The 44,730-nt window shown below is 66.8% G+C and carries 41 protein-coding genes (1 of these 41 only partly in view); 35 read left to right on the forward strand and 6 right to left on the reverse strand.

The genetic code is table 11. The features are described from left to right. Nucleotides 1-1,248, forward strand: partial view of a TonB-dependent receptor gene (locus AC27VL_RS05770; protein ID WP_488765797.1) — the 3' end only. 2,454 nt of this gene lie to the left of the window's left edge; the window shows 1,248 of its 3,702 coding nt (coding positions 2,455-3,702); its start codon lies off the left edge, out of view; it ends in the stop codon at nucleotides 1,246-1,248. A gap of 87 nt (nucleotides 1,249-1,335) precedes the next feature. Here the strand turns inward: AC27VL_RS05770 and AC27VL_RS05775 are convergent, their stop codons facing one another. Next, nucleotides 1,336-1,695 (reverse strand): response regulator, encoded by a 360-nt coding sequence (locus tag AC27VL_RS05775; RefSeq protein ID WP_089240789.1) that lies wholly within the window; start codon nucleotides 1,693-1,695, stop codon nucleotides 1,336-1,338. Continuing rightward, a complete protein-coding gene (locus AC27VL_RS05780) occupies nucleotides 1,685-2,845 on the reverse strand; it encodes a two-component system sensor histidine kinase NtrB (protein ID WP_406779683.1) in 1,161 nt (386 codons plus the stop codon). The genes AC27VL_RS05775 and AC27VL_RS05780 overlap by 11 nt, the downstream gene beginning before the upstream one ends. 151 nt (nucleotides 2,846-2,996) lie before the next feature. Here AC27VL_RS05780 and AC27VL_RS05785 point away from each other — a divergent pair, with 151 nt between their 5' ends. The 5 genes from AC27VL_RS05785 to AC27VL_RS05805 all read left to right on the forward strand — a co-directional run bounded on the left by AC27VL_RS05785 (nucleotide 2,997) and on the right by AC27VL_RS05805 (nucleotide 9,138). After that, complete coding sequence (locus AC27VL_RS05785; RefSeq protein ID WP_346559309.1) at nucleotides 2,997-6,095, forward strand: response regulator; 3,099 nt, start codon at nucleotides 2,997-2,999, stop codon at nucleotides 6,093-6,095. Further along, nucleotides 6,092-6,916 (forward strand): CheR family methyltransferase, encoded by an 825-nt coding sequence (locus tag AC27VL_RS05790; RefSeq protein ID WP_100465185.1) that lies wholly within the window; start codon nucleotides 6,092-6,094, stop codon nucleotides 6,914-6,916. Before AC27VL_RS05785 ends, AC27VL_RS05790 begins: the two co-directional genes overlap by 4 nt. Before the next feature lie 8 nt (nucleotides 6,917-6,924). Beyond that, complete coding sequence (locus tag AC27VL_RS05795) at nucleotides 6,925-7,491, forward strand: chemotaxis protein CheB (RefSeq protein ID WP_409349544.1); 567 nt, start codon at nucleotides 6,925-6,927, stop codon at nucleotides 7,489-7,491. After that, nucleotides 7,488-8,627, forward strand: coding sequence for a hybrid sensor histidine kinase/response regulator (locus AC27VL_RS05800; RefSeq protein WP_100552389.1), 1,140 nt, complete (start codon nucleotides 7,488-7,490; stop codon nucleotides 8,625-8,627). Before AC27VL_RS05795 ends, AC27VL_RS05800 begins: the two co-directional genes overlap by 4 nt. An 82-nt stretch (nucleotides 8,628-8,709) precedes the next feature. After that, the gene (locus AC27VL_RS05805) at nucleotides 8,710-9,138 is read left to right on the forward strand and encodes a BLUF domain-containing protein (protein ID WP_488765798.1); all 429 of its coding nucleotides are present in this window, start codon (nucleotides 8,710-8,712) and stop codon (nucleotides 9,136-9,138) included. Nucleotides 9,139-9,141: 3 nt separating this feature from the next. Here the strand turns inward: AC27VL_RS05805 and AC27VL_RS05810 are convergent, their stop codons facing one another. Next, nucleotides 9,142-9,429: an ArsR/SmtB family transcription factor gene (locus AC27VL_RS05810; protein ID WP_100554105.1), complete on the reverse strand. Its 288-nt coding sequence runs from the start codon at nucleotides 9,427-9,429 to the stop codon at nucleotides 9,142-9,144. Between the two features lie 117 nt (nucleotides 9,430-9,546). Between AC27VL_RS05810 and AC27VL_RS05815 the strand changes: the two genes are divergently transcribed. From AC27VL_RS05815 to thrC, 9 genes are all read left to right on the forward strand, one after another. Then, the gene (locus tag AC27VL_RS05815) at nucleotides 9,547-9,984 is read left to right on the forward strand and encodes a YeeE/YedE family protein (RefSeq protein WP_100552391.1); all 438 of its coding nucleotides are present in this window, start codon (nucleotides 9,547-9,549) and stop codon (nucleotides 9,982-9,984) included. After that, nucleotides 9,981-10,394: a DUF6691 family protein gene (locus AC27VL_RS05820; protein ID WP_488765800.1), complete on the forward strand. Its 414-nt coding sequence runs from the start codon at nucleotides 9,981-9,983 to the stop codon at nucleotides 10,392-10,394. Before AC27VL_RS05815 ends, AC27VL_RS05820 begins: the two co-directional genes overlap by 4 nt. 63 nt (nucleotides 10,395-10,457) lie before the next feature. Next, a complete protein-coding gene (locus AC27VL_RS05825; protein ID WP_488765802.1) occupies nucleotides 10,458-11,510 on the forward strand; it encodes a linear amide C-N hydrolase in 1,053 nt (350 codons plus the stop codon). A gap of 66 nt (nucleotides 11,511-11,576) precedes the next feature. Further along, nucleotides 11,577-12,275 carry a helix-turn-helix domain-containing protein gene (locus AC27VL_RS05830; protein ID WP_100552394.1) on the forward strand — a complete coding sequence of 233 codons (699 nt, stop codon included), beginning with the start codon at nucleotides 11,577-11,579 and terminating at the stop codon, nucleotides 12,273-12,275. Nucleotides 12,276-12,345: 70 nt separating this feature from the next. Next, nucleotides 12,346-13,296, forward strand: a complete 951-nt coding sequence (locus AC27VL_RS05835; protein WP_100552395.1) for a DMT family transporter — start codon at nucleotides 12,346-12,348, stop codon at nucleotides 13,294-13,296. Between the two features lie 138 nt (nucleotides 13,297-13,434). Then, a complete protein-coding gene (locus AC27VL_RS05840) occupies nucleotides 13,435-13,572 on the forward strand; it encodes a hypothetical protein (protein ID WP_164745120.1) in 138 nt (45 codons plus the stop codon). 85 nt (nucleotides 13,573-13,657) lie between these two features. Then, entirely contained in the window at nucleotides 13,658-16,162 is a 2,505-nt protein-coding gene (thrA, locus tag AC27VL_RS05845; RefSeq protein WP_488765805.1) for a bifunctional aspartate kinase/homoserine dehydrogenase I, read from the forward strand. After that, on the forward strand, nucleotides 16,159-17,073 hold the full coding sequence (locus AC27VL_RS05850) for a homoserine kinase (RefSeq protein ID WP_488765806.1): 915 nt from the start codon (nucleotides 16,159-16,161) through the stop codon (nucleotides 17,071-17,073). The genes thrA and AC27VL_RS05850 overlap by 4 nt, the downstream gene beginning before the upstream one ends. Nucleotides 17,074-17,102: 29 nt before the next feature. Then, the gene (gene thrC, locus AC27VL_RS05855; protein WP_488765808.1) at nucleotides 17,103-18,392 is read left to right on the forward strand and encodes a threonine synthase; all 1,290 of its coding nucleotides are present in this window, start codon (nucleotides 17,103-17,105) and stop codon (nucleotides 18,390-18,392) included. Between the two features lie 102 nt (nucleotides 18,393-18,494). Here the strand turns inward: thrC and AC27VL_RS05860 are convergent, their stop codons facing one another. After that, nucleotides 18,495-19,247 carry a Crp/Fnr family transcriptional regulator gene (locus AC27VL_RS05860; protein WP_478032725.1) on the reverse strand — a complete coding sequence of 251 codons (753 nt, stop codon included), beginning with the start codon at nucleotides 19,245-19,247 and terminating at the stop codon, nucleotides 18,495-18,497. Between the two features lie 139 nt (nucleotides 19,248-19,386). Between AC27VL_RS05860 and hisS the strand changes: the two genes are divergently transcribed. The 20 genes from hisS (at nucleotide 19,387) to cueR (ending at nucleotide 40,769) form a co-directional block, all read left to right on the forward strand. Further along, the gene (gene hisS / locus AC27VL_RS05865) at nucleotides 19,387-20,784 is read left to right on the forward strand and encodes a histidine--tRNA ligase (protein WP_100552400.1); all 1,398 of its coding nucleotides are present in this window, start codon (nucleotides 19,387-19,389) and stop codon (nucleotides 20,782-20,784) included. A 23-nt stretch (nucleotides 20,785-20,807) separates the two neighbouring features. Next, on the forward strand, nucleotides 20,808-21,077 hold the full coding sequence (locus AC27VL_RS05870) for a hypothetical protein (RefSeq protein ID WP_488765809.1): 270 nt from the start codon (nucleotides 20,808-20,810) through the stop codon (nucleotides 21,075-21,077). A gap of 194 nt (nucleotides 21,078-21,271) precedes the next feature. After that, entirely contained in the window at nucleotides 21,272-21,580 is a 309-nt protein-coding gene (locus AC27VL_RS05875; RefSeq protein WP_025874839.1) for a YerC/YecD family TrpR-related protein, read from the forward strand. A gap of 34 nt (nucleotides 21,581-21,614) precedes the next feature. After that, the gene (gene hisG / locus AC27VL_RS05880) at nucleotides 21,615-22,526 is read left to right on the forward strand and encodes an ATP phosphoribosyltransferase (protein WP_100554107.1); all 912 of its coding nucleotides are present in this window, start codon (nucleotides 21,615-21,617) and stop codon (nucleotides 22,524-22,526) included. Beyond that, nucleotides 22,523-23,818: a histidinol dehydrogenase gene (gene hisD, locus AC27VL_RS05885; RefSeq protein WP_191077783.1), complete on the forward strand. Its 1,296-nt coding sequence runs from the start codon at nucleotides 22,523-22,525 to the stop codon at nucleotides 23,816-23,818. The genes hisG and hisD overlap by 4 nt, the downstream gene beginning before the upstream one ends. Beyond that, nucleotides 23,815-24,909 carry a histidinol-phosphate transaminase gene (gene hisC, locus AC27VL_RS05890; protein WP_488765811.1) on the forward strand — a complete coding sequence of 365 codons (1,095 nt, stop codon included), beginning with the start codon at nucleotides 23,815-23,817 and terminating at the stop codon, nucleotides 24,907-24,909. The genes hisD and hisC overlap by 4 nt, the downstream gene beginning before the upstream one ends. Then, a complete protein-coding gene (gene hisB, locus AC27VL_RS05895) occupies nucleotides 24,906-25,979 on the forward strand; it encodes a bifunctional histidinol-phosphatase/imidazoleglycerol-phosphate dehydratase HisB (protein WP_488765812.1) in 1,074 nt (357 codons plus the stop codon). The genes hisC and hisB overlap by 4 nt, the downstream gene beginning before the upstream one ends. After that, nucleotides 25,976-26,578: an imidazole glycerol phosphate synthase subunit HisH gene (gene hisH / locus AC27VL_RS05900; protein WP_488765814.1), complete on the forward strand. Its 603-nt coding sequence runs from the start codon at nucleotides 25,976-25,978 to the stop codon at nucleotides 26,576-26,578. The genes hisB and hisH overlap by 4 nt, the downstream gene beginning before the upstream one ends. Beyond that, a complete protein-coding gene (gene hisA / locus AC27VL_RS05905) occupies nucleotides 26,575-27,309 on the forward strand; it encodes a 1-(5-phosphoribosyl)-5-[(5-phosphoribosylamino)methylideneamino]imidazole-4-carboxamide isomerase (RefSeq protein WP_488765815.1) in 735 nt (244 codons plus the stop codon). The genes hisH and hisA overlap by 4 nt, the downstream gene beginning before the upstream one ends. Continuing rightward, nucleotides 27,303-28,079 carry an imidazole glycerol phosphate synthase subunit HisF gene (gene hisF, locus AC27VL_RS05910; protein ID WP_488765816.1) on the forward strand — a complete coding sequence of 259 codons (777 nt, stop codon included), beginning with the start codon at nucleotides 27,303-27,305 and terminating at the stop codon, nucleotides 28,077-28,079. The genes hisA and hisF overlap by 7 nt, the downstream gene beginning before the upstream one ends. Further along, a complete protein-coding gene (gene hisIE / locus AC27VL_RS05915; RefSeq protein ID WP_100552406.1) occupies nucleotides 28,069-28,689 on the forward strand; it encodes a bifunctional phosphoribosyl-AMP cyclohydrolase/phosphoribosyl-ATP diphosphatase HisIE in 621 nt (206 codons plus the stop codon). Before hisF ends, hisIE begins: the two co-directional genes overlap by 11 nt. Nucleotides 28,690-28,754: 65 nt before the next feature. Further along, entirely contained in the window at nucleotides 28,755-30,344 is a 1,590-nt protein-coding gene (locus AC27VL_RS05920; RefSeq protein WP_488765817.1) for a calcineurin-like phosphoesterase C-terminal domain-containing protein, read from the forward strand. A gap of 48 nt (nucleotides 30,345-30,392) precedes the next feature. Beyond that, nucleotides 30,393-30,677 (forward strand): hypothetical protein, encoded by a 285-nt coding sequence (locus tag AC27VL_RS05925; protein WP_025874818.1) that lies wholly within the window; start codon nucleotides 30,393-30,395, stop codon nucleotides 30,675-30,677. Between the two features lie 85 nt (nucleotides 30,678-30,762). Continuing rightward, the gene (locus AC27VL_RS05930) at nucleotides 30,763-31,785 is read left to right on the forward strand and encodes a glucokinase (RefSeq protein WP_089240843.1); all 1,023 of its coding nucleotides are present in this window, start codon (nucleotides 30,763-30,765) and stop codon (nucleotides 31,783-31,785) included. Between the two features lie 52 nt (nucleotides 31,786-31,837). Continuing rightward, nucleotides 31,838-32,836 (forward strand): glycosylasparaginase, encoded by a 999-nt coding sequence (locus tag AC27VL_RS05935; protein WP_191077778.1) that lies wholly within the window; start codon nucleotides 31,838-31,840, stop codon nucleotides 32,834-32,836. Then, on the forward strand, nucleotides 32,833-33,564 hold the full coding sequence (locus AC27VL_RS05940; RefSeq protein ID WP_191077777.1) for a copper homeostasis protein CutC: 732 nt from the start codon (nucleotides 32,833-32,835) through the stop codon (nucleotides 33,562-33,564). The genes AC27VL_RS05935 and AC27VL_RS05940 overlap by 4 nt, the downstream gene beginning before the upstream one ends. Nucleotides 33,565-33,852: 288 nt before the next feature. Next, complete coding sequence (locus AC27VL_RS05945; protein ID WP_191077776.1) at nucleotides 33,853-34,311, forward strand: hypothetical protein; 459 nt, start codon at nucleotides 33,853-33,855, stop codon at nucleotides 34,309-34,311. Nucleotides 34,312-34,598: 287 nt separating this feature from the next. Continuing rightward, on the forward strand, nucleotides 34,599-37,556 hold the full coding sequence (locus AC27VL_RS05950; protein ID WP_191077775.1) for a TonB-dependent receptor plug domain-containing protein: 2,958 nt from the start codon (nucleotides 34,599-34,601) through the stop codon (nucleotides 37,554-37,556). Between the two features lie 246 nt (nucleotides 37,557-37,802). Beyond that, nucleotides 37,803-40,304 carry a heavy metal translocating P-type ATPase gene (locus AC27VL_RS05955; RefSeq protein ID WP_488765819.1) on the forward strand — a complete coding sequence of 834 codons (2,502 nt, stop codon included), beginning with the start codon at nucleotides 37,803-37,805 and terminating at the stop codon, nucleotides 40,302-40,304. A 12-nt stretch (nucleotides 40,305-40,316) separates the two neighbouring features. Further along, nucleotides 40,317-40,769 (forward strand): Cu(I)-responsive transcriptional regulator, encoded by a 453-nt coding sequence (cueR, locus tag AC27VL_RS05960; RefSeq protein ID WP_488765821.1) that lies wholly within the window; start codon nucleotides 40,317-40,319, stop codon nucleotides 40,767-40,769. Nucleotides 40,770-40,846: 77 nt separating this feature from the next. On the opposite strand, the gene AC27VL_RS05965 is transcribed toward cueR, so the two are convergent. Together AC27VL_RS05965 and AC27VL_RS05970 are read right to left on the reverse strand one after the other, a co-directional pair. Continuing rightward, the gene (locus AC27VL_RS05965; RefSeq protein WP_100552413.1) at nucleotides 40,847-41,041 is read right to left on the reverse strand and encodes a heavy-metal-associated domain-containing protein; all 195 of its coding nucleotides are present in this window, start codon (nucleotides 41,039-41,041) and stop codon (nucleotides 40,847-40,849) included. 163 nt (nucleotides 41,042-41,204) lie between these two features. After that, nucleotides 41,205-44,276, reverse strand: coding sequence for a TonB-dependent receptor (locus AC27VL_RS05970; RefSeq protein WP_488765822.1), 3,072 nt, complete (start codon nucleotides 44,274-44,276; stop codon nucleotides 41,205-41,207). Between the last annotated feature and the right edge of the window lie 454 nt (nucleotides 44,277-44,730).

The raw sequence follows: 44,730 nt of genomic DNA on the forward strand, positions 1-44,730 counted from the left end.
CAGGAAGACCGCGGCATCGGCAGCAATGCCGGTGTGCTGGCGGCAGCGCGCTACACCCATCGCATCGGTACCGCGCTGGACCTCTATGGTGGCGGCCAGCTGACCGTCGATGACGATCATGGCCGCTACGCGGACAATGATGCGGTGGTCGCCGGTGGCACCTACACCTTCGCCAACCTGTCCACGATCGGTGCCGAGGTCAGTGATGGTGATCGTGGCAGCGCCGCGCAGGTCAATGCCGAGTACAAGTTGACCCCACAGCACAGTTTCTATGGTGCGTTCACCCAGTCCACCGACCGCAGCGAGTACGACCCGCTGTTCAGCCCGAACGCGCAGGATGGCTGGACGCTGGGCCAGCGCTGGCGCCTGTCTGACCAGGTCAACGTGTTCAATGAGAGCCAGTTCCTGAAATCCGGCGAGGAATCGGGCCTGGCCAACACCTTCGGCATGGATTTCTATCCGGCGGTGGGCTGGAACGCGGGCTTCACCCTCAGCGATGGCAAGCTGGATGCGAGCAGTGGCCAGGTCGACCGCAAGGCCATCAGCCTGTCCGGTGGCCGTACGTCGCCGGGTACCGAGTGGCAGAGCAAGGTGGAGTGGCGTCGTGACACCGGTGCGGAGCGGCGCACGCAATGGGTCAGCACCAATCGCCTCAGCCATCGTCTCAATGACAGCTGGCGGATTGCCGCGCGGTTCAACTACGCCGACACCGACGATGCGATCAACCCGGTGGCCGGTGCACGCTTCATCGAAGGCAATCTCGGCTTCGCCTACCGCCCCTGGGACAATGATCGCTGGGCGTTGTTCGGCCGTTACAGCTATCTGTACGACCTGTCGACGATGGGCCAGGTCAACGGCGTGGACTACGACCAGCGGACCCAGGTGCTGTCGCTGGAGGGCGTGTACCGCATCGACCAGCGCTGGGAAGTAGCGGCCAAGCTGGCCCGCCGCGAAGGCGAGGTGCGCTATGGCCGCGGCACCGGCCCGTGGTTCGATTCAGCAACGAACTTCGGTGCCGCGCAGCTGCGCTATGACCTGTACTACCAATGGCATGGCCTACTGGAGTACCGCTCGCTGGACGTGCGCGATGGCGGTCGCCGGCAGGGTTGGTTGGCGGGTGTGGACCGCGATGTCGGCCGCAACTTCCGGGTCGGCGTGGGCTACAACTTCACCGACTTCAGTGACGACCTGACCAAGTTCGACTACACGCACCGGGGCTGGTACCTGAACCTGGTGGGTCGCTATTGAGGACAGGGCAATGCCAGGCCACGCCTGGCAAGCCCGCGACGGACACTACGGGTAGTGCCAGGCCATGCCTGGCAAAACAGCGGTCCCTCACTCCTGCTTGAGCAGCTCCACCAGCTGCCGCAACCGGTAAGGCTTGGGCAGGAATTCCACCTGCTCGGGCAGCGGCGGCAACTGCGAGCGCGCGTAGCCGGAGGAAAGAATCATCCGCGCCTGCGGCTGGTCCCGCGCCACATGCTCGCTCAGCTCGATGCCGGACATGCCGTTGGGCATGCTGATGTCACTGAACACCACATCGAAACGCGCGCCGCCCTGCAGCAGGGCGACTGCTTCCTGCGCATCCGCCGTGGTCGCCACGTCGATGCCGAAGTCGCGCAGGGCCAGGCCGATCATCTCGCGCAGATCGGTCTGGTCCTCCACCATCAATACGCGGATCGGATCATCGGTCATGTGCGGGGTCCTCGGTTGCAGGGAGCAGCAGGCTGACCGTGGTGCCGACACCGGGCGTGGTGGACACATCAACGAAACCGCCACTCTGGGTGGTGAATCCGAACACCTGGCTCAGGCCCAGACCGCTGCCCTTGCCGATGTCCTTGGTGGTGAAGAAAGGTTCGGTCGCGCGCTCGGCGATGTCCGGGGCCATGCCATGGCCCTCATCGCAGACGCTCAACGTCACATAGGTCCGTTGCCGGGATGTTTCGGCGTCGGGGTCCATGCGGTGTTCCAGCGCGGTGGCGATCAGTACCCGACCGCCCCCCACCGTGGCGTCCGCAGCGTTGCCGACCAGATTGGCGAGCGCTGTCTGCAGCTGCACGGTGTCACTGAGTATCGCAGGCAGGCCGGCCGCCAGCGCGGTTTCCAGGGTGACGCCGGCAGGGCAGGTGGCCTGCAGGGCGGGCAGCCAGTCGTGGATACGCGCATTGATGTCCAGCGTTTCGCGGATCAGGGTCTGCCCGGTACTGAAGGCCAGCAGCTGCCGGGTCAACAGGGCACCCCGATCGCTGGCCGCCTGTGCGGTGGTGAGCAGGGCATTGGCACGCTCATCATCACCCATGCGTGCCGACAGCAGGTCCAGCGCATTGACGATGGTGGTCAGCAGGTTGTTGAACTCATGGGCAAGGCCGCGGCTGAGCTGGCCGACCGTCTCGAACTGCTGGGTCTGGCGCAGCGCCCGCTGCGCGTCGCGCAGGAGCCGTTGCGCCTGCCACTGCTCGGTGATGTCGCGGGTGATCTTGACGAAGCCCACCAGCTCGCCGTTCTCGACCACCGACTCGATGACCACGCTGGCGCGGAACGGCGACCCGTCACGGCGCACCCGCCAACCTTCGGCGGCCTGGTGCCCGCTTTCCGCCGCCAGTCGCAGCAGCCGCTGCGGCTCGCCGGCATCGCGCTCGGCCGGCAGGTAGAAGCGCCCGAAGTGGGTACCGATGACTTCTTCCGACCGGTAGCCCTTGATGCGCTCGGCACCGGGATTCCAGCTGCAGACGATGCCGTCGGGATCGAGCAGGTACAGCGCATGATCGCGCACGCTGTCGATCAGCAATCGCAGCTGTCGGGAAGGGTCCGTCAACACGGACGGCGTCGAAGCGGCAGCGACCACGATGAAGTGCGTATTACCTGTGTGAGGCACGAGAACGTAGGCAGTGCAGTGTGAAGAAGGTGTGCACGCAACGCCCGTGCCATTGGTCGTATGCGGCTGAATGCGACACGGAGTAACATCACCCCCCTTTTCCAATGTGGAACCGACCTGCATGCGTCCTGGTGCGACTACGCGTGACCGCTGGATCTGGATGACCTCGGCGGTGCTGGTGGCGGCTACGGCCGCGCTGGAACTGGTGGTGCCGCTGGGCTACGCGGTGTGGCTGGCCTATTTCATGGCCATCGGCGTCACCGTGTTCCAGCGCAGCGCCCGGGTACCGTTCGTGGTGGCCGTCAGCGCCTGCGTGCTGCTGGCGGTGGGCTACAACGTGGCGCCGGCCAGTACCAATTCGTCCTTCTCGTTCGTCAACCGGACCATCGGTGGCGCCGCTTTCCTGATGATCGCGCTGATCGCATCGCGTGCGATCCAGGCGCGACGGGAGGCCATGCGCGCGCTGTGGCTGCAGGAAGCTGAGAATGCAGTGGCGCTTGGTCTGCGCGGCGAGCTGGCACCGGAGCAGATCGCCGAGGCGGCGGTGACGGCACTGGCAACCCACCTGCGTGCGGACGTTGGAGCGCTCTATCGACTGGATGGAGGCCGCCTGCAGCTGACCGGTGGACTGGCCTTGCCGACCGGCATCCCGGCGACGTTGGGCCTGCAGGAAGGGGTGGCAGGGCAGGTGGCCCGCGACCAGCTGGCGCGGCACCTGCAGGGTGGCGACGCGACCACGCTGGAGCTGCAGACGAGCCTGGGACGTGTGCCTGTGCGCGAGCGCATCCTCGCCCCGGTCAGCAGTGACGGCGCCGTGGTCGGTGTGATCGAGCTCGGTCGCTCGGTTGTGGGTGATCAGCGTGCACTGGATGACGAACTGTTGGAGCGCTGCGCCGAAACGATCGGCATGGCACTGCGCACCTCGATGCTGCGCGGGCAGCTGATGGTGCTGCTGGAGGAGTCGCAGCGCCAAGGCGAAGAACTGCAGGCGCAGCAGGAAGAACTGCGTGTTGCCAACGAAGAGCTGGAAGAGCAGAGCCGCAGCCTGATGCAGTCGCAGAGCCATCTGGAACAGCAGCAGGCCGAGCTTGAGCAGAGCAATGTGCAGCTGGAAGAGCGCACCCACGAGCTGGAGGCGCAGAAGCAGGCGCTGCTGGTCGCGCAGGGCCAGCTGGTGCGCAACAGCAACGAACTGGCTGCCACCTCACGCTACAAGTCCGAATTCCTGGCCAACATGTCGCACGAACTGCGCACGCCGCTGAACAGTTCGCTGATCCTGGCCAAGCTGCTGGCCGACAACAAGGACGGCGCGCTCAGCGACGAGCAGGTCAAGTACGCCCGCGCCATCCTGTCGTCCAACAACGACCTGCTGGCGCTGATCAACGACATCCTCGATCTGTCACGCATCGAAGCAGGGCACGTCGAACTGGCCGATGAAGTGGTGGTGGTCGACAGCGTGCTGCAGCGGCTGCGTGAGACCTTCGAGCCGATGGCGCGGCAGAAGGGCCTGACGCTGCAGATCGAGGCCGATGGCCTGGCCCCCAGCCAACTGGTGGCCGACAACCAGCGCCTGCAGCAGATCCTGAAGAATCTGCTCGCCAATGCGGTCAAGTTCACCGAGCACGGCAAGGTCAGCCTGCACGTTCGCAGCGGCGGCAATGGCCGGATCCGATTCGAGGTCTCCGACAGCGGCATCGGCATCGCACGCGATCAGTTGCAGCTGATCTTCGAGGCCTTCCGCCAGGCCGATGGCAGCACCCGCCGCCGTTACGGTGGCACCGGCCTGGGTCTGTCGATCTCGCGTGACCTCGCGGTACGCATGGGCGGCGATATCCAAGTGGACAGCGAGCCGGGCCGCGGCAGCTGCTTCATTCTCGAACTGCCTCTGCAGGGCGCGCCGATGGCCGAGGCCGGCGGAGACACCGCAGTCGCCGCGCCCGAACAAAAGGCACCCGTCGCGCCGACGGCCCCTACGCCTGTTGCCCAGCGCTCCAGCGCCACTCCGGTCGCCGCGGTGGCCGATGACCGTGGCCGGCGCCACCACGCAGGGCGGTTGATCCTGGCCGTGGAAGATGATGCGGTCTTCGCCGAAGCGCTGGTGACGCTGGCGCATGAGCTTGATTTCGACTGCGTGGTAGCCACCACCGCCGAAGAGGCGTTGGCGCTGGCGGCGGACCTGCGCCCGAACGGCATCCTGCTGGACATCGGCCTGCCCGACGTCTCCGGCCTGACCGTGCTCGAACGGCTCAAGCGCAATCCCGATACCCGGCACATTCCGGTGCACGTGGTCTCCGGCATGGACCGCAGCCAGGTGGCGCGCGAGCTGGGTGCGATCGGTTTCGCGATCAAGCCGACCACGCGCGAGCGGTTGGTGGCTGCCATCGAACAGCTTGAACAGACCAGCCAGCGCGACGTACGGCGCCTGCTGATCGTGGAGGATGACAACGACCTGCGCCGCAACCTGGAACTGCTGCTGGGCCGCGATCAGCTGCAGATCGCCGCTGTCGGCACGCTTGCCGCAGCGGTGGAACAGCTGAGCACGGTCACCTTCGACTGCATGGTGATGGACCTGTCGCTGCCCGACGGCAGTGGCTACGACCTGCTTGAGCACATGGCGGGCAACGATGACGTCGGCTTCCCGCCGGTCATCGTCTACACCGGCCGTGCCCTCAGCCGCGAGGAAGAGCAGCGCCTGCGCCGCTACTCCAAGAGCATCATCATCAAGGGCGCGCGTTCGCCCGAGCGCCTGCTCGACGAGGTGACGCTGTTCCTGCACAGCGTGGAGGCCAACCTGCCCAGCGACCAGCAGCGCCTGCTCCGAGAAGCGCGCCGCCGCGACACCGTGCTCGACGGACGCACCGTGCTGCTGGCCGAGGACGATGTGCGCAACATCTTCGCGCTGTCCAGCGTGCTGGAGCCGCTGGGGGTGACGCTGGAGATCGCCCGCAACGGCCAGGAGGCCGTTGATCGGCTGGCCCAGCGTGAGGTGGACCTGGTGCTGATGGACATCATGATGCCGGAGAAGGATGGCCTGCAGGCGATGCGCGAGATCCGCGCGCAGCGCCACCTGCAGGACCTGCCGATCATCGCGCTGACCGCCAAGGCCATGCCCGATGACCGTGAGCGCTGCCTGCAGGCCGGTGCCAACGACTACATCGCCAAGCCCATCGACGTGGACAAGCTGGTGTCGCTGTGCCGGGTCTGGTGCTCGCGGCAATGAACGAGCAGGCGCTGTTCGACCTGGAGCTGAAGGTGCTGCTGGAGGCGCTGTATCAGCGCTACCACTACGACTTCCGCAGCTATGCGGTGTCCTCGCTGCGCCGTCGCGTCAGCCAGGCCATGCAGCGCTACGAGTGCGAGCGCCTGTCGGATCTGCAGCATCGGCTGCTGCACGAACCGGAGCTGTTCGCCCAGGCCATGCAGTTCTTCACCGTGCAGGTCTCGGAGATGTTCCGTGACCCGGAGTATTTCCGGCAGATGCGCGAACAGGTGGTGCCGGTGCTGCGTACCTACCCCTCGGTGAAGCTGTGGGTGGCCGGCTGCAGTACCGGCGAGGAAGTGTGGTCGCTGGCGATCCTGCTGCACGAGGAAGGCCTGCTTGAGCGCAGCATCGTCTACGCCACCGACATCAACCCCGCGGCACTGGCCACGGCCGAGGCCGGCGCCTACGGCATTGACCGCCTGGCGCAGTTCAGCCGGAACTACCTTGCCGCTGGCGGCACCGGTTCACTGTCGGACTATTACACCACCGCCTACGACGGCGCAGTCTTCGACCGCCAGTTGCGCCGCAACGTGGTGTTCGCCGATCACAGCCTGGCCACCGACACGGTGTTTTCGGAAGTGCACCTGGTGTCCTGCCGCAATGTGCTGATCTATTTCAACCGCGACCTGCAGGATCGGGCGGTGGGATTGTTCCGCGAAGCACTGGTGCATCGCGGCTTCCTCGGCCTGGGCAGCAAGGAGTCGCTGCAGTTCGGTCGCCATCACGATGCGTTCGAAGCCTGTTCGCGGGAGCACCGTCTGTACCGGAAGGTGGCCTGATGGTGGCGATGTCCCGCCCTGAAATGGTGGTGATCGGCGCATCGGCGGGTGGCGTGGCCGCCCTGCAGATCGTGCTTGGCGCGTTGCCGGCCACCCTGCCGGTGCCGGTACTGGTGGTGCTGCACCTGCCGCGCGACCGTTCCAGCCGCATCGCCGATGTGCTGGCACCGTACTGCGCGCTGACCGTGCGCGAAGCGGAGGACAAGCAGCCGCTGCAGGCGGGAACGGTGACGTTCGCGCCGCCGGACTACCACCTGTTGGTGGAGGACACGCAGGCCATCGCACTGTCGATGGACGATCCGGTGCTGTTCTCGCGGCCGGCCATCGATCCGCTGTTCGAATCCGCCGCAGCCGTGTTCGGCACGCGTGTGCTGGCGATCCTGCTGACCGGTGCCAGCAGCGATGGCAGTGATGGCGTGGCCGCGGTGCGCACCGCTGGTGGCCAGGCCTGGCTGCAATGCCCCGAGGAGGCCGAGGCATCGATGATGCCGGCCTCCGCCCTGCAGCATGCCGGCGCCGACGCCGTGCTGCCCCTTGAACTGATGTGTCGCCGCCTGAAGGAGTTGTTTGCATGAACCTGCTGCCGCCGGACCCTGCCCAGTCGCAGGCCCCGGTCAACCTGCTGATCGTCGACGACGTACCGCAGAACCTGGTGGCGATGGAGGCGCTGCTGCGCCGCGAGGGCGTCAACCTGCTGCTGGCCGATTCCGGCGCGCAGGCGCTGGAACTGCTGCTGGAGCATGAGGTGGCGCTGGCGCTGCTGGACGTGCACATGCCGGAGATCGATGGTTTCATGCTGGCCGAGCTGATGCGCGGCTCGCAGCGCAGCCGCGACGTGCCGATCATCTTCCTGACCGCCTCGCCGGACGATCCGCACAGGGTCTTCAAGGGCTACGAGACCGGCGCGGTGGATTTCCTGCACAAGCCGGTGGCGCCGCAGGTGATCCTCAGCAAGGTCAATGTGTTCATCGAGCTCTACCAGCAGCGACAGCTGCTGAAGGCGCGCAACGAGGCGCTGGAGCGCGCGTTGAAGCTCAACGAGACCATGGCCGCGGTGCTGACCCACGACCTGCGCACGCCGTTGTCGGCCATCCTGCTATGTGCCGACAAGCTGTCGCTGGAGCTGCCGGCCGACAATGCCGGCGCGCAACAGACGCTGAGCTATCTGGAAGCCAGCACGCTGCGGATGGCGCGCATGGTCGAGCAGTTGCTGGACTTCTCGCGGATCCGCAGTGGTGGCCTGCGCCTGCAGAGCGGTGCCTGCGACCTGGCCGAGGTGACGCGTGCGGTGTTGGTGGAGGCCGGTGCCGGTCATCGAACCGATCGGATCGCACTGGATGTGCGCGGTGATTCGACCCTGCAGGGCGACATGGATCGTTTGGGGCAGATCATCGCCAACCTGGTCGGCAACGCACTCACCCATGGCGCTGATGCAGCGGTGCAGGTGCAGGTCGATGGCAGCGATGCGCGTGTTGTCGCGCTGCGCGTAAGCAACGCCGGCCATGTCGATGAAGCGTTGCTGCCGCGTCTGTTCGAACCGTTCAAGGCAAGCTTCCACCAAAGCAACGGCTTGGGGCTGGGCCTGTACATCGTTGACCAGTTCGTGCGTGCCCATGGCGGGCAGTTGAGCGCGCGCAACGACGCAGGACAGGTGGTGTTCGAGGCACTGCTGCCGCGCCGCGCCGATGGACGCAGCCCGGCCGTTTCCTGAATTCTTCAGCTGACGCGTGAGCGTACTGAGACGGACGCGTCCGCAACTGCTACCGTGGCACCACTCTTGCAAAGGAAGCTCCATGCCACTGCGTGCCATCGCCTACGTCAGCCAGTCCAAGCCGGATCTTTCCGCCGAACGTCTGCAGATGCTGGTCGAGGACGCCGCGCGCTTCAACAAGCTGGCAGGGGTGACCGGCGTGCTGCTGAATGACGGCGAGCGCTTCCTGCAGTACATCGAAGGGCCACCCGATGGCATCGATTCGGTGTATGAGCGCATCCTGCAGGCTGGCAGTCATGTCGACATCGTCGAGCTCGCGCGCGGCCGGGTTGGCCAGCGTCAGTTTCCGTACTGGGCGATGCGCGTGTTGCCGGTGGACGCTGCGCTGCTGCGCCAGCTTTCCGCAGGGGACTGGGCGGGGTTCGCCCGTACGGTGAACGGTGACAGTGCACTGTTCACCGCGGTGGATCTGTTGACCGAGGTCGTGCGGCCGGCGCTCAGCGCAGGCTGATCGCTAGCGCTGCGGTGCGCAGTACGCCGCGTGCAATGCCTGAAGTACCCCCAGCGCCGGACCGTCCAGCAGCCGATAGTGCAGTGTCTGTGCCTGTCGTCGCGTTGCCACCACATCCAGATGGCGCAGCACGGCCAGATGCTGTGACAGCGCCGATGCGCTCAGGCCGGTCACCGCCTGCAGTTCCGGCACGGGTGCTTCGCTTTCCACCAGACGACACAACACACGCAGTCGCGCCGGGTGGGCCAGTGATTTCAGCAGGGCGGCCGCCTGTGCGGCATGCGCGGCCATCGCGGCGCTGTCGGTGGTGATGCTGGGCACGGCTTGACCCGATAGTTCAGGAAAGTCTAATTTAGGGAAATCTAAATTAAAGGGCAAGCCGATGCGCGAGATACAGCGGGGCAGGGCGTGAACCTGCCATGGGCGGCAATTGCAGGCGGCGGCCTGATCGGTACGTCGGCAGTGGTGCTGCTGGCCACGCTCGGTCGGGTGGCCGGCATCAGCGGCATCACTGCAGGCGCCGTGGCCGCACCGCGAGGTGATCGTGGCTGGCGCTGGGCCTTCCTGCTCGGATTGATGGTGGCTGCGGCGGCGGTGCTGAGCTGGCAGGCGGGCGCTGGACAACCGGCGCGCGCGTTGTTGCGTGACGCACTGCCGGCCTGGCAATTGATCGCTGCCGGTGTACTGGTGGGCGTCGGTACGCGGCTGGGCAATGGCTGCACCAGCGGCCACGGTGTCTGTGGCCTCGCCCGTGGTTCACGACGATCGCTGGTGGCGGTGTTGGTGTTCATGGCCTGCGCGATGCTCACCACGTTCCTGGTGCGCCACGGCGGGGGTCTTGCATGAGCCGCAGCTTGTGGGCCGCATGTGCTGCCGGTGGCCTGTTCGGCGCCGGCCTCGCGCTGGCCGGCATGACCGACCCGCGTCGCGTGCTCGGTTTCCTCGATGTGGCCGGCGACTTCGATCCCACGCTGGCCTGGGTACTGGCGTCGGCACTGCTGGTCAGTGCACTGGGTCAGTTCTGGCTGCGGCGGTGGCACCGCCCATGCTGCGCCGAGCGCCTCCAGCTGCCGGCAGCGCAGGCGGTCGATAAGCGGTTGCTGCTGGGCGCGGCAGTGTTCGGCATCGGCTGGGGCTGGGTCGGGTATTGCCCGGGGCCCGCGCTGGCCGCGTTGGCGGTGAGGGCGCGCGAAGCGTTGTGGTTCGTGCCGGCGATGGCGGGTGGTTTCTGGCTGCATGACCGCTGGCTGCGCTGAGGTTTCACGTTTGCCTCACCGGTGCAGGGTTCAGATCACTTTTCCCGGGGAAAGGAGCATGGCATGGCACGGATGAAGTGGAACGGCAGCGCGTTGTTGGCGGCGGCACTGGCGACAGCGGCGATGCCGGCGATGGCCTGCACGCGTGCGGTGTATCTGGGCGACAACGGCGATGTCATCACCGCCCGCTCGATGGACTGGAAAGTGGATGTCGCCACCAATCTCTACGTGTTGCCGCGTGGCATCGCGCGCACCGGACAGGCCGGGCCGGGCTCGATCGCCTGGACCGCGCACTACGGCAGCGTGGTGGCCACCGGCTATGACATCTCCACCACCGACGGCATGAACGAGAAGGGCCTGGTCGCCAACCTGCTGTGGCTGGTCGAATCGGAATACCCGGCCCAGCGCAGTGGCAAGCCCGGCCTGTCGATCTCGTTGTGGGCGCAGTACGTGCTGGATAATTTCGCTACTGTGGAACAAGCCGTGACGGCCCTGCAGCGCGAGCCGTATTCGATCGTCACCGACAAGGTGCCTGGCGAGGACCGCCAGGCAACGCTGCATCTGTCGCTGTCCGATGCCACGGGTGACAGCGCGATCGTTGAATACATCGGCGGACGCCAGGTGATCCACCACGATCGCCGCTACCAGGTGATGACCAATTCGCCGATCTTCGACCAGCAACTGGCGTTGAACAGCTACTGGCAGCAGATCGGTGGCACGGTGATGCTGCCCGGCACCAACCGTTCGGCCGACCGCTTCGCGCGTGCGTCGTTCTACATCAACGCGATTCCGAAAGCGGAAGATCCGGTCGAGGCGCTGGCCAGTGTGTTCAGCGTGATTCGCAACGTGTCGGTGCCGTTCGGCATCACCACGCCGGGCGAGCCCAACATCTCGTCCACCCGCTGGCGCACGGTTGCCGACCACAAGCGGCGCCTGTACTTCTTCGAGTCGGCACTGACACCCAATACCTTCTGGGTCGACCTGACCAAGGTCGATTTCGGCGGCAAGGTGCTCAAGCTTGATCTCGGCCGTGACCAGCGCAATACGTTTGCCGGGGATGCGCTGCAGCACTTCGTGCCCAGCGCACCGTTCACCTTCCTTGGCGTGGAGGGTTAGCGCGAGGCTGTGTTGCCAGCGCCCGGCAACGTTGCGGGCCGGTAGCGGCGCGCGCACACTCGTTGAATGGGCGCGATCTTCCATCTACGACACTATGGCCAGGCCACCGGCCTGGATCGCCACGACTATGCGCAGTGGGTGTTGCCACTGCAGGGTGAGCTGCAGTTCGAGATGGAGGGCAGGGGCGGTCGTCTTGACCTGTTGCAGGGTGCCTTCGTGGCTGCCGGCGAGGCACACGACCAGGTGGCCGACGGCCCCAACGGTTTCGTGATTGTCGACTGCGGGCCGGGTGTGCTCGATGACGCGACCCAGGAGCATCTGTGCCGGCAGCGCTGGCTGCATCTACCTGCCTCATTGCGGCAGCGGCTTGCCCGGGTACAGGCAGGGCAGCCGGTGCCGGCGCTGCTGCCGGAACTGCTGCGGATGTTCGCCCCGGCGGGCAGCGGTGCGCGCCTGCAGGGTTTGTGCGCTGCCGTGGAGGCAATGCCCGGGCAGGTGTGGTCGGTAGCGCGCATGGCCGCTTTTGTCGGCATCAGCGAAAGCCGTCTGCATGCGGTGTTCCGGTGTGAGTTCGGGGTCAGCCCGCAGGCCTGGCTCAGTGCCAGCCGCCTGCGTTGGGCCAAGCACCAGTTGCGGGTCAGCCCGGCTTCGATCAGCGACATCGCACTGGCCGCTGGGTATTCCGAGCAGAGTGCACTGACCCGTGCGCTGCGCCGCGAATGCGGGCAGACACCGGCAGCATGGCGGCGGGCGGGCGGCCAGTAGCCTCGGTCAATACGCCGTTCCCTCTGTCGCCTACACTTCGCGGCCTGTGCTCTCCCACCAAGAACCTGCAATGCGCAACAACCCGATTGCTCTGGGCATCGCCAATGGCATTGCCGCCGGTGCGCTGTGGGGCGTGGTCTTCCTCGCGCCCGCCGTGCTGAACACCTTCAACGCACTGCAGCTCTCCGCTGGTCGCTATCTGGTCTATGGCCTGATCGCGGTGGCCCTGCTGCTGCCGCGCTGGAAGCGCTTGGCGCCGAAGCTCGGCCGCGCCGAGTGGATCGGCCTGTTGTGGCTGAGCCTGGCCGGCAACCTGGTGTACTTCCTGCTGTTGGCCACGGCGGTGCAGTGGGCCGGTGGCGCCGCTGCTTCGTTGATTGTCGGCCTGATTCCGGTGGTGGTGACCCTGGTGGGCGTGCGCGAGCAGGGCGCGGTGCCGTTGAAGCCGTTGCTGCCGGCGCTGGGCCTGTGCGTGCTCGGGGTGGCGATGGTCGGCTGGGAAGCGCTGATGTCCGAACACCTGGGCACTCCCTGGCGGCAGCGCCTGATCGGCCTGCTGTGCGCGTTCGGTGCGTTGTTTTCGTGGGCGCTGTACTCCATCGGCAACAGCCGCTGGTTGGCGCGACGGCCTGATCTTTCCAGCCACGACTGGTCGCTGCTGACCGGCGTCACTACCGGCGGATTGTCACTGCTGCTGGTGCCGATGGCGTTCATCGGACACGCTGGGACTCATACGGCCGCGCAGTGGAGTGGGTTCTGGGCCATCAGCGCGGGCGTTGCGGTGGTCGCTTCGATCCTCGGCAACGCGTTCTGGAACCGCGCCAGTCGCCTGCTGCCGCTGACCCTGACCGGGCAGATGATCGTGTTCGAAACCCTGTTCGCGCTGCTGTATGCCTTCGCCTGGCAGCGACGTTGGCCAAGCCTGCTGGAACTGCTGGCGATCGTGCTGCTGGTCGGCGGCGTGCTGTTGTGCGCGCATGCGCACCGCACGCCCCGCGCGATCACCGAACATGTCGGCTGAATCGACGCATTGAAGCCGACGATCACCGTTTTGTCTCAATTGCAACCAAATGCCGGCACGTTGGCCGATGATCGCCGCAAAGAAATATTGCGCCGCAACACTTGACAGCGGCCATCGTGCCGGTGTTTTCTGTACGCCATGGTCCTTGATGCCGCCAACGCCCGTCTGATCGCCCCCGCTACCGCGGGCCGTTCGACTGCGCCGGTCGCCATCACCACCACCATTACCACCACCACCGTCACCACTGCCCTGGTGCGGCCCGTCGTCTTCGTGTAACTCCCGAAAACAACGGCCCCGCACCATCCAGGTGACGGGGAAACTCGACCACCTGCATGCGACGGGGCCTCCAACCGAGGTCTGCATGTCTTCCATCGCCCCCACCCATTCGCCTGCTGCGTCCGCTCTGGCTGCGCCGTCCACTGTCGTGCACAAGTTCGGCGGCACTTCGGTGGCCGACGCTGAGCGCTATCGCCATGTTGCCGGCCTGCTGCTGGCCCGGCCCGAGTCGTTGCAGGTCAGCGTGGTCTCGGCCATGAAGGGTGTGACCGATGCGCTGATCGAGCTGGCGCACCTGGCCGCCCAAGGCGATACCGGTTGGCAGGAGGCCTGGCATGCACTGCGCGCACGCCATCGCGGCGCCGCTGTAGCGCTGCTGGGTGAGCAGGTGGGCGACACCGTGGACTGGATCGACGCGCGCTTCGATCAGCTGGCCGAGGTGCTGGCCGCCCTGGCGGTGATCGGTGAACTGCCGCGCGAAGTGCTCGACCGCGTGCAGGGCCTGGGCGAAGTGTTCTCCGCACAGTTGCTTGGCACCCATTTGCGCGGGCTGGGTGAGGACTGCGCGGTGCTGGATGCACGCGATGTGCTGGTGGTCGGCCATGGCGAACTGGGCGTGGATGTCGACTGGGATGCCAGTGCCGGCCGCCTTGCCGCGTGGCGGCTGCAGCACCCGCAGCTGCGCGTGGTGGTTACCGGGTTCGTCGCCCGCGACCGCCAGGATCGCGTCACCACGCTGGGCCGCAACGGCAGCGACTATTCCGGTGCGATCTTCGCCGCGCTGTTCAATGCCGATGAACTGCATATCTGGACCGACGTCGACGGCGTGCTGTCGGCCGACCCGCGGCTGGTGCCGGAGGCCGTGCAGCTGCACGCGCTGAGCTACGACGAGGCCTGCGAGCTGGCCTACTTCGGGGCCAAGGTGGTGCATCCGCAGACCATGTCGCCGGCAATCCGGCTGGGTCTGCCGATCTTCATCCGCAATACGTTCCACCCCAGTCATCCGGGTACCCGGATCAGCGCCGAGCGCTCGCCACGTGGTCCGGTAAAGGGGCTGACGCTGAGCGCGGATCTGGCCCTGCTCAATCTGGAAGGCACCGGTCTGATCGGCGTGCCGGGTACCGCCGAACGCGTGTTCGCCGCGCTGCGCCAAGCGCAGGTCTCGGTGGTGATGATCTCGCAGGGGTCCTCCGAACATTCGATCTGCTGCGTTGTCCGTGCTGGCGAAGCGGCGCGTGGTCGCGATGCCGTGGTGCAGGCGTTTTCGCACGAACTGGCTGCCGGCCAGGTACAGCGCGTGCAGGTCAGCGAGGGCGTCAGCGTGCTGGCCGCGGTCGGCGATGGCATGGCGGGCCAGCCGGGCGTAGCTGCGCGGCTGTTCGAATCGCTGGGGCGGGCGCAGGTGAACATCCTGGCGATCGCGCAGGGATCGTCCGAGCGCAACATCTCGGTGGCGGTGGCAAGCGCCGATGCGACCCGCGCGCTGCGTGCCGCGCATGCGGGGTTCTGGCTGTCGCCGCAGACGTTCGCGGTGGGTGTGATCGGGCCGGGCAATGTCGGTGCCGCGCTGCTGGACCAGTTGCTGGCAGCACGCCCGCAGCTGCTGGCCAAGGCCAACGTCGACCTGCGCCTGCGCGCGCTTGCGTCACGCTCGCGCATGCGCCTGGAGGCCGATGGGCTGCATGAAGACTGGCGCCAGGCATTGCAGGACGCCGGACAGGCCAGCGACCTGGACCAGTTCACCGAGCACCTGCTGGCCGCGCATCTGCCGCATGCGGTGGTGATCGACTGCAGTGGCAGCGCAGAGGTTGCCGAGCGCTATGAAGGTTGGCTGGCCGCAGGCATCCATGTAGTGACCCCGAACAAGCAGGCCGGTGCCGGGCCGCTCGCACGCTACCAGCGCATCCGCGCGGCGGCCGCCGCCAGTGGCGCGCGCTTCCGCTACGAGGCCACGGTGGGTGCCGGCCTGCCGGTGATCACCACGCTGCGTGACCTGGTGGATACCGGCGACGAAGTGCTGGCGATCGAAGGCATTTTCTCCGGCACGCTGGCCTGGTTGTTCAATCGCTTCGACGGCAGCCAGCCGTTCTCGGAACTGGTCGCGCAGGCACGCTCGATGGGCTACACCGAGCCGGATCCGCGCGATGACCTGTCCGGTGTGGACGTCGCGCGCAAGCTGGTGATCCTGGCCCGCGAGGCCGGACACGCACTCAGCCTGGAGCAGGTGCAGGTCGAGAGCCTGGTGCCGGCGTTGCTGCGCGAGGGAAGCGTGGACGACTTCATGGCCCGTCTGGGCGCATCCGATGACGCGCTGCTGGCACGGCTGCACGACGCCCGCGAGCGCGGTGCAGTGCTGCGCTATGTCGCGCGGCTGGGACCGGACGGTGCCTCGGTCGGCCTGCAGGAGCTGCCGGCGGACCACGCGTTCGCCAACCTGCGGTTGACCGACAACGTGGTGCAGTTCCGTACCCGCCGCTACTGCGACAACCCGCTGGTGGTGCAGGGCCCGGGCGCGGGTCCGGAAGTCACCGCTGCCGGTGTGTTCGCCGATCTGCTGCGGGTGGCGGCCGGCGAAGGGGCGCGCCTGTGATCGCACGCGCCTTCGCGCCCGCATCGGTGGCCAACGTGGCCGTGGGCTTCGACATCCTGGGCCACGCCATCGCCGGTATCGGCGATACGGTGAGCGTGCGTCGCATCGACGAACCACGGGTGCGCATCGATGCGATCCGCGGCAGTGCGGTGGAGCTGCCGCTGGAAGCCACCGGCAACACCGCTGGCGCGGCGCTGATATCGCTGCGTGAGGGGCTGGGACTGGGCTTCGGTTTTGCCATCGAGATCGACAAAGGCATTCCCTTCGGCTCCGGCATGGGCGGATCGGCTGCCTCCTGCGTGGCCGCACTGGTGGCGGCCAATGCGTTGTTGGATGTGCCACTGCCGCGTGAGGCGCTGTATCCGTTCGCACTGGATGGCGAAGCCGTGGCCAGCGGTGGCCGCCATGGCGACAACGTCGGCCCACTGCTGCTGGGTGGTGTGGCGCTGTGCACGGCCGATCGCCTGGTGCCGGTTCCGGTACCGGCCAGCTGGCACAGCCTGCTGGTGCATCCACATGCGGTGCTGGAAACCCGGCGTGCGCGGCAGGCGCTGCAGGGCAGCTACGCGCTGAGCGAATTCGTTGCGCAGAGCGCCAACCTGGCGCTGGTATTGAGTGGTTGCCATCGCAGTGATGCATCGCTGGTGCGCGCCGGCCTGCGCGACGTGCTGGTCGAGCCGCGGCGGGCGGGCCTGATCGTTGGCTTCGACGCGGCGCGTGACGCCGCACTGGCTGCAGGCGCGATGGGCGCAGGCATTTCCGGCGCCGGGCCCAGCGTATTCGCCTGGTTTGAAGATGCCGACCAGGCGCGCGCGGCAGCGGAACCGGTGCGTGCGGCCTTCGCCGCTGCTGGTTTCGACAGCGATGCCTGGATCTCGCCACTCGATGCACCCGGAGCCCACTTGTGCTGAATTCTCCCTTCCTACCGGATATCGATCCCATGCAATTCGTTTCGACCCGTGGCCAGTCGCCGGCTGTTGGACTCAGTGCGGCCATCGCCGCCGGGCTCGCGCCTGATGCTGGGCTGTACGTTCCGCAGGCGCTGCCGGCGCCGCGCACGCTGCAGGCCGGTGCGACCCTGGCCGACACCGCCGCTGACCTGCTGGCGCCTTTCTTCGACGGGGATGCGCTGGCCGATGCCTTGCCATCGATCTGCCGTGAGGCCTTCGATTTCCCCGTGCCATTGCGTGCGCTGGGCAACAGTGGTGATCACGTGTTGGAGCTGTTCCATGGGCCGACGGCTGCGTTCAAGGACATCGGTGCGCGTTTCCTGGCCGGTGTGCTGTCGCGGCTGCAGACCGGCAAGGACCGCGACCTGACCATCGTGGTGGCTACCTCCGGTGACACCGGCGCGGCCGTGGCGGCGGCCTTCCATCGGCAGCCTGGTGTACGCGTGGTGGTGCTGTACCCCGATGGGCGGGTGTCACCGCGACAGGCGCATCAGCTCGGTTGCTTCGGCGACAACATCCAGGCGCTGCGGGTAGCCGGTTCGTTCGATGATTGCCAGGCGATGGTGAAGCAGGCACTGGCCGATCGCGATCTGCAGGCACAGGTACCGCTGAGTTCAGCCAACAGCATCAGCCTGGGCCGGCTGCTGCCGCAGATGAGCTACTACGCGCACGCGGCGCTGACCCATCATGCGCAGCATCAACGGCGCTTGAACCTGGTGGTGCCGACCGGCAATCTCGGCAACGCGATGGCGGCGGTACTGGCACGCGCGCTGGGCGTGCCGATCGGGCAGATCGTGCTGGCGACCAATGCCAATGCGGTGCTGCCACGCTACTTTGGTGGCGACCAGTACCAGCCCGCGGCCAGCGTCGCGACCGTGGCCAACGCCATGGACGTCGGCGCTCCCAGCAATTTCGAGCGGCTGCGCTGGCTGTACCAAGGCGACGACGAGGAATTGCGTGCAGCGTTCCGCGCCTTTGCAGTGGATGACGTGACCATCCGCGCGACCATCGCCAGTGTCCATGCCAGTAATGGCGAGCTCTTCTGCCCGCACACGGCCACGGCGGTGAAGGTGCTGCAGGATCTGCGCGCGGGCGGCGCCAAGGGCGATTGGGCGGTAGTCGCTACCGCGCACCCGGCCAAGTTCGAGGCGGTGGTGGAGCCGTTGATCGGCGAAACGGTGGCGGTGCCGCCGGCATTGGACGCGCTGCTGCAGCGTCCAGCGCATGCCGAGCCGCTGGCGGCCGAGTACGCGGCGTTGCGCGAGGTGTTGTTGCGTTGAGCGAAGATCCAGGTGGTTGCCGGCCAGCGGCCGGCACTACCCGCGATGCGTGCTTCTGGTAGTGCCGGCCGCTGGCCGGCAAACCCAGCAACGTCAGGGCGCTCAGCCCTGCACTTCACCGGCCAGACTGCGCAGGCCATCCTCGTCGAGGATCTCAACGACGTTCAGATGGGGCAGGGCGATCAGACCCTGCTGGCGCAGCTTGGTGAAGGTGCGGCTGACCGTCTCCATGGTCAGGCCCAGGTGATCGGCGATGTCGCCGCGGCCCATTGGCAGCGAAACGCGCAGGCCATCCCCGCCCAGCTTGGCCTCGCGCGCGGCCAGGCGAAGCAGGAAATCAGCGAGTTTTTCCGCCGGTTGCAGGCGCGCCAGCGCCAGTGCGGCATCCTGCGCAGCATCCAGCTCCTGGCAGGCGCGCTGCAGCAGCTTGCGCTCAAGGTGCGGATAGCGCGCGCGCAGGCCCTTCATCTGCGGCAGGGCGACGCGGCAGACGCGGCTGTCGGCGATGGCTTCGATGTCATAGCGATGGTGGTCGCTGCCGCTCAGGCCCAGGTAATCGCCGGGCAGCACGAAGCCATTGATCTGGCGGCGGCCATCGGCAAGCGTGCGCACCAGCCGCAGCGCGCCACCGGTCAATGTATAGACATGCTGGCGCTCTTCGCCGCTGCGGGCGAGGGTGCTGCCCATCGTCAACTGCTGCGACACGGTCACCTGTTCCAGCGCCTGCACCTCATCGGGCGACAGCGCAGAGCACACCGCCAGGTGGCGTACCGAGCAGTGCAGGCAGTCCAGCGTGGCGCAGGACGGCGCGGCGGGGTCGTTGGTGGCGGGCGGAGCGCCGGAAGGCCGGGACATGTTGCGTGGGCGTATCGCGGGCGGGGGAGGGCTTTATGATACTTCAAGCGGCCGTTGGACCCCGTATTCCACGGTCACGCGATGCGGGGCGCTAGAATGTCGCCCCCTCCCACGTCCCGTTCCCGCAGGAGTTCCGCCCGTGATCAAGCCCCGTACCCCGCCCGGCACCCTTGAACTGCTGCCGCGCGAGCAGATTGCGTTCCAGCGCATGCTGGACGTCATCCGCCGCAACTACGAGCGCTTCGGGTTCCTGCCGGTGGAGACGCCGGTGTTCGAGCTGTCCGATGTGCTGCTGACCAAGTCCGGCGGCGAGACCGAGCGCCAGGTGTATTTCGTGCAGTCCACCGGCGCGCTGGCCAACGCCGCCGAATCCGGCGACCGCTCGCTGCCGGAAATGGCGCTGCGCTTCGACCTGACCGTGCCGCTGGCGCGGTACGTGGCCGAGCACGAACACGAGCTGACCTTCCCGTTCCGTCGTTACCAGATGCAGCGCGTGTACCGCGGCGAGCGTGCGCAGCGCGGCCGCTTCCGCGAGTTCTACCAGTGCGACATCGACGTGATCGGCAAGGACAGCCTGAGCGTGCGCTACGACGCCGAAGTGCTGGCGGTCATCCACGCGGTGTTTGCCGAACTGCGCATCGGTGACTTCAGCATCCAGCTGAACAACCGCAAGCTGCTGCGCGGCTTCTTCGAGAGCCTGGGCGTGGCCGAAGGCGAGCGCCAGCTGGCGGTGCTGCGCGAAGTGGACAAGCTGGACAAGCGGGGCCCCGACTACGTGCGCGAGACGCTGGTGGGCGAGGGCTTCGGTATTCCGGCCGAACAGGTCGAGAAGATTCTTGCCTTTGTCGCCGTGCGTTCGCAGGGTCATGCCGATGCGCTGGCGCAGCTGGCGGCGCTGGAAGCCGGCGCCGGTTCGTCGGAGATCCTGCGTGCCGGCGTGGCCGAGCTGCGCGAAGTGCTGCAGCTGGTGCAGGCACTGGGCGTGCCGGAAAGTGCGTATTGCCTGAACTTCTCCATCGCCCGTGGCCTGGATTACTACACCGGCACGGTGTACGAGACCACGTTGACCGACCACCCGCAGATCGGTTCGATCTGTTCCGGTGGCCGTTATGAAGACCTTGCCAGCCACTACAGCAAGTCCAAGCTGCCGGGCGTTGGCATTTCCATCGGCCTGTCGCGCCTGTTCTGGCAGCTGCGCGAAGCCGGCCTGATCGAGGGCATCGAGGCCAGCAGCGTGCAGGCGCTGGTGGCGCTGATGGACGAGCAGGGCATGCCGCAGTCGCTGGACATTGCCCGTCGCCTGCGCGCCGGTGGCATCAACACCGAAGTGCAGATGGAGCCGAAGAAGATCGGCAAGCAGTTCCAATACGCGGCCAAGGCCGGTATCCGTTTCGTGGTGCTGGCTGGCGAGGACGAACTGGCGCGCGGCGTGGTGGCGGTGAAGGACCTGCTGCGCGAGCAGCAGTTCGAGATCTCGCGCGACGAACTGGCCAGCACCCTGCAGGTGGAGCTGGAGCAGTCGCGGGTCATGGCGTGAAGCCCGCCGCCGCAGGGGCGCTGATGCTGCTCCTGCTGGCGGGCTGCCAGAGCGATCCGGCGCTGCGCAGCACCCGGATCGGCCCGGCGCAGTACCAGCTGGTGGTTGATCGCTGCCATGTGATCGACCGGGCGCAGCTGGAGCGGGATCTGCAGGCCCTGGCCGAGCGTGCGTGCCCCGGCCGGGCCGTGGCGCTGCAGAACGTGCGGCCCCATCCCAGCCGGCAGGGCAGCCTGTTCGGCGAATGCCTGCGGCGCGGCGCGCTGCAGGCGGAGGTCCGCTGTCTGCCCTGATCGGGGCCACGTCCATCGCAGCATCCGAACGCCCACCGCCCGGTGGGCGTTTTCGTTTCCGCCGCCCGGTTCAGGGGTCAGATCCGTTTTCCCCGGGAAAACGGATCTGACCCCATGGCCTCGCGGTTTGACGCAGCGCGCAAGAATGCGTTAATGTACTAACACGCTATTACATTGATGCAAGAGTCCTGCCCGTGAAAGCCCGCCCCGACATCGCCGCCAAAGACCCGCAAGCCGATCTGGACGCCCTGGCCCAGGCCTTTGCCGCCCTGCGCGAGCCGGAACAGGTGGTCGCGTTCCTGCGTGACCTGTGCACGCCGGCCGAGCTGGAAGCCATGGCCGACCGCTGGAAGGTGGTGCCGCTGCTGCAGCAGGGCGTGCCGTACCGCGAGATCCACGAGCGCACCGGCGTCAGCGTGACCACCACCGGACGGGTGGCACGCACGCTCGAGCATGGCCATCGAGGCTATGCCGCCGCCGTCGACCGCCTTGCTTCGCGCTGATCCGCGCCCCGTTCCGAACTTCGAGACCTCCCCCATGAGTGCAACCCAGGCAGCGCCGGCGCGAGACCGGCTGCGTATCGCCATCCAGAAGAGTGGCCGGCTGGCCGAACCCGCCCGCAACCTGCTCAGCGCCTGTGGCCTGAGCTGGCGCGAGAGCCGCGACAAGCTGTTCTGCTATGGCGAATCGCTGCCGGTGGACCTGTTGCTGGTGCGCGACGACGACATCCCCGGCCTGATTGCCGATGGCGTCTGCGACCTCGGCATCGTCGGCCGCAACGAACTGGACGAGCAGGCCGCTGCGCGTCGCCAGATCGGTCTGCCGGATGCTTACCACGCGCTGCGTGGGCTGGGCTTCGGTCAATGCCGGTTGATGCTGGCGGTGCCGGAAGAGTGGCAATGGCAGGGGCCCGCACAACTGGCCGGTACCCGCATCGCCACCAGCTACCCGGCCATCCTCAAGCAGTGGCTGGTCGCGCAAGGCGTGGATGCGCAGGTGGTGGAGCTGTCCGGCTCGGTGGAGATCGCGCCGCGCCTGGGCACCGCCGACCTGATCTGCGATCTGGTCTCCAGCGGCGCCACCCTGCGTGCCAACCAGCTCACCCCGGTGCACAACCTGCTCGACAGTGAGGCCGTGCTGGCCGGTGCGGTGCGCGTTCCCGATGATGCCCGTGGCGCCCTGCGCAGCATGCTGCTGCGTCGCCTGGACGGTGTGGTGCAGCGGCAGGACCGCAAGCTGCTGATGTTCCGCGCCACAGAGGACCGCGTCGACGCGCTGGCGCAACTGCTGGCCGATGCCGAACCGTTGGTGCGTTTGCCTGCCGATGGCGGTGCGTTGCGCCTGCAGACCATGTGCCCCGGCCCGTTGACCTGGCAGCGCATGGAAGAGCTGGAGCGTGCCGGCGCCCAGGGCCTGATGGTATTGAGCGTGGAGCGGTCACTGGCATGAATCGTCTTATCTGGTCGCAACTTGATGAGGCCGCGCGCAGCGCGGCGCTGACCCGCCCGGTGCAGACCGTGGCGCAGCAGACCCGTGATGCGGTGGCCACGCTGATCGCGCAGGTGCGCACGCAGGGCGATGCCGCGTTGCGCGCGATCACTGCGCGCTTCGATGGCGTGGACCTGCAGGATTTCGAAGTTTCCGACAGCGAGTTCGCTGCCGCCGAAGCCACCGTGCCGGCCGCGCTGCGCCAGGCCATGGTCGAGGCGGCCGAGCGCATCACCCGCTTCCACAAGGCGGGGATGGGCCAGGGCTATGCAGTGGAAACCGCACCGGGTGTGGTCTGCGAGCGCATGCTGCGGCCGATCGGCCGGGTTGGCCTGTATGTGCCGGCCGGCAGTGCGCCGTTGCCGTCCACCGCGCTGATGCTGGGAGTGCCGGCGCACTTGGCCGGTTGCCCGCAGGTAGTGCTGTGCACGCCGCCGCGTGCCGACGGAACGGCCGACCCTGCGGTGCTGGTGGCTGCGCGCCTGACCGGCGTGCAACGCGTGTTCAAGCTGGGCGGTGCGCAGGCGATCGCGGCGATGGCCTATGGCACCGGGAGCATCCCGGCGAGCGACAAACTGTTCGGGCCAGGCAACAGTTTCGTCACCGAGGCCAAACAGCAGGTTGCCCAAGACGGTGCCGCCGCCATCGACATGCCAGCCGGTCCGTCGGAAGTGCTGGTGATTGCCGATGCCGGCGCCAATCCGGCGTTCGTCGCCGCCGATCTGCTGTCGCAGGCCGAGCACGGCCCGGATTCGCAGGTACTGCTGCTGACCGATGACGCGGCGATGCTGGCCGCCGTCGAGGCTGAAGTGGAACGCCAGGTGGCCTTGCTGCCGCGGCAGGACATCGCCCGCCAGGCACTGTCGGCGTCGCAGTTGATCCAGGTGGAATCGCTGGCGGATGCGTTTGCGATCAGCAACCGCTACGCCCCTGAACACCTGATCCTGGCCCTGCGTGAACCGCGCGACTGGCTGGGCCAGGTGCAGGCGGCCGGTTCGGTGTTTCTCGGCGACTACACGCCGGAAGCACTGGGCGACTACTGCAGCGGCACCAACCACGTGCTGCCCACCGCCGGTGCCGCGCGTGCCTACAGCGGTGTCAGCGTGGCCAGTTTCCAGAACCTGATCAGCGTGCAGAGTGCCAGCGCCGCCGGCCTGGCCGCGATCGGTGGCTGCGCACGCATCATCGCCAGCGCCGAAGGGCTGGACGCGCACGAACGTGCGGTGGCGCTGCGCATGGAGGTGGCCGCATGAGCGCGGACATCGACGGCGTGCTGGCCTTGGTGCGCTCGGATCTGCAGGCCTTCGCCGGCTACAGTTCGGCGCGCAGCAGCGCTGTGCAGGGTGAGGTGTGGTTGAACGCGAATGAATCGGCGTGGGCCAATCCGGCCGACGCCACCGGCGGCAGCCGCCGCTACCCGGAGCCGCAACCGGCTGCGCTGCGTGATGCGCTGGCATCGCTGTACGGCGTGCAGCCGCAACAGCTGCTGGTAGGCCGTGGCAGCGACGAAGCGATCGATCTGCTGGTGCGCGCCCTGTGCGTGCCGGGCCGCGATGGCGTGCTGGTGACGCCGCCGGTATTCGGCATGTACGCGGTCTGCGCGCGGTTGCAGGGTGCGCCGTTGATTGAAGTCCCACTGATCGATGATGAAGAGGGCCTGCGCACGGACCTGGATGCGGTGATTGCCGCTGCGAAGGGGCAGGGCGCCACGCTCGTTTTCCTGTGCGCGCCGTCCAATCCTGCCGGCAGCGATATGCCGCTGTCGGAGATCGAGCGCGTGGCCGTTGCCCTGCGTGGGCAGGCACTGGTGGTGGTGGATGAAGCCTATGTCGAGTACGCGCAGCGCGCTTCGGCGACCTCGCTGCTTGCCGCGCACGCCAACCTGGCGGTGCTGCGCACATTGTCGAAGGCCCACGCGTTGGCGGCCGCACGTATCGGCACCCTGATCGCCGCGCCGGAACTGATTGCCGTGCTGCGCCGTTGCCAGGCGCCATACCCGGTGCCGGCGCCGTGCGCCGAACTGGCTGTGCAGGCACTGCAGCCGGCCGCGCTGGCACGCACCGCCGAACGCGTGACCACGGTCATCGCCGAGCGCGAGCGCCTGGGCACCGCGCTGGTTGGCCTGCCGGGCATCCGCCGGGTGTACGCCTCGGCCGGCAACTACCTGCTGGTCCGTTTTGCCGATGCGCAGGCTGCGTTCGACGCGCTGCTCGCTGCCGGTGTGGTGGTGCGCGACCAGCGCGCTGCGCCGCAGTTGGGCGATGCACTGCGCATCAGCATCGGCAGCCCCGAGGAGAACGACCGCGTGCTTGCGGCCCTGTCGGCACGGAGGGCTGCGGCATGACGCCCATCCTGTTCATCGACCGCGACGGCACCCTCATCGAGGAACCGGCGGATTTCCAGATCGATGCCTACGAGAAGCTGCGCTTCGTGCCGCAGGTGATCCCGGCGCTGCTGAAACTGCGCGATGCCGGCTACCAGTTCGTGATCGTCACCAACCAGGACGGCCTGGGCAGCGAGAGCTACCCCCGCGCCAGCTTCGATGGCCCGAATGACCTGATGCTGCAGATCTTCGAAAGCCAGGGCATCGTTTTCCGTGATGTGCTGGTCGACTGCAGCTGGCCGCACGACAACGCGCCGACGCGCAAGCCGGGCATCGGCCTGATGACCGCCTACCTCCAGGACCGCAGCATCGACTGGGCGCGCTCTGGCATGGTCGGCGACCGCATCACCGACCTGCAGTTCGCCGACAACCTCAACATCCGTGGCTTCCAACTGCGCACCGAACAGTTTGGTGGTGAGTGGGACTGGCCGGGCATTGCCCACGCACTTGCCGATGCGCCGCGTACGGCGGTGGTCCAGCGCAATACCAAGGAGACGAAGATCCGTGTCGAACTAGATCTGGATCGTGCCGGCGATGCGCACATCCACACCGGCCTGCCTTTCTTCGACCACATGCTGGAACAGATCGGCAAGCACGGTGGCTTCGCCCTGGACATCCGCGCCGAGGGCGATCTGCACATCGACGAACACCACACCATCGAAGACACCGGCCTTGCGCTGGGACAGGCCCTGCGCGAAGCACTGGGCGACAAGCGTGGCATCGGCCGTTACGGCTTCACCCTGCCGATGGATGAAACCCTGGCCAGCGCTGCGCTGGATTTCAGTGGCCGCCCGTATTTCGTGTTCGACGGCGAGTTCAAGCGCGAGCGTGTGGGCGACATGCCGACCGAGCTGGTCCCGCACTTCTTCCGGTCGCTGTGTGATGCCAGCGGCCTGAACCTCAACCTGCAGGTGCGCGGCGACAACGACCACCACAAGGTCGAAGCCTGCTTCAAGGCATTGGCGCGTGCGTTGCGGCCTGCGCTTGCGCGGCAGGGCACCGCATTGCCGACCACCAAGGGGGCGCTGTGAGCGAGGTCGTGCTGATCGATGCCGGCGGCGCCAACCTGGGCTCGGTGCGCTACGCACTGGAACGGCTCGGTGCCACGGTGCGCCTGGTCCGCGACCCCGCTGGCCTGGCCGGCGCGCAACGGGTGATCCTGCCCGGCGTGGGTGCGGCCGGCCCCGGCATGCAGCGTCTGCATGCGCAGGGCCTGGTCGAGCCGCTGCGCCAGTTGCAGGTGCCGCTGATGGGTATCTGCCTGGGCATGCAGCTGTTGTTCGATCGCTCCGAAGAGGCCGGCGTGGATACGCTGGGATTGATCCCCGGGGTGGTGCGCAAGCTGGTGCCGGCCTGTGGCATCCGTGTGCCGCACATGGGCTGGAACCGGCTGCTGCCGTTGCGCCCGTCGTTGCTGCTGCAGGGGGTTCCCGAGCGCGCCAGTGCGTACTTCGTGCACAGCTACGCCGCGCCGCTGAACAGCCATACCGTGGCCGCCTGCGACCACGATGGGCTGTTCACTGCGGTGGTCGAGCAGGGCCGCTACTTCGGTGCCCAGTTCCATCCAGAGCGGTCCGGCGACACCGGTTCGCTGATGCTGCGCAATTTCCTTGAGGGCACCGCTGCATGAGTTTCACCGTCTATCCCGCGCTGGATATCCGTGATGGCCGCGTGGTGCGGCTGCGCCAGGGCGACTACGCGCAGGAAACCCACTATGGCGACGATCCGTTGCCGCGTGCGCAGGCGTTCGCGGCGCAGGGCGCGCAGTGGATGCACCTGGTCGACCTGGATGCCGCACGCGCCGGTGGCTATACGCTGGCGCCGCTGTTGGCCGCAATCCGTGCGCAGACGCCGCTGCAGGTACAGACCGGTGGCGGTGTGCGTGGCCGCGACGACGTGGCGCGCATCCTCGATGCCGGCGCCAGTCGCGTGGTGATCGGGTCATTGGCGGTGCGCGAGCCCGAACAGGTGATCGGCTGGCTGGCCGAGTTCGGCCCGGAACGGTTGACCATTGCCCTCGATGCGCGCCAGGACGCGCAGGGGCAGTGGCAGTTGCCGGTGCACGGCTGGACCGAAAACGCGGGGGTGACCCTGGATGCGCTGGCCGTACGCTACGCGCAGGCGGGCATGCGCCATCTGCTGTGCACCGACATTGCCCGCGACGGCATGCTGGCCGGCCCGAACATCAGCTTGTACCAGCACCTGGCGGCGTTGCTGCCGGGCGTGGCGGTACAGGCGTCGGGCGGTATCCGCGATGTGGCCGATGTGGCTGCGGCGCAGGCCGCCGGTTGCGGCGGTGCGATTCTAGGCAAAGCGCTGCTGGAACAGCGGATGGACCTGGCGGAGGCGCTGGCATGCTGAGCCGCCGCATCATTCCCTGCCTGGACGTACGCGATGGCCGCGTGGTCAAAGGCGTGCGCTTCCGCGATCACGTCGACATGGGGGACATCGCCGAACTGGCCCAGCGCTATCGCCACCAGGGCGCCGACGAGCTGGTGTTCTATGACATCGGCGCCAGCCCGGAGGCACGTTCGGTGGACGTGGCCTGGATCGAGCGCATCGCGCGCCTGATCGATATCCCGTTCTGCGTGGCCGGTGGCATCGACAGTGTGGAGACAGCGCGTCGCGTGCTGTTCGCTGGTGCGGACAAGATCTCGATCAACTCACCCGCGCTGGGCCGCCCGGAACTGATCACCGAACTGGCTGAAGAATTCGGCGTGCAGTGCGTGGTGGTGGGTGTCGACTCGGTGCGCGAGGAAGACGGCCAGTGGCGCGTGCGCCGATTCAGTGGCGACCCGGACAAGACCCAGGCGGTGCCGTTGCGCACGCTGGACTGGATCGTCGAGGCGCAGCGCCGGGGTGCCGGCGAGATCGTGCTGAACTGCATGGACAGCGATGGCGTGCGCCGCGGCTACGACGTGGAGCAGCTGCGGCAGGCACGTGCGCTGTGCCAGGTGCCACTCATCGCGTCGGGTGGTGCGGGTGCGATGGAGCACTTTGCCCAGGCCTTTGACCAGGCCGACGTTGACGGTGCGCTGGCGGCCAGCGTGTTCCACAGTGGCGCCATCGCCATTGCCGACTTGAAGCGCTACCTGCGCGAGCAGCAGATCGAGGTACGAGATGTCTATTGATGTGCGGCCGTCGCCGCAGGCGCTGGAAACGCTGGACTGGGACAAAGGTGATGGACTGTTGCCAGCCGTGGTGCAGGACATCGACACCCTGCAGGTGCTGATGCTGGGCTACGTCAGCGCCGAGTCGCTGGCAGCGACGCTGGCGATCGGCCACATGACCTTCTTCAGCCGCAGCAAGCAGCGCCTTTGGACCAAGGGCGAGCAGTCCGGCAATGTGCTGGTGGTGCAGGCGATCAGCGTCGATTGCGATGCCGATACGCTGCTGGTGCTGGCGCGCCCGGCAGGCCCCACCTGCCATACCGGGGCGGAAAGCTGCTTCGATGGCGCGCCGAAGGACTTCCTCGGTGGCCTGGACCAGCTGGTCGCCGTGCGTGAGGCGCTGCGTCCGTCCGGCAGCTACACCACGTCCCTGTTCGAAGGCGGCATCCGTCGCATCGCGCAGAAGGTGGGCGAAGAAGGCGTGGAGACGGCGTTGGCCGGAGTGGCACAGGACGATGAGGCATTGCTGGGCGAGGCCTCGGACCTGCTGTACCACCTGCTGGTGCTGCTGCGCGCGCGTGGGCTGTCGCTGGAAGATGCCCGCGACGTGCTGGAAAAGCGCCATCGTTGAACAAGGTGTGCGGACCAACGGTCCGCACCTACAATATGGCGTCTTCTTTTTCCCGGACCGCCCCCATGAAACTGCCTGCCGTCTGGCTGTGCTGCCTGTTGCTGACCTCGCCGGCCTGGGCCGCAGACACCGTGGTCAGCGGCAAGGTCTATCTGGAGCGTGACGGCAAGCCGGGCCGCGGTGCGACCGATCCGGGCCTGGCCGGCGTGCAGGTGTCCAATGGCGAAACCATCGTCAAGACCGCTGCCGACGGCAGCTACAGCCTGCCGGTGCGTGACGGCCAGACGGTCTTCGTCATCAAGCCCGATGCCTATTCCTTCCCGAAGGCTGCCGACGGCCTGCCGTCGTTCTGGCGGCACTACCGGCCGAACGGTTCCCCTGCGCTGAAGTACGGCGGCATCGCGGCCACCAGTGACGTCGCCCGCAACTGGGATTTCGCCCTGCAGAACGACCGGCATGACAGCCGTCGTGGCTTCCAGATGCTGGTGTTCACCGATTCGCAGACCGCCAGCCTGCAGGACATCGGCTACTACCAGCAGTCGATCGTGGCGCCGCTGGTGGGGCAGACCAAGGCGCGTCTGGGTACCACGCTGGGTGACATCGTCAACGACGATCTGACCCTGTACCCGGCGATCAACAAGGTCACCACCGAACTCGGCGTGCCGTGGTTCCACGTGCCCGGCAACCACGACCTGGATTTCGACGCGGCCAATGACGCGCATTCGCTGGACAGCTGGCGCAACATCTACGGCCCCGATACCTATGCGGTGGAGGAGGGCGGCGCCAGCTTCGTGTTCCTCGACGACGTGGTGTACGACCCCAATGCCAAGCCGAAGTATGTCGGCGGCCTGCGCGAGGATCAGTTCGCCTTCCTGGCTGCGTATCTGAAGGGCCTGCACAAGGACCGCCTGCTGGTGCTGGGCATGCACATCCCGCTGTTCGATGCGGCACCGGGGCGCGAGACCTTCCGCCATGCCGACCGTCAGCGCCTGTTCGACCTGCTGAAGGACTTCCGCAACGTGCTGGTGCTCAGCGGCCACAGCCACACCCAGCAGCACGTCTACCACGGCAAGGCTGACGGCTGGCAGGGTGCCAGGCCGCTGCACGAGTACAACGTCGGTGCCAACTGCGGTGCGTTCTGGTCGGGCGTGAAAAGTGCCGCCGGCGTACCGGACAGCACCATGAGCGATGGCACGCCGAAGGGCTATGCGCTGCTGGACGTGGCCGGCAACGGCAGCTACCGCCTGCAGTACCGGGTGGCCGGTGCGGCAGCCAGCGAGCAGATCGGCCTGCATGCGCCAAAGGTGCTGCGCAAGGGCGCGTACCCGGCGTGGGGCATCTACGCCAACGTCTACATGGGCGAGGACGCCAGCGTGGTCGAGTACCGCGTCGATGGCGGCGCCTGGCAGCCGATGAAGCAGGTCAGCCAGCCTGATCCGCGGCTGATGGTGGAGAACGTCGCCGACGATCTCGCCTCCACGTTGCGCGGCTACGACCGCTCGCCGGAAGCCACCGCATCGCCGCACCTGTGGCGTGGTGCGTTGCCGACCGATCTGGCCGTGGGCAGCCACAAGGTGGAGGTGCGTTCCACCCAGCCGGATGGTGCGGTGTTCACCGCCAGCACCAGCTACAGCCTGCAGACCGCGCAGCCCTGAGCGCGGGCCGGGCTTCCGTCACGCACCTCCATCACGAAAGGACGCAGCATGGATATCCGCTTCATGGCCGGCACCACGCCGGTCACCCTCAGCCGCCACTGGTTCACCGGCGCGATGATGCTGCAGAGCGCCAGCGAGAAGGTATGGGTGCAGCACCCGCTTCATCCAGGCACGCATTTCTCGTTCTCGCTGGTACAGTCGTGGCAGCGCCATATCGCCGGCCATGAAGTGCTGGTGGAGCGGACCCGGCCGCTGCTGTTCGCCGGGTTCCGTCCGCAGCGCCTGCGGGTGCTGGTGGATGGCGTGCAGGTGGCCGAGCAGGAAGGCATGTGACCCCGGGTGCCGCTGTCGCCGCGCTAGGCAAAGGCCGGCGGATGCCTGAGAATCGGGACGATTCAATCGATCCAAGCAGGCCAGCGTGAACGTTGCAGCAGTGTCCCCGGTTCCATCCGAACCCGCCCGCAGCGGCGTTCCACGCAGCCTGGTGGTCGCCGATGTCGGCGGTACCTTCGCCCGTCTGGCGCTGGCCGAGACCGTGCCGGGGCAGGCGCCGCGGCTGGGCAGCTACCGCACCTACGCCTGTGCCGACCACCCCAGCCTGGCGGCGATCCTCGCCGATTTCACCGCCAGCCTCGGCCAGCCGATGGCCAGCGCGGTGGTCGCCATCGCCGGCCTGCTCGACGGCGACACCCTGATCAACGCCAATCTGCCGTGGACGGTATCGCTGTCGGCAACGCGCCGCGAGTCGGGCCTGCCCGACCTGCAGCTGATCAATGATTTCGAAGCGGTGGCGCTGGCCATTCCCTATCTGCAGGCCGACACGCTGGTGCCGTTGAACGGCGATGCCGATCCGGCCAAGACGTTCCCGGCGCTGGTGCTGGGGCCGGGCACCGGCCTGGGGGCGGCATTGCGCTTCGCCGATGGCGAGCGCCCGGTGCTGGCCAGCGAGATCGGCCACGCTGCGTTGGGGGCCGGCAACGCTCTGGAACTGCATGTGCTGGGCCAGCTGCTGCAGCGCTGGCCGCACGTGGACAACGAGCGCGTGCTGTCCGGCAGCGGCCTGATGAACCTGTATCCCTGCCTGTGCGAACTGCGCGGCGTGGCGCCGCAATGGACCAGCACCGAAGCGCTGATCGCGGCTGCGCGGCAAGGCGACGATGCGCTGGCGGTGGAGACCCTGCAGGTGTTCTGTGCCTGGCTGGGCAGCCTGGCCGGTGACGCAGCGATCGCCGTCGGCGCGCGCTCGGTGTACCTGGCCGGCGGCATTTCCACCCATGTGCAGGACTTCCTGGCCGACGGCCGTTTCCGTGAGCGCTTCCTCAACAAGGGCGTGCTGACCGACGTGCTGCGCCAGGTGCCGGTGTGGCGGGTCGAACATGGCCAGCTGGGCGTGCTCGGTGCAGCGGCCTGGCACGCAGCGCGGACGCCCGCGCACGATTGATCGGCGCTGCCGGCATCGGGCCGGCGGGCGCAGCATGCAGACGGAGGCGAAGATGGTGGATCGCAGGCAGTTCCTGCAGGCCGGTGCACTGGCCGCAGGTGTGGCAGCGTTGCCGGTGGTGAAGGCGCGTACGCAGGGCGGAGCCAAGGTGGTATCGACCTGGGACTTCGGCGTGCCGGCCAACCAGACCGCGTGGAAAGTGCTGGCGCAGGGCGGCAGTGCGCTGGATGCGGTGGAAGCCGGTGCACGCTGGGCCGAAAGCGAGCTGTGCAACCCCACCGTCGGCCATTGCGGCAACCCGGACCGCGACGGCGTGCTGAGCCTGGACGCCAGCATCATGGACGGCGATGGCCGCTGTGGCGCGGTCGCTGCGCTGGTCGACATCCTGCATCCGGTCTCGGTGGCCCGCAAAGTGATGGAGAACAGCCCGCACGTGCTGCTGGTGGGCGAGGGCGCCCAGCAGTTCGCCGTGCAGCAGGGCTTCGAGCGGCAGCACCTGCTGACCCCGAAGGCCGAAGCGGCGTGGCGCGAATGGTTGAAGACCGAGAAGTACGCGCCGCAGATCAATGCCGAGCGCCGCGGTCTACCCGGCAACACCGACAACCACGACACCATCGGCATGCTGGCGCTGGATGCCAAGGGCAATCTGGCCGGTGCCTGCACCACCAGCGGCATGGCCTGGAAACTGCACGGCCGGGTGGGCGACAGTCCGATCATCGGCGCTGGCCTGTACGTGGACAACGAAGTGGGCGCCGCCACCGCCTCGGGTGTGGGCGAAGAGATGATCCGCAACGCGGCCTCGTTCCTGGTGGTCGAGCTGATGCGCCAGGGGCGTTCACCGGCACAGGCGTGCCGCGAGGCGATCGACCGCGTGGTGCGCAAGCGCCCCGAAGCGAGCCGCACGCTGCAGGTCTGCTTCCTGGCGATGAACAAGCAGGGCGAGGTCGGTGCCTATGCGCTGCATCGTGGCTTCGTCTATGCGGTGTGCGATGCGCAGCGCCAGGATGACCTGCGCGACTCGCCGTCGATCTATGCGAGCACGCAGGCGTGAGCGTGCGCCTGACGCTGGAGATCGCCAGCAACTCGGTGGCCTCGGCGTTGGCCGCGCAGGCCGGTGGCGCAGACCGCATCGAACTGTTCGACAATCTCGCTGAGGGCGGCACTACGCCGTCGTTTGCCGGCATCGCCATCGCCCGCGAGCGGCTGCAGATTCCGTTGTTCGTGCTGGTGCGACCACGCCCGGGTGATTTCCACTACGACGCGCTGGAAACCGAACTGATGCTGCGTGATATCGCCCAGTGCCGCGCGCTGGGCTGCGATGGCGTGGTGATCGGTGCGCTGGATGCGCAGGGCGACATCGACCTGCCGCTGTGCCGGGAACTGGTGCGGGCGGCCGGCCCGCTGCAGGTGACCTTCCACCGTGCGTTCGATGCCGCGCGCGATCTGCCGGCGGCGCTGGAACAGGTGATCGGGCTGGGCTGCCAGCGGGTACTGACCTCCGGCGGTCAGGCCAGCGCCGAAACCGGTGCCGAGGTACTGGCCGCGCTGGTCGCACAGGCGGCCGGCCGGATCAGCGTCATGGCTGGTGCCGGGCTTGGCCCCGGCAACATCGCCGCCGTGGCGTGGCGGACCGGCTGCGTCGAACTGCATGCCTCGGCCAAGGGGCAGCGGTGCTCGGCCATGCAGTTCCAGAACCCGGCCCTGCGCGGGCTGGACCCGGACTGGAGCCAGACCGACACGGCGACAGTGACCGCACTGCGGAAGGCGCTGGACGCCTGAGAGCTGCCGGGGTTGGATCCCTTCGCAGAAGGGCTCCGACCCCATTGCCGAACGCGAACCCGTTGCCGAAAAGTGACGCTTCTGACATGCGCGGATGGACAGTCCGTCCGCCAAACAGCGGAGAGCAGGGGCATCCGTGTTTCCGAATGGACGAGCAAGTCAGGATTGTCGACAGTGGGGTCCAACTCCCTGTGGCAACGATCCTCCTTCCGCATGCCTCGACTGCTCTTGCTACTTCTCTGTCTGCTGCCAACCGCCGCAATAGCTGCGGATGAAGGACAGTCACCAGTGTTGATCTGGAAGGCGGCCGGTCCGGAGGAAAACAGCATCCGCGCTATGCTGAGCGGGGTGACGCTGGCACCCGCTGCTACAGGCGCGTTCGTCGACACTCGCGTACATATGCTTGGAAACAAGCGCTTTCGGGCGCTGTATCAGGTGTTCGATTCAAACACCTCCAATCCGACGGGCCGCTGTGGCGCGGGGCGCGAGATACATCTGTTCGTCTACGAATTGACCCGGCCGAAGCCCATCGAACGCGGCAATATAGTGATCAGCAGCTGCCTGGAGACCGTCTCCCTCGCCAGTCAGAACTCGGGAAGCCCCGGCAGTGAATCCGATCTTTCTTCCGTGACCTGGCAGGACGACGGGTTCACCATCGAATGGTGGGGTATCGGACCCGGAGGCAACGCATCAAGCCACTACGTCCTCCGCGATGGCTGGTTTGTTCCAGATCCACCGGACCTTTGAAGTCGTTGAAGACGGACAAAACCGTTCCGCGCGTGTTTGTCGCAATCGTGTCATCGCTTCGTGCGTAGTTCTTTCAGCGATGTTTCGCAAATATATGATTTTCTTAGAGTCCGGGAACTGAAAGCGACGTGTCGCAGCGCGTTGCTGCGTCGCCGCATGCCGGGCGTGGTTCAGCTGTGCTTTAGTTTGGATCGATCCACAGGGGAGGGTGATCGAATCGAGAAGGATCGATTCAACGCCCGGGATCGCCATCCGACCGCGCGCCCACCATCCAAGAGCAACCACCCATGGCTCAGTCCGTCCGCAACCGTCGTCATCTGCTGTCCCAGGCCCTCGTCCTTGCCTTGCTGCCCTTTGCCGCTGGCGCACAGGAAGCGGCCACGTCGTCCACCAAGGACCTCGATGCCGTCACCGTTACCGGTTCGCGCATCAAGCGTGCCGGCGTCGAGGGCCCGGCCCCGGTCAACGTGATCACCGCTGCACAGATCCAGAAGGAAGGCTTCGTCACCGTCTACGACGCGCTGAAGACGCTGACCGAAGCGACCGGCACCGTCGAAGCGGCGTCGCAGTGGGGCTCGCACACACCCAACGCGAGCGGCCTGAACCTGCGCGGCATGGGCCCCAACCGCAGCCTGCTGCTGGTCAACGGCCGCCGCGTGGCCGACTACCCGCTGCCCTATGGCGGCGAGACCAATTTCTCCAACTACAGCAACATTCCTGCCGCTGCCGTGGAGCGCATCGAAGTGCTGACCGGCGGCGCGTCGGCGATCTATGGTTCGGACGCCATCGCCGGCGTGGTCAACGTCATCCTGAAGACCAACTACGACGGCGACGAAGTGCGCGTGCGCGGTGGTACCTCGACCGAAGGCGGCCGCGATACCTGGGATCTGTCCTGGGCGGGCGGCAAGACCGGCGACAACTGGAGCGTGACCTATGCACTGCAGTACACCAAGCGCGATCCGCTGTTCGGCCGCGACCGGCCGCAGATGGACGACGCTGACGATGCGCTGTACCCGTCCTGGAACATGGAACAGCGCAAGGTCGGTTTCCGTCCCACCGCAGGCCTGGCGCTGATCGACCCGAGCAACGGCCAGCGCCTGGCACCGCCGGACGGTACCTGCGAGAAATTCGCTGGCGAGTACTACACCGCCGATCGGCTGGTCTACAACTACAACGCCAATACAGTGAGCAACACCGGCCGCCTGTGCGGCATGAGCGCCGACTACGCCAACTGGCTGCTGACTGGCGGCTCGGAGAACGTGTCGGGCAATCTCTATGGCACCTTCGATTTCGGTGATGGCCTGCAGGCCTGGAGCAACCTGGCGGTGTACCGGTCCGAGGCGATCTGGGGCACCAATCCCCCCAGCGTTTCGTTGATCGACGATGCCAACGGCTATTACTGGGATGCCAACCGCAATCGCCCGGTGCTCGGCGTGCGCCAGTTCACGCCGAACGAAGTCGGTGGCCTGGACACGCTGCGCAATACCAACCGCGAGTTGTCGTGGGATATCAGCGCAGGCCTGCGCGGACGCCTGGCCGATCGCTTCGACTGGAGCGCCACGGTTGGCCGTTCCTACTACCGCGTTGAAGAGCGGCAGAACGTGGTGGACGAACAGAAGTCGTACGACTTCTTCCTCGGCCCACGGCTGGGCACCACCGGCGACGGAGAGGCCATCTACGCATTGAACGAAGCGCGCTGGTGGAACCCGATCACCCCGGACCAGTACTGGCAGATGGGCACGGTCGCCAAGAACCGCGCGTCCTCCTACGTCAACCAGGCCTCGGCCGACATCACTGGTGAACTGTTGCAGGGCTGGGCCGGTCCGATTTCGTTCGCGGCGGTGGCCGAAGTGGCGAAGCAGGGCTATCACCTCAGCCCGGATCCGCGTGCCGGCATCGATTTCGACCTGCAGAACGTTGATCGTGGCGGTGGTGAGCGCACCCGCTATTCGGCCGGTGTCGAGTTCAAGATTCCCTTGGCCGACAGCCTGATCGCCACCGCTGCGGCACGCTACGACCGTTATGGAAGCTACAAGGCCGACGGCGGCGGCGAGGCGCTGGATGTCGGCAGCCAGAAGGAAACCACCTGGAATGCCGGTCTGGAATGGCGACCGTTCGAGTCGCTGCTGGTACGCGGCTCCTACGCGACCAGCTTCCACGCGCCGGACATGCACTACCTGCTGGGCCAGGCCAGCAGTTCCGAGGTGCTGACCTACGACCGCCTGCGCTGCATCGAGAGCGGCGCGTATCTGGTCAACAACTGCGGCGTGGGCAATACCGATGTCTGGTATGCGTTCGACGTGAACCGTCGGGGCACGCCACTGCTGCGCTCGGAGACCGGCAATTCGTGGACGGTCGGCTTCGTCTGGGACGTACTGCCGAACCTGTCGATGAGCGCGGATTACTGGGCGATCAAGCTGGAAGACATGATCGTCGACGTCGGTGCGGACGAAGTACTGGCCAGCGAAGCGGGCTGCCTGACCGGCAAGAACATGGACGGTACGCCGTGGGCGAACCCGGCGGGTGGCGAGTACTGCGCCGGCATCCTCGCCCGGGTGAATCGTGACAGCAGCGGGCGGTTGGTGTCGATCGAGCGCGGGCCGTTCAACCTGGCCAGCCGCGAGGTGCGTGGCATCGACCTGAGCGCGCGCTACCGACTGGAGACGGCCGCATGGGGCAGCTTCCAGCTGGGGGTGAACTACACCAACCAGATCTCGACGAAGGAGCAGCGCTACGCCAACGACCCGAACCCCGAGCGCCGCGACCGTGACCTGCGCAGCAAGCTGCGCGCGAGCCTGGCCTGGCAGGGCGGCAACTGGAACGCGAACGTGTATGCCGACCGCATCGGCTCGGTGCCGGGCGTGCGCTACCACTGGGGCACCGACCGCCTGGACAACCCCGGCGGCTGCCTGCCGTTCGCCGATGGCTACGTGCCCAGCGACAGTCCGTCGCTGAACTGCCTGGAGCCTGCCACGCGTCCGGATGGATCGGTCAATACGAACCCGAACGCCGGGCAGCAGACGGCGCGCTACTACGGCCGGGTCGGGCCGTTCATCACCTGGAACTTCAACGTTGGCTACCAGGTGACCGAGTTCATGAAGGTCAATCTGTACGTGAACAACGCTTTCAACGCGACCAGCTGGAACCACAAGGACCCGTACAAGGTCGACTACGATTTCGCTCCGACCCGCCTGCTGGGTGCGGTGGGTCGTGAGTTCGCGCTGGAGTATGTGTTCACCTTCTGAGGGGCGGCGGCGCCGGGCATGACCCGGCGCCAGCCACGGGGTGACGGGGTAGCCACGCATGGCGTGGCTCTACTGGGCGCGCGCGGGATGACGTGCAGCCACGCATGGCGTGGCTCTGCTGCGGCTTTGCAGTAGATCCACGCCATGCGTGGATGGGCCATCGGCGGGAGTGGGTGGATTTGACCTTCCCACGATGGCAAGGTCTAGGCTGGTCACCTCTCCAGATGGAACCAGGGAAACCAGGCCATGAGCACCTCCAGCGTTACCGCCGTCCCCGGGACGACTTCCACCCTCAGCCTGCCGATCGAAGGCATGACCTGCGCCAGCTGTGTTGGCCGGGTTGAGGCGGCCCTGGCCAAGGTCGAGGGGGTCGCCAGCGTCTCAGTCAACCTGGCCACCGAGCGTGCGGACATCCGCTCCTCTGGTCCGATCGACCGCGACGCGCTGATCCAGGCGGTGGAAAGAGTGGGTTATGAGGTACCGGCTGCGACCACCGAACTGGCCGTGGAAGGCATGACCTGCGCGTCCTGCGTCGGGCGCGTGGAGCGCGCGCTGTTGGCGGTGCCGGGCGTCAGCCAGGCCAGCGTCAACCTGGCCACCGAACGTGCGACCGTGCGCGGCGTCGCCGGCATCGACGCATTGGTAGCGGCGATCGACAAGGTCGGCTACGCGGCGCACGCGATCGATGGCGGCACCCAGGTCGATGAGGAAGCGGCGGAAAAGAAGGATGCCGAGCGGGTGGCGCTGAAACGCGACCTGATCCTGGCCAGCGTGCTGGCAGCACCGGTGTTCGTGCTGGAAATGGGTTCGCACCTGATTCCCGGCATGCATCACTGGGTGATGTCCACGATCGGCCTCCAGGCCAGCTGGTACCTGCAGTTCGTGCTGACCACGCTGGTCCTGGCCATTCCCGGCCGGCGCTTCTACCAGAAGGGCTTCCCGGCGCTGCTGCGCTTGGCGCCTGACATGAACTCGCTGGTGGCGGTGGGTACCGCTGCGGCGTTCGGCTATTCGGTCGTGGCCACCTTCATCCCGCACCTGTTGCCGGCGGGCACGGTGAATGTCTACTACGAAGCAGCGGCGGTGATCGTCGCGTTGATCCTGCTCGGGCGGTTCCTGGAGGTGCGCGCGAAAGGCCGCACGTCAGAGGCGATCAAGCGCCTGGTCAACCTGCAGGCCAAGGTGGCGCACGTCAGCCGCGAAGGGCGCATCGTCGATATCCCGATCAACGAGGTGCTGCTGGGCGACCTGCTGGAAGTGCGCCCGGGCGAGCGCGTGCCGGTGGACGGTGAGGTGACTGAAGGTCGCAGTTTCGTCGACGAGTCGATGATCACCGGCGAGCCGATCCCGGTGGAGAAGTCGGCAGGCAGCGGCGTGGTCGGCGGCACCGTCAACCAGAAGGGTGCACTGACCCTGCGTGCGACGGCGGTGGGTGGGCAGACCATGCTGGCGCAGATCATCCGTCTGGTTGAGCAGGCGCAGGGCTCCAAGCTGCCGATCCAGGCCGTGGTCGACAAGGTGACGCTGTGGTTCGTGCCGGCGGTGATGCTGGCGGCCCTCGCTACCTTCCTGGTGTGGCTGATCTTCGGGCCGTCGCCGGCGCTGACCTTCGCGCTGGTCAATGCCGTGGCCGTGCTGATCATTGCCTGCCCGTGCGCCATGGGGCTGGCGACGCCGACCTCGATCATGGTCGGCACCGGCCGCGGCGCCGAGATGGGCGTGCTGTTTCGCAAGGGCGAGGCGCTGCAGTTGTTGAAGGACGCCAAGGTGGTGGCGGTGGACAAGACCGGCACCTTGACCGAAGGCCGCCCGTTGCTGACCGACCTGGAGATCGCCGACGGCTTCGATCGCGCGCAGGTACTGGCCCGGGTGGCAGCGGTGGAATCGCGCTCGGAGCATCCGATCGCCCGCGCCATTGTCGAGGCGGCGACGGAGGAGGGCATCGCGCTGCCGGCGATGCTTGATTTCGAGTCGGTGACCGGCATGGGCGTGCGTGCCACCGTCGACGGCGCACGCGTGGAAGTGGGCGCCGATCGTTTCATGCGTTCGCTGGGCGTGGACATCGGCAGTTTCGCCGCGCTGGCCGATCGCCTGGGCAACGAAGGAAAGTCGCCGCTGTATGCCGCCATCGATGGCCGCCTGGCGGCGATCATCGCCGTCTCCGATCCGATCAAGCCGAGTACGCCGGCCGCCATTGCCGCCCTGCACCAGCTTGGCCTGAAGGTGGCGATGATCACCGGTGACAACGCCGCTACCGCGCAGGCCATCGCCCGCCAGCTCGGCATCGATGAAGTGGTGGCCGAAGTGCTGCCGGAAGGCAAGGTGGAGGCAGTGCGCCGGTTGAAGGCGGCTTACGGTCAGATCGCGTTCGTCGGTGATGGCATCAATGATGCGCCGGCGCTGGCCGAGGCTGATGTCGGCCTGGCGATCGGCACCGGCACCGACGTCGCGGTGGAGTCGGCCGACGTGGTGCTGATGTCGGGCAACCTGCAGGGCGTGCCCAACGCCATTGCGCTGTCGAAGGCGACCATCGGCAACATCCGCCAGAACCTGTTCTGGGCCTTCGCCTACAACACCGCATTGATTCCGGTCGCGGCCGGTGCGCTGTATCCGGTATGGGGCGTGTTGCTGTCACCGGTGTTCGCCGCCGGTGCCATGGCCCTGTCCAGCGTGTTCGTGCTCGGCAATGCGCTGCGCCTGCGGCGCTTCCAGGCGCCGATGGCGGACGCGTCCCATGCGGCCCACTGAAGGAGCGATTGCATGAACATCGGTGAAGCATCGAAGGCATCCAGCGTGTCGGCCAAGATGATCCGCTACTACGAGCAGATCGGCATGATTCCGCCGGCTGACCGCACCGGCGCGGGCTATCGCGCCTATTCGCAGGCCGACGTGCATCGGCTGCGTTTCATCCGTCGCGCGCGTGATCTCGGCTTTTCGGTGGCCGAGATCACCGACCTGCTGGGCCTGTGGAACGACACGTCGCGCCACAGCGCCGACGTCAAACGCCTGGCCGAGCAGCACATCGATGACCTGGAACAACGCATCGAGAACATGCGGCAGATGGCCGATACGCTGAAATCGTTGATCAGCTGTTGCGCCGGCGATGATCGCCCCGAGTGCCCGATCCTGCAGCGGCTGGGCGAAGGCGAGGAGGGCGCTGTTCCGATTGCAGCGCCGGCAGGCGCGGTACGCAGGCGCGCGCGCAGGACCTGACGAAGACAGATGGAAAAGAAAATGCCCGCCCCGGCAATTGCACGGGGCGGGCATCGTTCATGCAACTGGCAGGGTGTTCAGGCCGTACGCGGCGGGAAACCCGCTTCGGTCAGTGCCGCGACGATCTGTGCCTGGCTGGCCGACGTCTGTACCTGCACGCGGCGGCTTGCCGGGTCGGCCGACACGGTCGCTGCCGGGTCGACCAGTTCGATCGCCTTGGTCACGCTGCGCGCGCAGCCACCGCAGGTCATGCCTTCCACATGGAATTCCATCTGTAGCTCCTTCGATTCACTTGGGGGTGGAGGCAGTGTGCACCTTGCAACGATGGCAGGGTCAAGCGTTCCCCGGAGCGAAGGCACCACAAAAAACGGCAGCCACCTGTACCAGCGCGGCTGCCGTGGAGGATCGTCCCCGCCCACAGGCGGGGGTGAGGCCTTAGAACTTCCAGTTCACGCCGAAGTACAACTGGCGGCCGGCATACAGGTTGGACAGCAGACGGGCCTGGCTGTCATTGCCGATGTAGCTGCGCAGTTCCGACTTGGTGGCGTTCAGCACTGCCGCGGTGACCGTCCAGTCCTGCGTGAGGTTGTAGGCAACGTTCAGGTCGAGCTGGCTGTACGGCTTGGTGTAGGCGGTCATGCCATTCTGCAGCCCGCCAACCACTTCACCGCGACGGTTGTACGAGGCGCGGGCCAGGATCTTGTCGTTCTCGTAGAACACGGTCACGTTGGCCTGGTTCTTGGCGCTGCCGACCAGCGGCGACGAACCGATCTCTTCGCCATCAAGCACGATCGAGGCCAGGTTGGTGTCGTTGTAGGTGTAGTTGGCCTGCACACCAAAGCCCATGTCGAAGGTGTACTGGCCGTACAGTTCCACGCCCTGCGAGACGCCATCACGGCCGTTGGCCTCGGTGCGGTACTTCTGCACGGTGACCGTCTGGCCGCCGACGGTCATCTGCTGATCGCGCACCACCGGCACGGTGAAGTTGTCCACGTTCTTGCGGAACAGCGCGACACCGGCTGCGGAACCCGGCTTGAAGTACCACTCCAGGCCGATGTCGAACTGAACGGCCTTGAACGGTTCCAGTGCCTTGTTGCTGCCCGACCCATACCAGCCGGGAGTGTCGGTGCCGCCAGCGACGCGGCGGTCGTTGCTGTATTCCTCGCTGATGTAGGTGAGGCCGCCGGGATAGGCAATGCTGGTATAGCCCGGGCGGGCGATCACTTTCGAAGCCGCGCCACGCAGCACCAGGTTGTCGGTGATATCCCAGGCGATGTTGAAGCTGGGCAGGAAGTCGGTGTAGGTCTTGTCCAACGAGGCCAAGGTGAAGACCTTGTCGCTGGCCTGGGTGTCAGGCACGCGCACGAAGCCGCCCTGGCAGCGCAGGGTGGGATCGGCGGCCGGGTCATCGCAGCTCATCGGCGCGCCGCTGGCGTTGTCCACGAAGTAGTCGTTGAAGCGTTCGACCGAATCGCTGGACTGGGCAAACTGCCTGGTGCGCACCACGCGCACGCCGACGTTGCCGCGTACGCGCTCGGTACGGAAGTTGGCCTGGAAGTAGCCCGAGTAGATCTTCTCGTTGACGTCGTAGACGAAGTCTTCCTCGGTGCGGTTATGCGAGCCGCCGTAGGTCTTGTTCAGGTAATCGATGTAGGCCGGGTAGTTGATGCCCGGGAACACGTTGGCGTTGAAGCCGCCGGCAATGTTGCTGATCGGGTTGGACAGGAAGAAGCCGGGCTGGGCATCGCCGGCAGTTGAATCGCAACCGGCCTGGTAGCGGTTGTTCTTGTAGTCCGCCGGGTCCAGGCCCTGGCACACCCAGTAGGTATTGCCGGTATTGCGGTGCACCTTGCCGTCCCGGTACTTGGTGCCGAACTGGATCGAATCCAGCCAACCGGCTTCGAACAGTTTGGTGAAATCGGCCTGGAAGTAGTTCTGCTCGACCTCGGTCTGCATCCACGACGAGTCGGTGGAGCCGGTGTCCACTTCGGCGATGCCGGCCATCAACTGCTGCTGCAGATCCGGTGAGAACTGTGCCGATGGCGTACCGGTCAGGTCCCAGGCGGTGTAATTGACAGACTGCCAATCTTTTCCGACCTTTCGGCGCGGCTTGGCCGACATCCGGAAGTTCATCGACGGGCCGCCTTCAGACCAGGTGCGGCCGCCGGTGAACGACGCCTTCCACAGCGGGCTGATGTCCCAATCGATGGTCAGGTCGGCGGTCTGCGAGAGCGCTTTTTCCTTGCTGTAGCCACCGGTCAGCTGCGGGGTAGGCATGGTGCAGTCATCCGGGCCCCAGCCGCCCGGTGCCAGGCCGGCCGCCTTCGCCTGCTCTTCGCTGCAGATATATGTCTTGCCCGGCAGCTTTTCGAACTGTGCGCCGGTCACGATGCTGCCACTGGGGTCGAAGTCCAGCCCATTGAGCAGTCGTCCGCCAGCCCAGTTCCCGTCGCCGTTGAAGCGCGCCATGCTCCACTCCGGCACCTTCAGCATGTTCTGGGTGTAGTCACCCTGCAGCTCGAAGCGGAAGTAGTTGGCGGTCAGGGTCAGGTTGTCGATCGGCTTGAACTGGAAGGTCAGCTGGCCGCCCGTGCGCTCGCGCTTCTCTTCCTTCACCGCGAAGTTCACCGAGGTCGGCATGAAGAACTCGCTGTAGTTCTTGCCGGTCTGGTTGTTGAAGCCGGACTTGCCCCACCAGTAATGGATGCCGTCCTGTTCCAGCAGGTTGCCGTTGGCATCACGGGCGGTGGTGCCGTTGCCGTACCACTGATAGTCCTCGGTGCTGGCTTCCATGGTGCGGCTGGTGCGATTCTGCTGGGTCACGCCGACCAGCACGCCGAAGCGCTCGTCCTTGCTGTGCCAGGAATACAGCGCCGACACCTGCGGGTCGACGTCGTGGCTGGTGTCGGACGAGGTGCCTTCCAGGTTCACGTAGCCGGAATTGGCTTCCATCTCCAGCGGGCGGCGGGTGTGCAGGATGACCGTGCCGCCGATGCCGCCTTCGTCGATGCGCGCTTCCGGCGACTTGAACAGCTCGGCGCTGGACAGCATGTTCGACGGCAGCAGGGTGTAGTTGAACGAGCGGGTGGCTTCGTTGTTGGTTTCCGACGAAGCGACGAAGTTGCCGTTCAACTGGGTCAGGGTCAGGTCGGGCGCGAGGCCGCGCACGCTGACCGACTTGCCTTCGCCACCGCTGCGGGTGATGACCACGCCGGGCACGCGCTGCAGCGCGTCGGCCACGTTCTTGTCGGGGAACTTGCCAACGTCCTCGGCGGTGATCACTTCGACCACGGCGTTGGCGTCGCGCTTCTGCTGCAGGCTCTTTTCGATTGCGTAGCGATAGCCGGTGACCTGGACGCTGTCCAGGGTGGTGGCGTCCTGCGCGCCGGTCGTTGCCCCCTGCTGCGCGGAAGCGCCAAGCGGGGCGACGGCGGCGGCCAGGGCCAGCGCGATGGCCAGCGACAACGCGTCGTGGCCCTGCGTACGTGTTGAATGCTTCATTGCCATCTCTCCCTCTCTCCTGGATTGATCCGGTGACTGACTGACGCGGAAACTTGAATCGATCTAATTCGTGATGCCGATCTTGCCTTCGCCCTGCAGATGCAGCGAGCGCCTGGCAGATAGCGCGGCACGTCCTGTCTTGCTCCCCAACTCCGGGCCATCGCGCTGTCGTCTTGGATCGATCTAAGCGATGGGCGGGGCGATTTTTAGCACGGCAACGGCGCCGACGCATGTTGCTGCGCAATATGGCAGCGACGTGTCGTGCAAATGACCCTTCGGGGAAAATTGCTGTAAGCGGTTACATGCGCAAAGGGGGTGGGCCGGCCGGGCTGCGCCCGGCACCCGCAGAGGCCGAAGCCAGGGCAGCAGCAACGGCAACAGCAACAGCAACAGCACAGCGGCTTTCCGTGGGATGTCGGGGTGGGTCCGGTTGCGGGGGACGCTGCAAGTACGTCCCTGT

The organism is Stenotrophomonas sp. 14P6.2.3 (genome assembly GCF_057799055.1).

What these genes read in the sequence shown, in the direction of transcription:
- AC27VL_RS05775 (WP_089240789.1), bottom strand. Translation starts at nt 1,695, where the DNA reads ATGACCGATGATCCGATCCGCGTATTGATGGTGGAGGACCAGACCGAT.
- AC27VL_RS05785 (WP_346559309.1), top strand. Translation starts at nt 2,997, where the DNA reads ATGCGTCCTGGTGCGACTACGCGTGACCGCTGGATCTGGATGACCTCG.
- AC27VL_RS05790 (WP_100465185.1), top strand. Translation starts at nt 6,092, where the DNA reads ATGAACGAGCAGGCGCTGTTCGACCTGGAGCTGAAGGTGCTGCTGGAG.
- AC27VL_RS05795 (WP_409349544.1), top strand. Translation starts at nt 6,925, where the DNA reads ATGTCCCGCCCTGAAATGGTGGTGATCGGCGCATCGGCGGGTGGCGTG.
- AC27VL_RS05800 (WP_100552389.1), top strand. Translation starts at nt 7,488, where the DNA reads ATGAACCTGCTGCCGCCGGACCCTGCCCAGTCGCAGGCCCCGGTCAAC.
- AC27VL_RS05805 (WP_488765798.1), top strand. Translation starts at nt 8,710, where the DNA reads ATGCCACTGCGTGCCATCGCCTACGTCAGCCAGTCCAAGCCGGATCTT.
- AC27VL_RS05810 (WP_100554105.1), bottom strand. Translation starts at nt 9,429, where the DNA reads ATGGCCGCGCATGCCGCACAGGCGGCCGCCCTGCTGAAATCACTGGCC.
- AC27VL_RS05820 (WP_488765800.1), top strand. Translation starts at nt 9,981, where the DNA reads ATGAGCCGCAGCTTGTGGGCCGCATGTGCTGCCGGTGGCCTGTTCGGC.
- AC27VL_RS05825 (WP_488765802.1), top strand. Translation starts at nt 10,458, where the DNA reads ATGGCACGGATGAAGTGGAACGGCAGCGCGTTGTTGGCGGCGGCACTG.
- AC27VL_RS05830 (WP_100552394.1), top strand. Translation starts at nt 11,577, where the DNA reads ATGGGCGCGATCTTCCATCTACGACACTATGGCCAGGCCACCGGCCTG.
- AC27VL_RS05835 (WP_100552395.1), top strand. Translation starts at nt 12,346, where the DNA reads ATGCGCAACAACCCGATTGCTCTGGGCATCGCCAATGGCATTGCCGCC.
- AC27VL_RS05840 (WP_164745120.1), top strand. Translation starts at nt 13,435, where the DNA reads ATGGTCCTTGATGCCGCCAACGCCCGTCTGATCGCCCCCGCTACCGCG.
- thrA (WP_488765805.1), top strand. Translation starts at nt 13,658, where the DNA reads ATGTCTTCCATCGCCCCCACCCATTCGCCTGCTGCGTCCGCTCTGGCT.
- thrC (WP_488765808.1), top strand. Translation starts at nt 17,103, where the DNA reads ATGCAATTCGTTTCGACCCGTGGCCAGTCGCCGGCTGTTGGACTCAGT.
- AC27VL_RS05860 (WP_478032725.1), bottom strand. Translation starts at nt 19,247, where the DNA reads ATGTCCCGGCCTTCCGGCGCTCCGCCCGCCACCAACGACCCCGCCGCG.
- AC27VL_RS05870 (WP_488765809.1), top strand. Translation starts at nt 20,808, where the DNA reads ATGCTGCTCCTGCTGGCGGGCTGCCAGAGCGATCCGGCGCTGCGCAGC.
- hisG (WP_100554107.1), top strand. Translation starts at nt 21,615, where the DNA reads ATGAGTGCAACCCAGGCAGCGCCGGCGCGAGACCGGCTGCGTATCGCC.
- hisD (WP_191077783.1), top strand. Translation starts at nt 22,523, where the DNA reads ATGAATCGTCTTATCTGGTCGCAACTTGATGAGGCCGCGCGCAGCGCG.
- hisC (WP_488765811.1), top strand. Translation starts at nt 23,815, where the DNA reads ATGAGCGCGGACATCGACGGCGTGCTGGCCTTGGTGCGCTCGGATCTG.
- hisB (WP_488765812.1), top strand. Translation starts at nt 24,906, where the DNA reads ATGACGCCCATCCTGTTCATCGACCGCGACGGCACCCTCATCGAGGAA.
- hisA (WP_488765815.1), top strand. Translation starts at nt 26,575, where the DNA reads ATGAGTTTCACCGTCTATCCCGCGCTGGATATCCGTGATGGCCGCGTG.
- hisF (WP_488765816.1), top strand. Translation starts at nt 27,303, where the DNA reads ATGCTGAGCCGCCGCATCATTCCCTGCCTGGACGTACGCGATGGCCGC.
- hisIE (WP_100552406.1), top strand. Translation starts at nt 28,069, where the DNA reads ATGTCTATTGATGTGCGGCCGTCGCCGCAGGCGCTGGAAACGCTGGAC.
- AC27VL_RS05920 (WP_488765817.1), top strand. Translation starts at nt 28,755, where the DNA reads ATGAAACTGCCTGCCGTCTGGCTGTGCTGCCTGTTGCTGACCTCGCCG.
- AC27VL_RS05925 (WP_025874818.1), top strand. Translation starts at nt 30,393, where the DNA reads ATGGATATCCGCTTCATGGCCGGCACCACGCCGGTCACCCTCAGCCGC.
- AC27VL_RS05935 (WP_191077778.1), top strand. Translation starts at nt 31,838, where the DNA reads ATGGTGGATCGCAGGCAGTTCCTGCAGGCCGGTGCACTGGCCGCAGGT.
- AC27VL_RS05950 (WP_191077775.1), top strand. Translation starts at nt 34,599, where the DNA reads ATGGCTCAGTCCGTCCGCAACCGTCGTCATCTGCTGTCCCAGGCCCTC.
- AC27VL_RS05955 (WP_488765819.1), top strand. Translation starts at nt 37,803, where the DNA reads ATGAGCACCTCCAGCGTTACCGCCGTCCCCGGGACGACTTCCACCCTC.
- cueR (WP_488765821.1), top strand. Translation starts at nt 40,317, where the DNA reads ATGAACATCGGTGAAGCATCGAAGGCATCCAGCGTGTCGGCCAAGATG.
- AC27VL_RS05965 (WP_100552413.1), bottom strand. Translation starts at nt 41,041, where the DNA reads ATGGAATTCCATGTGGAAGGCATGACCTGCGGTGGCTGCGCGCGCAGC.
- AC27VL_RS05970 (WP_488765822.1), bottom strand. Translation starts at nt 44,276, where the DNA reads ATGGCAATGAAGCATTCAACACGTACGCAGGGCCACGACGCGTTGTCG.